The organism is Pseudoalteromonas arctica (assembly GCF_012927645.1).
GTDB lineage: Bacteria > Pseudomonadota > Gammaproteobacteria > Enterobacterales > Alteromonadaceae > Pseudoalteromonas > Pseudoalteromonas arctica_A.
This window is the reverse complement of the sequence record NZ_JABBMT010000003.1, coordinates 1-57,671: the sequence shown is the minus strand read 5'-3', so window position 1 is coordinate 57,671 and position 57,671 is coordinate 1. Positions and strand designations below refer to the sequence as shown.

At 40.6% G+C, this 57,671-nt stretch carries 51 protein-coding genes and 2 pseudogenes (1 of these 53 running past the window's edge); 18 read left to right on the top strand and 35 right to left on the bottom strand.

Going from position 1 to position 57,671, the window contains the following annotated elements; all coding sequences use genetic code 11:
• Both hmgA and maiA read left to right on the top strand, forming a co-directional pair.
• Positions 1 to 1,138, top strand: the 3' portion of a protein-coding gene (hmgA, locus tag HHO47_RS03030) for a homogentisate 1,2-dioxygenase (protein WP_169018780.1). It extends 164 nt beyond the left edge of the window; the window shows 1,138 of its 1,302 coding nt (coding positions 165-1,302); its start codon lies beyond the left edge, outside the window; it ends in the stop codon at positions 1,136 to 1,138.
• Positions 1,139 to 1,144: 6 nt separating this feature from the next.
• Positions 1,145 to 1,774, top strand: a complete 630-nt coding sequence (maiA, locus tag HHO47_RS03025) for a maleylacetoacetate isomerase (protein WP_169018778.1) — start codon at positions 1,145 to 1,147, stop codon at positions 1,772 to 1,774.
• A gap of 7 nt (positions 1,775 to 1,781) precedes the next feature.
• On the opposite strand, the gene HHO47_RS03020 is transcribed toward maiA, so the two are convergent.
• Complete coding sequence (locus tag HHO47_RS03020) at positions 1,782 to 2,015, bottom strand: TIGR02647 family protein (RefSeq protein ID WP_145234371.1); 234 nt, start codon at positions 2,013 to 2,015, stop codon at positions 1,782 to 1,784.
• Between the two features lie 491 nt (positions 2,016 to 2,506).
• On the opposite strand from HHO47_RS03020, the gene HHO47_RS03015 reads away from it, so the two are divergent.
• Both HHO47_RS03015 and HHO47_RS03010 read left to right on the top strand, forming a co-directional pair.
• Positions 2,507 to 2,809, top strand: coding sequence for a DUF1496 domain-containing protein (locus HHO47_RS03015; RefSeq protein WP_169018776.1), 303 nt, complete (start codon positions 2,507 to 2,509; stop codon positions 2,807 to 2,809).
• 65 nt (positions 2,810 to 2,874) lie between these two features.
• Positions 2,875 to 3,141, top strand: a complete 267-nt coding sequence (locus HHO47_RS03010) for a VF530 family DNA-binding protein (RefSeq protein ID WP_169018774.1) — start codon at positions 2,875 to 2,877, stop codon at positions 3,139 to 3,141.
• A gap of 42 nt (positions 3,142 to 3,183) precedes the next feature.
• On the opposite strand, the gene HHO47_RS03005 is transcribed toward HHO47_RS03010, so the two are convergent.
• From HHO47_RS03005 to HHO47_RS02965, 9 genes are all read right to left on the bottom strand, one after another.
• A complete protein-coding gene (locus HHO47_RS03005) occupies positions 3,184 to 4,809 on the bottom strand; it encodes a diacylglycerol kinase family protein (protein ID WP_169018772.1) in 1,626 nt (541 codons plus the stop codon).
• Between the two features lie 273 nt (positions 4,810 to 5,082).
• Positions 5,083 to 6,084, bottom strand: coding sequence for a branched-chain amino acid aminotransferase (locus tag HHO47_RS03000; protein ID WP_169018980.1), 1,002 nt, complete (start codon positions 6,082 to 6,084; stop codon positions 5,083 to 5,085).
• A 196-nt stretch (positions 6,085 to 6,280) separates the two neighbouring features.
• Entirely contained in the window at positions 6,281 to 6,895 is a 615-nt protein-coding gene (locus HHO47_RS02995; protein ID WP_169018771.1) for a TetR/AcrR family transcriptional regulator, read from the bottom strand.
• A 150-nt stretch (positions 6,896 to 7,045) separates the two neighbouring features.
• Positions 7,046 to 8,455, bottom strand: coding sequence for an efflux transporter outer membrane subunit (locus tag HHO47_RS02990; RefSeq protein ID WP_169018769.1), 1,410 nt, complete (start codon positions 8,453 to 8,455; stop codon positions 7,046 to 7,048).
• Positions 8,455 to 11,586, bottom strand: a complete 3,132-nt coding sequence (locus HHO47_RS02985) for an efflux RND transporter permease subunit (RefSeq protein ID WP_169018767.1) — start codon at positions 11,584 to 11,586, stop codon at positions 8,455 to 8,457. Before HHO47_RS02985 ends, HHO47_RS02990 begins: the two co-directional genes overlap by 1 nt.
• 12 nt (positions 11,587 to 11,598) lie before the next feature.
• On the bottom strand, positions 11,599 to 12,756 hold the full coding sequence (locus HHO47_RS02980; protein ID WP_169018765.1) for an efflux RND transporter periplasmic adaptor subunit: 1,158 nt from the start codon (positions 12,754 to 12,756) through the stop codon (positions 11,599 to 11,601).
• Between the two features lie 269 nt (positions 12,757 to 13,025).
• The gene (locus tag HHO47_RS02975) at positions 13,026 to 14,324 is read right to left on the bottom strand and encodes a hemolysin family protein (protein ID WP_169018763.1); all 1,299 of its coding nucleotides are present in this window, start codon (positions 14,322 to 14,324) and stop codon (positions 13,026 to 13,028) included.
• Positions 14,325 to 14,454: 130 nt separating this feature from the next.
• The gene (locus HHO47_RS02970; RefSeq protein WP_348981632.1) at positions 14,455 to 15,147 is read right to left on the bottom strand and encodes a transporter substrate-binding domain-containing protein; all 693 of its coding nucleotides are present in this window, start codon (positions 15,145 to 15,147) and stop codon (positions 14,455 to 14,457) included.
• Positions 15,148 to 15,261: 114 nt separating this feature from the next.
• On the bottom strand, positions 15,262 to 16,374 hold the full coding sequence (locus HHO47_RS02965) for an arginase family protein (RefSeq protein WP_169018761.1): 1,113 nt from the start codon (positions 16,372 to 16,374) through the stop codon (positions 15,262 to 15,264).
• A gap of 429 nt (positions 16,375 to 16,803) precedes the next feature.
• Between HHO47_RS02965 and udp the strand changes: the two genes are divergently transcribed.
• Positions 16,804 to 17,559, top strand: a complete 756-nt coding sequence (gene udp / locus HHO47_RS02960) for a uridine phosphorylase (RefSeq protein WP_169018759.1) — start codon at positions 16,804 to 16,806, stop codon at positions 17,557 to 17,559.
• On the opposite strand, the gene cdd is transcribed toward udp, so the two are convergent.
• The 3 genes from cdd to ppc all read right to left on the bottom strand — a co-directional run bounded on the left by cdd (position 17,540) and on the right by ppc (position 21,712).
• Positions 17,540 to 18,472, bottom strand: a complete 933-nt coding sequence (cdd, locus tag HHO47_RS02955) for a cytidine deaminase (RefSeq protein ID WP_169018757.1) — start codon at positions 18,470 to 18,472, stop codon at positions 17,540 to 17,542. The two genes, udp and cdd, sit on opposite strands and share 20 nt — an antisense overlap.
• Positions 18,473 to 18,520: 48 nt before the next feature.
• Entirely contained in the window at positions 18,521 to 18,712 is a 192-nt protein-coding gene (locus HHO47_RS02950; RefSeq protein ID WP_169018755.1) for a hypothetical protein, read from the bottom strand.
• 354 nt (positions 18,713 to 19,066) lie between these two features.
• The gene (gene ppc, locus HHO47_RS02945; RefSeq protein ID WP_169018753.1) at positions 19,067 to 21,712 is read right to left on the bottom strand and encodes a phosphoenolpyruvate carboxylase; all 2,646 of its coding nucleotides are present in this window, start codon (positions 21,710 to 21,712) and stop codon (positions 19,067 to 19,069) included.
• A 261-nt stretch (positions 21,713 to 21,973) separates the two neighbouring features.
• Between ppc and HHO47_RS02940 the strand changes: the two genes are divergently transcribed.
• Positions 21,974 to 23,194, top strand: coding sequence for a M24 family metallopeptidase (locus tag HHO47_RS02940; RefSeq protein ID WP_169018751.1), 1,221 nt, complete (start codon positions 21,974 to 21,976; stop codon positions 23,192 to 23,194).
• A gap of 143 nt (positions 23,195 to 23,337) precedes the next feature.
• Positions 23,338 to 23,991, top strand: coding sequence for a DsbA family oxidoreductase (locus HHO47_RS02935; protein ID WP_169018749.1), 654 nt, complete (start codon positions 23,338 to 23,340; stop codon positions 23,989 to 23,991).
• A 73-nt stretch (positions 23,992 to 24,064) separates the two neighbouring features.
• Here the strand turns inward: HHO47_RS02935 and HHO47_RS02930 are convergent.
• A pseudogene (locus HHO47_RS02930) lies at positions 24,065 to 24,804 on the bottom strand (SIMPL domain-containing protein).
• A 47-nt stretch (positions 24,805 to 24,851) separates the two neighbouring features.
• On the bottom strand, positions 24,852 to 25,352 hold the full coding sequence (locus HHO47_RS02925; protein ID WP_169018747.1) for an AAA family ATPase: 501 nt from the start codon (positions 25,350 to 25,352) through the stop codon (positions 24,852 to 24,854).
• Between the two features lie 343 nt (positions 25,353 to 25,695).
• On the opposite strand from HHO47_RS02925, the gene HHO47_RS02920 reads away from it, so the two are divergent.
• Positions 25,696 to 27,108, top strand: a complete 1,413-nt coding sequence (locus HHO47_RS02920; RefSeq protein WP_169018745.1) for a YfcC family protein — start codon at positions 25,696 to 25,698, stop codon at positions 27,106 to 27,108.
• Between the two features lie 101 nt (positions 27,109 to 27,209).
• Here the strand turns inward: HHO47_RS02920 and ppiC are convergent, their stop codons facing one another.
• Complete coding sequence (gene ppiC, locus HHO47_RS02915; protein ID WP_169018743.1) at positions 27,210 to 27,488, bottom strand: peptidylprolyl isomerase PpiC; 279 nt, start codon at positions 27,486 to 27,488, stop codon at positions 27,210 to 27,212.
• A gap of 335 nt (positions 27,489 to 27,823) precedes the next feature.
• Between ppiC and HHO47_RS02910 the strand changes: the two genes are divergently transcribed.
• The 4 genes from HHO47_RS02910 to HHO47_RS02895 are packed head-to-tail and all read left to right on the top strand — an operon-like array spanning position 27,824 to position 32,207.
• Complete coding sequence (locus HHO47_RS02910; protein ID WP_169018741.1) at positions 27,824 to 28,636, top strand: hypothetical protein; 813 nt, start codon at positions 27,824 to 27,826, stop codon at positions 28,634 to 28,636.
• Entirely contained in the window at positions 28,637 to 29,677 is a 1,041-nt protein-coding gene (locus HHO47_RS02905) for an extracellular solute-binding protein (protein ID WP_169018739.1), read from the top strand.
• Positions 29,677 to 31,176, top strand: a complete 1,500-nt coding sequence (locus tag HHO47_RS02900) for an ABC transporter permease (protein WP_169018737.1) — start codon at positions 29,677 to 29,679, stop codon at positions 31,174 to 31,176. Before HHO47_RS02905 ends, HHO47_RS02900 begins: the two co-directional genes overlap by 1 nt.
• 14 nt (positions 31,177 to 31,190) lie before the next feature.
• Positions 31,191 to 32,207 (top strand): ABC transporter ATP-binding protein, encoded by a 1,017-nt coding sequence (locus HHO47_RS02895; RefSeq protein ID WP_169018735.1) that lies wholly within the window; start codon positions 31,191 to 31,193, stop codon positions 32,205 to 32,207.
• A gap of 76 nt (positions 32,208 to 32,283) precedes the next feature.
• On the opposite strand, the gene HHO47_RS02890 is transcribed toward HHO47_RS02895, so the two are convergent.
• Both HHO47_RS02890 and HHO47_RS02885 read right to left on the bottom strand, forming a co-directional pair.
• Positions 32,284 to 33,756: a carbon starvation CstA family protein gene (locus tag HHO47_RS02890; protein ID WP_169018733.1), complete on the bottom strand. Its 1,473-nt coding sequence runs from the start codon at positions 33,754 to 33,756 to the stop codon at positions 32,284 to 32,286.
• Between the two features lie 251 nt (positions 33,757 to 34,007).
• The gene (locus HHO47_RS02885) at positions 34,008 to 36,509 is read right to left on the bottom strand and encodes a S8 family serine peptidase (protein ID WP_169018731.1); all 2,502 of its coding nucleotides are present in this window, start codon (positions 36,507 to 36,509) and stop codon (positions 34,008 to 34,010) included.
• A 594-nt stretch (positions 36,510 to 37,103) separates the two neighbouring features.
• Between HHO47_RS02885 and HHO47_RS02880 the strand changes: the two genes are divergently transcribed.
• Genes HHO47_RS02880 through HHO47_RS02865 form a run of 4 tightly spaced genes read left to right on the top strand, consistent with a single transcriptional unit; the run spans position 37,104 to position 40,189 of the window.
• Positions 37,104 to 38,549 carry a curlin gene (locus HHO47_RS02880; protein ID WP_169018729.1) on the top strand — a complete coding sequence of 482 codons (1,446 nt, stop codon included), beginning with the start codon at positions 37,104 to 37,106 and terminating at the stop codon, positions 38,547 to 38,549.
• A 34-nt stretch (positions 38,550 to 38,583) separates the two neighbouring features.
• Positions 38,584 to 38,985: a curli production assembly/transport protein CsgE gene (locus HHO47_RS02875; RefSeq protein WP_169018727.1), complete on the top strand. Its 402-nt coding sequence runs from the start codon at positions 38,584 to 38,586 to the stop codon at positions 38,983 to 38,985.
• Complete coding sequence (locus HHO47_RS02870) at positions 38,975 to 39,415, top strand: curli assembly protein CsgF (RefSeq protein ID WP_169018725.1); 441 nt, start codon at positions 38,975 to 38,977, stop codon at positions 39,413 to 39,415. The genes HHO47_RS02875 and HHO47_RS02870 overlap by 11 nt, the downstream gene beginning before the upstream one ends.
• Positions 39,416 to 40,189: a CsgG/HfaB family protein gene (locus tag HHO47_RS02865; RefSeq protein WP_169018723.1), complete on the top strand. Its 774-nt coding sequence runs from the start codon at positions 39,416 to 39,418 to the stop codon at positions 40,187 to 40,189.
• A 123-nt stretch (positions 40,190 to 40,312) separates the two neighbouring features.
• Here the strand turns inward: HHO47_RS02865 and HHO47_RS02860 are convergent, their stop codons facing one another.
• The 5 genes from HHO47_RS02860 to HHO47_RS02840 all read right to left on the bottom strand — a co-directional run bounded on the left by HHO47_RS02860 (position 40,313) and on the right by HHO47_RS02840 (position 45,556).
• A complete protein-coding gene (locus HHO47_RS02860; RefSeq protein ID WP_169018721.1) occupies positions 40,313 to 40,789 on the bottom strand; it encodes an HIT family protein in 477 nt (158 codons plus the stop codon).
• Between the two features lie 46 nt (positions 40,790 to 40,835).
• Positions 40,836 to 41,528 carry a response regulator transcription factor gene (locus tag HHO47_RS02855; RefSeq protein ID WP_169018719.1) on the bottom strand — a complete coding sequence of 231 codons (693 nt, stop codon included), beginning with the start codon at positions 41,526 to 41,528 and terminating at the stop codon, positions 40,836 to 40,838.
• A gap of 162 nt (positions 41,529 to 41,690) precedes the next feature.
• Complete coding sequence (locus HHO47_RS02850; RefSeq protein WP_169018717.1) at positions 41,691 to 43,190, bottom strand: trehalase family glycosidase; 1,500 nt, start codon at positions 43,188 to 43,190, stop codon at positions 41,691 to 41,693.
• Positions 43,187 to 44,437, bottom strand: a complete 1,251-nt coding sequence (locus HHO47_RS02845) for an MFS transporter (protein WP_169018715.1) — start codon at positions 44,435 to 44,437, stop codon at positions 43,187 to 43,189. The genes HHO47_RS02850 and HHO47_RS02845 overlap by 4 nt, the downstream gene beginning before the upstream one ends.
• 111 nt (positions 44,438 to 44,548) lie before the next feature.
• A complete protein-coding gene (locus tag HHO47_RS02840) occupies positions 44,549 to 45,556 on the bottom strand; it encodes a LacI family DNA-binding transcriptional regulator (RefSeq protein WP_169018713.1) in 1,008 nt (335 codons plus the stop codon).
• Between the two features lie 256 nt (positions 45,557 to 45,812).
• Here HHO47_RS02840 and HHO47_RS02835 point away from each other — a divergent pair, with 256 nt between their 5' ends.
• Positions 45,813 to 48,080: a TonB-dependent receptor gene (locus HHO47_RS02835; protein WP_169018711.1), complete on the top strand. Its 2,268-nt coding sequence runs from the start codon at positions 45,813 to 45,815 to the stop codon at positions 48,078 to 48,080.
• Positions 48,081 to 48,203: 123 nt separating this feature from the next.
• Here HHO47_RS02835 and HHO47_RS02830 read toward each other — a convergent pair whose 3' ends face one another.
• The 3 genes from HHO47_RS02830 to HHO47_RS02820 form a co-directional block, all read right to left on the bottom strand.
• A complete protein-coding gene (locus tag HHO47_RS02830; protein ID WP_248290905.1) occupies positions 48,204 to 48,479 on the bottom strand; it encodes a hypothetical protein in 276 nt (91 codons plus the stop codon).
• Positions 48,480 to 48,944: 465 nt separating this feature from the next.
• Entirely contained in the window at positions 48,945 to 49,469 is a 525-nt protein-coding gene (locus tag HHO47_RS02825; protein WP_169018709.1) for a DsrE family protein, read from the bottom strand.
• 53 nt (positions 49,470 to 49,522) lie between these two features.
• Positions 49,523 to 49,987, bottom strand: coding sequence for a flavodoxin family protein (locus tag HHO47_RS02820; protein WP_169018707.1), 465 nt, complete (start codon positions 49,985 to 49,987; stop codon positions 49,523 to 49,525).
• A gap of 102 nt (positions 49,988 to 50,089) precedes the next feature.
• Here HHO47_RS02820 and soxR point away from each other — a divergent pair, with 102 nt between their 5' ends.
• On the top strand, positions 50,090 to 50,551 hold the full coding sequence (soxR, locus tag HHO47_RS02815; RefSeq protein WP_169018705.1) for a redox-sensitive transcriptional activator SoxR: 462 nt from the start codon (positions 50,090 to 50,092) through the stop codon (positions 50,549 to 50,551).
• Positions 50,552 to 50,564: 13 nt separating this feature from the next.
• Here the strand turns inward: soxR and HHO47_RS02810 are convergent, their stop codons facing one another.
• The 9 genes and pseudogenes from HHO47_RS02810 to HHO47_RS19240 all read right to left on the bottom strand — a co-directional run.
• The gene (locus HHO47_RS02810) at positions 50,565 to 51,731 is read right to left on the bottom strand and encodes a lipase family protein (protein ID WP_169018703.1); all 1,167 of its coding nucleotides are present in this window, start codon (positions 51,729 to 51,731) and stop codon (positions 50,565 to 50,567) included.
• A gap of 30 nt (positions 51,732 to 51,761) precedes the next feature.
• On the bottom strand, positions 51,762 to 52,274 hold the full coding sequence (locus HHO47_RS02805; RefSeq protein ID WP_169018702.1) for a DUF6795 domain-containing protein: 513 nt from the start codon (positions 52,272 to 52,274) through the stop codon (positions 51,762 to 51,764).
• A gap of 178 nt (positions 52,275 to 52,452) precedes the next feature.
• Positions 52,453 to 53,238, bottom strand: a complete 786-nt coding sequence (locus tag HHO47_RS02800; RefSeq protein WP_169018700.1) for a hypothetical protein — start codon at positions 53,236 to 53,238, stop codon at positions 52,453 to 52,455.
• Positions 53,239 to 53,298: 60 nt separating this feature from the next.
• Positions 53,299 to 53,565: a hypothetical protein gene (locus HHO47_RS02795; RefSeq protein ID WP_169018698.1), complete on the bottom strand. Its 267-nt coding sequence runs from the start codon at positions 53,563 to 53,565 to the stop codon at positions 53,299 to 53,301.
• Positions 53,566 to 53,665: 100 nt separating this feature from the next.
• Positions 53,666 to 54,256 (bottom strand): hypothetical protein, encoded by a 591-nt coding sequence (locus tag HHO47_RS02790; protein ID WP_169018696.1) that lies wholly within the window; start codon positions 54,254 to 54,256, stop codon positions 53,666 to 53,668.
• Positions 54,257 to 54,430: 174 nt separating this feature from the next.
• Positions 54,431 to 55,021 carry a ChaN family lipoprotein gene (locus HHO47_RS02785; RefSeq protein WP_248290904.1) on the bottom strand — a complete coding sequence of 197 codons (591 nt, stop codon included), beginning with the start codon at positions 55,019 to 55,021 and terminating at the stop codon, positions 54,431 to 54,433.
• A 173-nt stretch (positions 55,022 to 55,194) separates the two neighbouring features.
• Positions 55,195 to 56,367, bottom strand: a complete 1,173-nt coding sequence (locus HHO47_RS02780; protein ID WP_169018694.1) for a lipase family protein — start codon at positions 56,365 to 56,367, stop codon at positions 55,195 to 55,197.
• Between the two features lie 17 nt (positions 56,368 to 56,384).
• Positions 56,385 to 56,900 carry a DUF6795 domain-containing protein gene (locus tag HHO47_RS02775; protein ID WP_169018692.1) on the bottom strand — a complete coding sequence of 172 codons (516 nt, stop codon included), beginning with the start codon at positions 56,898 to 56,900 and terminating at the stop codon, positions 56,385 to 56,387.
• 105 nt (positions 56,901 to 57,005) lie between these two features.
• Positions 57,006 to 57,212, bottom strand: a pseudogene (locus tag HHO47_RS19240) (transposase); the annotation flags it as partial.
• Between the last annotated feature and the right edge of the window lie 459 nt (positions 57,213 to 57,671).

Sequence of the window (57,671 nt, the reverse complement as noted above, 5' to 3'; positions counted from 1 at the left end):
CCGCCGTACGTGGATGTATCGTATTCGCCCCTCGGTTGTGCAAGGTGATTACAGCGTAATTGATAATGGTTTAATTCGCACCGCCCCAATTACCGAAGTCCCGACTCCACCGACTATGCTGCGCTGGGATCCAATTGCTATTCCCACTACGCCAACCGATTTCATTGATGGTTTGATCACTATGGCTGCAAACGGCAGCGCCAATGGCCAGACTGGAATTGGCATCCATGTATATGTAGCAAATAAATCAATGACTGATCGTTATTTTTATAATGCCGACGGTGAAATGTTGTTTGTGCCGCAGCAAGGTGAGTTAATGCTGAAAACAGAATGTGGTAACTTAACGGTTAAAGCGGGTGAAATTGCAGTTATTCCACGTGGTATTAAGTTTCAAGTTGAATTGCTCACTGAGACTGCTCGTGGTTATATCTGTGAAAATTATGGTCATGCTTATGTGTTAGCTGAGCGCGGCCCAGTGGGAGCCAACGGCTACGCTAACGACCGTGATTTTCAATACCCTGTTGCTGCCTTTGAAGATAAAGAGGGTGAGTTTGAGTTGGTTGCTAAGTTCAACGGTAATATGTTCCGCTGTGATATTGGCCACTCCCCTTTAGATGTTGTGGCCTGGACGGGCAACAGCGCTCCCTATAAATATGATTTAGCACGTTTTAATGTAATGAATACAGTGAGCTTTGATCACCCTGATCCGTCTATTTTCACAGTACTGACATCCCCATCAGGCACAGAAGGCGTTGCTAATATTGATTTTGCAATTTTTCCTCCACGCTGGATGGTGGCAGAAAACACTTTTCGCCCCCCCTATTATCACCGCAATATTATGAGTGAATTTATGGGTTTAATTGAAGGCGTGTACGATGCCAAAGAGCACGGCTTTGTACCAGGAGGCATGAGTTTACATAATTGTATGTCGCCGCATGGCCCTGAAGCTGATGTATTTGAAAAGGCCTCTAACGCAGAGCTTGAACCGCAACGCTACGAAAATACCCTCGCGTTTATGTTTGAATCACGTTACGTTATTTCACCAACAAAATACGCATTAGAGGGCAAAGAGCGCCAACCTAACTACACTGATTGCTGGCGTACTATTAAAAAACACTACAGTGGCCCACAAGGATAATTAAACATGAAATTATATAGTTATTTTCGTTCATCTGCCGCATATCGCGTGCGTATTGCGCTTAATTTAAAAAATATTCAGCATGAATTAGTCACTGTTAACTTACTAAAATCTGAGCAACAAGCACCTGACTACCTAGATAAAAACCCACAAGGATTATTACCTGCGCTAGAAACTGATGACGGTGTACTCGCACAATCGATGGCAATTTTAGAATACCTTGAAGAAACACACCCAGACACACCACTGTTATTTGGTGATGCATGGCAAAAAGCCCACATTCGTAATTTATGTTATGCCATTGCCTGCGATATTCATCCTATTGATAACCTGCGGGTACTAAAATATTTAAGCGGTGAACTTGGTGCTGACGATGCAACTAAAAATAGCTGGTATCGTCATTGGGTCGAGGTTGGTTTTGAAAAAATTGAACAGCTACTTGATCATAAAAATGAATATTGTGTGGGTGATAAACCTAGCCTTGCTGATGTGTGTTTAGTGCCGCAAGTATTTAATGCTTATCGTTTTAACGTCGATATGACTGCGTATCCGAAAATAGCAGCCATTTATGAACGTTGTAACACGCTTGATGCATTTATTGATGCTGCACCACAAAACCAACCGGATGCAGCCTAATATTCTTTTAGTTACCCAACGCACTGTGTAGCACGGTTACGTGCTCTATCAGATCTAAGCCCAGATCGGTTAAGTAACCACCATCTGGGCTATCTATAATACCTTTATCAAACAATCGTTGTGCCGCGCTTAATAAGCTTTCATCAGCATCACTGTGTAACTTAATACCTTGCATTTTACTGGTTAATGGAAATTTTGCTAACAGTGTAAATTCGTCAATCATCGTTTGTTTAAATTGCATGTGTTCACCTTGTCTTTAGAAAATTATTTTTGTGGATTTTTTACCCTAACACATTTTATGGCCATGTCACCCTAAAACCCTAAGTGGGCTGGTTTAAACGCATTTAATTGCAAATTAGGGCGTGTTGACCTTTCAGGATTAAAATTTGTTCAAACTAGGGGCGATTTAATCGCGGCGCGAGATTTGTAACCTAGTGGGCTAAGTAAAAATCGAGCAAAGCTTCCGCGTCCTGCTCACGCCCCTTACCTACATCCATGTAGGCAACAAAGAGTTAATCGCCCCTAGGAAGAACCCAAAGGGCAGCGCGTGTTTGGCATTAATGCTGCGTTATCGCCTATTTATGGGGAACAACCACACTACATAGGCTCTGCCTTGCCTAAATACCAAACACACTGCTGCAAATTTAACCTCGAAAGATAAACACGCCCTAGTATTTTGGGGTAACTTAGGTGTAAGCTTAGTGTAGTTATTTTTTAATGCAAAGGCTAAATATGCGAATTATAACGATTATAGGCATCTGTTTTATCAGTGTAATTTACTCGGCTAATAGTTTCAGTAATAATCAAAAACCAGCCTTGTTTCTTGACGCTAAAAATATAGTTACCGAGCAGCAACTCTGTTGGTTTGAAGATCAACGCTACAGTGAAGGTGCGATTATTTTAATGGCTAATGTGCGGGTGATCTGTGCAGCTAAAAACCCTCATCACAATAATAGCGCGTTAAATTGGTTAATGCTCAACGAGCAAAATGAAATCATTTACCCAACCGCCCCTAAAACAATTCGCGTTAATTAATAGAATTGGTATCAACGCACAGTTACGTTACAATAGCAGCGACTTTTATCAAGCAATAGTGAATTATGGATCAGCAAACAAACAACCCGTTACATGGCATTACACTCGAACAAATAGTAGTAAAACTCGAGCAAACACTTGGCTGGAAAGCAATGGGGGAGCATGTTGATATTCGCTGTTTTAAATCTGACCCAAGTGTAAAATCGAGCCTTAAATTTTTACGTAAAACACCTTGGGCTCGTACCAAGGTCGAGCAGTTATACCTCGATAACTGCATTAATACACAACCACAAAACAGCGGTTTTGTGTGGCCTAGTATTAAAAAGAAGTAACAGCCATTGCGCGTTATAGCTTATAACACGCAACAAGTTTAGTTACTCGGCCTGCTCGGCACAGATCACCGCCAGTGATTGCGGAGTAATTTCAATAGTTAGTTTATCAGCACTTTTAACTTCACCATCAAGTACATATTTTATTTCCTCAGTCGCCGATATTGCAACGCGACGCGCATTGGTATGATGTGAATTAATAGCAAAGTGTGCTTGAGTAATACTGCTAAATACCAGCTCAGCAATACTTAATACATTGGCTGATGCGTCTGGGTTAGGGGTTAGCCAGTTAACATCCAGTAGACCATCGTAATGATCTGGCTGACCGCCCCCTTGTGCTAATAACGTAGTAAAAGGCGCTGCATTCGCGACAATTAAACTATTGGTATGTATTTTATGCGGTTGATTATCATCTAGCTGCACGGTAAAATCTTGGGCCTTTTGTTCGCCTAAAGCTTGCCAGAACCCTTGTAAATATGCGAACTGCCCAAGCTCGTTTTTAGTATCCCGATCGGCTTTTTCAATCATGTGTTGTTCAAAGCCAATCCCTGCTAACAGCAACATTAACTCCCCATTACAGTATGCTGTATCCATTAGCTTAGTCTGCCCTTTAATAATTAAGTCACAGGCCACTTCAACAGGGATCAGTTTAGATTTAATGCCCATTAGCACATGTGCCAACGCATTGGCCGTGCCAAATGGGATAATACCTAATTTACAGTCTGTATTTACCAAAACACTTGCCACTTCTGCCACTGTGCCATCGCCGCCACAGGCGATGATCATATCTGGCTTATCAGCTATCGCTTGTTTGGCCAACGTAATACCATTTTGCTCGACTGATGTGATCAACACTTTTAAGTTATAATAAGTAGATAAATGCGCAACTATTAAATGCTCTTTTTGCTGCCATAATTTAGTGCCGGAAACTGGATTAGCAATTAATACCGCTTTATTTTTGATTAATAATTCCCCCTTTCTATGGCGTTTAACTAGTTGACGTAGTTGATGTTTATTTAAATTAGCGGTTTCGCGTGTTTCTTTTATTTGCGCAAGCACTTGATGTACATCAGCCTCCTTATTTTGACTGAGTAAATAAGCCGCCATCACAAACACCGAACGACCACGACCCAACGCGCAATGCACCACTACCCGGCGATTATTTTTAATATGATGAGCAATCCAGTTTATCGCTTGATTAAGCTGCGAATGTGTTGGGACTCGATGATCAAGCACCGGAATATTTAAATAGTTAATATTCTCTTGTGTTGATGACCATTCAAGTCCATCAAATTCACAGGTTACATCTAAAACCGCAGTAATACCGTTATCTTTTAAAGTGTCTATATCTGAAGGAAATAAGCGACAGGCTAAGAATAAGTGTTCGTTAATTTGTTGCAATGGCGGTACTTTATCGTGCTTTCGGCTCCATGCGTTATAAACTTGTGCCCCCAACAAAAAAGGAATGAAAGCCCAACGAATGTAAAACGGGATAACGCCGTTTTCTCGTTTACGAAAAATTTTTGCTATATTAAAAAAATAGGCACCGCTTACCAGTAATAAAGATAAAGCTGCCCAATAGAATAGCAGCGAAAAATAGCTAGGACTAACCTGCCACCCCATAATGATAAATACAATTGCCAGTAATAAGTAACTTATTGCGGCCCACATAAACGCTCCTTTTGTCGTTAGTTATACCCAAACAGAAATGCAATCTATGCGCCACTAAAAAAATCTAACAGCAATAAATATTCATATATATTTCATAGTATTAAGATATTCATCGATTAGTTTAGTGATACTTGCTGTGCTTACATAGGCTATTTTTACACACCTATGAAGCTAACTTACACAGTTGAAAGTATAGATTATTAAATAACTTAGAGCATAAAAAAGCCTAAGTTATAAATAACCTAGGCTTTTATTAAAAAATATCGTTTAACTTTACACGTCGATTTTAGTTAACCAGCCATGGGGGTCTGGTGCTTTACCCCATTGAATATCGTTCAGGGCTTGGCGTAAACGCATTGTCGTTGGCCCAGCTTCACCACTGCCCACTTTATATTCTTTATCATTATGAATAAAAGTACCCACTGGGGTTAATACCGCAGCAGTGCCAGATAAAGCAGCTTCAGTACCCGGTTTTGCAGCACGCTCAAGTAATTCAGTGACCGTAAAATTACGCTCAGATACTGTCATACCTAAATCTTTAGCGATGGTTAAAATACTACTACGCGTCACGCCATGTAAAAAGGTGCTGTCTAGCGCTTTAGTGATAATTTCATTACCATCAATTAAAATAAAGTTTGCCGCGCCCGTTTCTTGTACATCACCGCCTGGGCAGAATAAAATTTGATCGGCTTGATGTTGCAAGCGAGCCGCTGTAATAGGTGCTAATGCACTAGCATAATTACCACCACTTTTGATCATACCCATGTGTGGGGCACAGCGCATACCATCTTCTTCTAACAATACTCGCAGCGCAGTCGCGCCACCAGCAAAGTAATCACCCACAGGTGATAATAATACATACAATAAAGAACTTAATGACGGCACAGCCGCTTTACCAATGGCCGCTTCAGTACCAATATGCGTTGGACGAATATACATAGAGCCCGGTGGTAACGGTGTTTCATCGGCATATTGGCGAACAATATCAATGATCATTTTTTCAAGCATGGCTCCATCAACTTCAGGTAAGCTTAATAAATGCGAGCTTTGTTTCATGCGGGCAATGTTAGCATCCATGCGGAAAATATAGACTGAGCCGTCTTCATGGCGAAATGCTTTTAACCCCTCAAAACATGTACTCGAATAATGAAGAACATGCGCCCCAGCATGAAGTTCTATTTTATCTGACGGAACAACAGAGCTTTCACTCCAAGCGTTATCAGTAAAACGCGCTTGAATCATCTGCGGCATAAATACAGTACCGAATGCGGCCATTTTAATCTCTCTTATGTGGTCTACTTTTGCTCTATTGTATGACATTCATGCACTGTTTAACCATAACTAAAACAAAGCATTTGCTAAATTGTGTAATGCCACAAGCGCAAAGCTATTTGCGATCAACTTAAACGGTTAAGATAGCGCAGCAAAGAGGATTAAACGATCCCTCTTTGCGCTTAGAGCTCGACTCTAATTAGAACGGTACAAGCAACACCCGCATTGCAGGGCGAAGCGCTAATAAGAGTGTGGCTTTATCAACATGTGGATTAAGGGTTTTACGCAAAGTGATCCCATTTATCATTGCAAACATCACTTCAATACGGCTTTCTAGTTCCGTTGCACTGAGGTCTTTTATTAAACTGCGTTCACTCAATAAAAGATTACGCATTTTCTCTCTGGCATAACAATCAGACTTTCGCAACTGTTCTGCCACTTTATCGTTGCGCGCAGCTTCAGCGAACATCTCTAAATCGAGTGCACCTTGGTTTACATCAGTATGATGATCAACGGCATAGTCTAAACCATCGAGTAGAATCGTTACTAAATCTCCAGGTTGATCTTCATACTCCTGAAAAATAGAGAACACTTTTTCCATGTCCTGTTCAATAATAGATTCAATGATCGCTTCTTTGCTAGCAAAGAAATTATAAATATGTCCTGCGCTCATCCCTGCGGTCTTTGAGATCTCGGCCATTCCTGCGCCATGATAGCCTTTTCGTCTAAAACAATCGGCCGCAGCACATAACACTTGATCACGCCGAGCCTGCGCCAATGCAGGGTCGGTTTGTCTTTTCGATTTTTCTTTCATGTATTCCTGCCAGGTAATCGCGAAAAGCATCGCTTTTCTTTTAACCTAATAATTATCACTAGCTTATATATTCTTTGACATCGACTTTGTCGGTTACCACAAAGAACTTAATAAACTAGTGATAAAATATTCAGTAGCGTAGCCTAGCGGCTATTCATCCTGTTGAGCCGATCGTTGCCAACCGCCTCCAACTGCTTTATACAAACTAATTTGGCTCGTTATATAGGCTTTTTTACCACTAATGAGTTGTTGCCCTGCACTATACCAATTACGTTGTGCATCCAGCACTTGTAAATAGCTATCGGCACCTTTTTCAAAGCGAGCTTCAGAGAGTGTAAAAGACACCTGATTACTATTGTACAAATCTTCAAGCGCACTTAGCTGCTGCATATAACCGTCCCTATCGGCAAGCGCATCAGAGACTTCTTTAAATGCCTGTTGAATCGTTTGTTCATAGGTGGTTAGCGCAATCTGTTGCTGCGTTTGCGCAACATCTAAGTTTGCTTGATTACGACCCATATTAAATATCGGTATCGTGATCGATGGCATAAAGCTCCATGTGCCACTGCCACTTGAAAACAAATTATCTAGATCACTCGACGCACTCCCTGCATTAGCCGTTAAGCTAATACTTGGAAAAAATGCGGCTTTAGCCACACCGATATTAGCGTTAGCAGCTAATAACTGAAACTCTGCCGCTTTAATATCAGGACGTTGCTCAAGTAACTCGGATGGTAAACCTACAGGCACGCTCGGGAAATTTAGTACTTCATCTAAACTCTCAACGGGTAACAACTTTGCTGAAACCGGTTGACCAACTAATAGATCTAGGGCATTTTTATCGCGCATTAACAAACGTTGATAATTAGCAATATCAACTTTAGCAGTGGCTACAGTGCTCTCAATTTGTGCCAACGTTAATTTTGATGCTGCACCAAGTGCATAGGTTTTTTCGGTTAACGCTAATGAAGCCTGCTGGCTTTTGAGGGTTTGCATCGCAAGCGCTAATTGCTCTTTATCAGCAGCATAATTCAACCAAGCACTTACCAACTCAGAAATTAAGCTAATTTTCACACTCGTTTGCGTTTGCTCCGACGCATATAGTGTCTGTAACGCTTGCTCTGATTGGTTTCTCACTTTGCCCCATAAATCGAGCTCATACGCTGTCATTCCAACAGTAGCCGAATAACTCTGGCTGATCTGCGCATTCCCCGTTGATGATAAATCAGCGGGTAAACGTTGACGCGTGCCCGACGCAGCAAAGTCGATTGACGGATATAAAGCTGAGTCTTCGATTTGATAAAGGGCACGTACTTGCTGCACATTAAGTGCAGCAAGTTTAAGGTCTTTATTATGAGCTAATGTTTGTTCGATCAAGTGTTGCAGTTTTTCATTCGCAAAAAACTGCTGCCATCTTAAATCAGCCGTATTACCTTGCTCGCTCTGTATTGCGTAGCTATCAGGCACTGGCAGCACTATGTCCTCACGCGGCGGTGCCATTTGACAAGCACTGAGCACAAATACGCTTAAACTCGCTAGGCTTAACGTTTTGAATGTCATTATGATTGCTCCTGTGTCACAGCTTTGTGTTTACCTGGAAAAACTCTGCGCACCAATACAAAGAATAACGGTACAAATAGCACAGCTAATAGTGACGATGCGAGCGTGCCACCTATGACTGAGATACCTAGAGCATTTTGTGCACCAGAACCAGCACTTGATGCAATCGCTAAAGGTAAAACGCCACAAATAAATGCCATAGAAGTCATCAAAATTGGTCGTAATCGTAGCTTAACAGAGTTAATTGCAGCATCCACTAGCCCCATGCCTTCATCCATTTTATGGATCGCGAATTCAACAATCAAAATAGCATTTTTAGATGCCAGCCCTATGGTAGTCAACAAGCCTACTTGTAAGTAAATATCATTCGATAAATTACCTATAAAGGCAGCCATTGCAGCGCCAAATACGCCTAAAGGAACAATCATCATTACCGCTGCCGGTACAGACCAACTTTCATACAATGCAGCTAGACATAAAAACACCACCAATAACGACAACGCATATAATAATGGCGCTTGCCCGCCACTTAAACGCTCTTCATACGAAATACCAGTCCATTCAAAGGCGAACCCAGTTGGTAGCTGGCTAACCAACTTCTCCATTTCATCCATAGCTTGACCAGTACTGTAACCTGGCGCTGCTGCACCTTGAATTTCCATCGCTGAAAAACCGTTAAAACGCTCAAGACGCGGCGAACCATAGGTCCAATACGACTGAGCAAATGCGGTAAATGGCACCATATCGCCACTACTATTACGTACATACCACTTATCTAAATCTTCCGGTACCATACGCGACTCAGGCGTACCTTGTAAGTACACTTTTTTTACTCGACCACGGTCGATAAAGTCATTCACATAACTACTACCCCACGCCGTAGACAAGGTACTATTGATATCAGCTTGGGTCAGCCCAAGTGCTTGCGCTTTTGCTAAATCAATATCTAGCTCCAGTTCTGGTTTATCTTCTTGACCATTAGGACGAACGCCCGCCAACACAGGACTTTTTGAAGCCATCCCTAGTAACATATTTCGCGCTTCGAGTAATTTATCATGGCCAAGCCCAACCCTATCTTGTAAAAACAAGGTAAAACCATTGGCAGTGCCAAGCTCAACAACCGCAGGTGGTGGGAAAGCAAAAACAAAGGCTTCTTTAATCGTAGAAAAATAGCCCATCGCTTTGCCTGCGACCGCACCAACCGATAAATCATCGCGTTGACGCTCATCCCAGTGTTTTAAACCAACAAAGCCAAGCGCTGCATTTTGCCCAGAGCCTGCAAAACTAAAGCCAGTTACACTAAACACAGACCGTACAGCTTCTGACTGATCTTCTAAAAAATGCTTTTCCATTTTCTCAACGACTTTTAATGTCTGCTCAGTGGTTGCTCCTGCTGGTAAACTTACTTGATTGAACAAAATACCTTGGTCTTCATCAGGTAAAAACGCTGAAGGAAGCTGTGAGAAAATATAGACCATGCCGCCAACAATTAAGCCATAACACAGCAAGTAGCGCTTACTTTGCTTGATCATACGGCTTACAAAGTTTTGTGCTCCGCTATTTGTTTTATCAAAGCCACGGTTAAAGCCCATAAAAAAGCGGCCAATAAGTGATGAGTTATTATGCACATGACTCGGTTTTAACATGGTTGCACACAGTGCAGGCGTTAAAATAAGGGCCACTAAAACAGATAAGCTCATAGCCGTGACTAAAGTTACTGAAAATTGACGATAAATAACCCCAGTGGAGCCCGCAAAGAAGGCCATTGGGATAAATACCGCAGATAGCACCATAGCAATACCAACTAATGCACCTTTGATCTCGTCCATTGATTTACGCGTTGCTTCAAGTGGTGACAACTTTTCTTCAGTCATAACCCGTTCAACGTTTTCAACCACAACAATCGCATCATCAACCAACAAACCGATGGCTAAAACCATTGCAAACATAGTCAAAGTATTAATTGAATAACCTAAAACTTGCAGTACTGCAAACGTCCCCAAAAGAACCACTGGCACCGCAATTGTTGGTATTAACGTTGCCCTAAAGTTTTGTAAAAACAAATACATAACTAAGAAAACCAGTACAACCGCTTCGATTAATGTACTGACTACTTTTTCAATTGATAGTGATACAAACGGAGTGGTGTCGTAAGGTACAACACTGGCTAACCCTTCAGGAAAAAACGGTTCTAGTTCAGCTAATGCTACTTTTACGCCTGCAGCAGTATCAAGAGCATTGGCGCCACTGGCAAGTTTAATACCTAAACCTGACGCTGGTTTACCATTAAAGCGTGCCACAACACCGTAGCTTTCACCGCCAAGTTCTACTTTTGCGACGTCGCCTAAACGAACTACAGAGCCGTCTTCATTGTTTTTGACAAAAATATTACGAAATTGTTCTGGTGTTTGTAAGCGACTTTGTGCAGTCACTGTGGCATTAAGCTGCTGCCCTGAAACCGCAGGTAAAGAACCAAGTTGACCTGCTGATACTTGCGCATTTTGAGCACTAATGGATGCTCTAATATCTGCAGGAGTCAGTTTATATTTTTGCAGCATACTAGGGTCTAACCAGATACGCATCGCATATTGAGAGCCAAATAACTGTACTTCACCTACGCCATTGACGCGGGACACGATGTCTTGCACATTGGAAGCAACATAGTCACCGATATCGATATTATTCATGCTGCCATCTTCAGAAACAAAACCAACAACCATTAAAAAGTTGCGAGCAGATTTAGCGACTGATACACCTTGGCGTTGCACTTCTTGTGGCAATAACGGTGTTGCTAAGGCAAGTTTATTCTGTACTTGAACTTGTGCAATATCTGGATCAGTATCAGCATCAAACGTCAGTGTTAAAGTTGCCGAACCATTTGATTCTGAGGTTGATGACATATATAGCAAGCCATCTAACCCTTTCATTTTTTGCTCAATAACCTGCGTAACAGTATCTTCTAACGTACGTGCAGAGGCACCAGGATAATTAGCTTGAACACTAATTGCCGGAGGCGCAATAGACGGGTACTGAGCAATAGGTAAACCTTTAATTGCTAATATTCCCGCCAACATAACAACAATGGCCAATACCCATGCAAAAATAGGCCGATCGATAAAAAATCGTGACATTAAAATGCTCCGTTATTGAGTTTTAGTAGCTGAGTCGGCCGGCACTGCATTAACAGATGCGCCTGGTGCTATTTTTTGTAAACCTTCAACGATCAATTGATCGCCATCATTTAAGCCACTAGTCACTAACCAGTTTGCACCTACTGTGCGGTCAGTTTTTAATATTCGCGCTTCAACGGTATTATCTTTACCCACCACCATCGCTGTAGGCTCACCTTTAGTATTACGGCTCACACCACGCTGCGGTACTAAAATAGCATTAGGCTTAACCCCTTCAACAACCACAGCTCTGACATACATACCAGGTAATAATAGCTTTTCTGGATTTGGAAACTTTGCTCGTAAAGTCACTGAGCCAGTGCTTGGATCAACCGCCACTTCAGAAAACTGCAAAGTGCCTGTGTGTGGATACACTGAGCCATCTTCCATCGTAAGTTCAACCTTTGATTGTGCAGTAAGATCTTTGTCAAGCTCACCATTGGCAATCGCTTTTTTCAAGCGGGTCAACTCACTACTAGATTGGGTAAGGTCAATATAAATTGGATCAAGCTGAGTGACAGTTGCTAATACAGTTGCTTGATTAGCACTTACCAAAGCACCGGCAGTCACGTTCGATTTGCCAATTTGGCCACTAATAGGTGATGAAACTCGACTGTAGTTTAGATTGATCTGCGCTGTTTTAAGCTGTGCTTGCGCAGTTAATAAATCAGCTTGCGCACCTTTATAACTGGCATCTGCTTCATCAAAATCTTGCTGGCTGACCGCTTTTATTGCTAATAACTCAGAATAACGATCTGATTTAGCTTTAGCATTAGCAATACTCGATTTAGCTTTACTAATAGCGGCTTTACTGGTTGCTACTTGTGCTTCAAATGTAGCAGGATCAATTTGATATAAAGCCTGACCTTTTTTGACTTCAGCACCTTGAGTGAATAAACGTGACTGGATAATACCGCTTACCTGCGGACGAATTTCCGCTACTTGAGACGCAGTAACACGCCCTGGCAGCTCCTTTGTAAGTGTTAATGGTTGGCTTTTTAATGTAATTACGCCAACAGGAGTTGGCTGTGAAGCATGCATATTAGCCTGCTGAGTTTGATCGCAACCGGATAAAACAACTGCACTTGCCAAAGCCGTGACAGTAAAAAGAACGACGCGAGAACGCTGCATGTTAACTACCCTTAATTTAGAATGAACGATCATTCTAAATTAAAAAGTTATAATTTCCAACTTTAATTGAGAGTTATTTTAAAAAGACCTAGAGCATGTAAAGTGATGTAAAAAGACTTGACGGTGAGCTAAAAAACAGTCCATGTAAATTATCAATTACAGGCACAGAAAGAGTTGATTTTATCTTTAATGAGCATAACAATGCAGCTGCAGTAAACATTAAAAGGCATTTTTGAATAAATAATGAGGCGCATAGCGCGCCTCACGTTTTATTGTAAGGCTGGTTCTAGCGGTAGTATTTTAGACACCAATAACTGCTCAACCCGGATCCCTTCAACATCCACAACTTCAAATTTAAAACCTGCGTATTGAATATATTCTGCACGTTTAGGAATTCGCTTCATGGTATAAATTAAAAATCCAGCAACAGTTTCATAATGCATTTGATCTAAAAATTCATCTACACCGAGTACTTTTGCCAGCTCAACGGCTGGAGTTAAACCATCAACTAACCATGAGTTTTCATCTCGCTGTATAATAAGTTCATCACCAGTATGAGTGATCAGATCTCCCATAAAGCCTTTCATCAAATCTTTAACGGTCACAATTCCCACGACAAGTGCGTATTCATTAACCACCACTGCGAAGGGTTTTGCTGCGCCTTTAAAGGCATTTAACGCCTCTGACAAACTCAGTGTTTCTGGTAGATAAAAAATATCTTTTTCAAGCATCTCGTCATTGATAGTCGCCGCTTTGCCTTTGAGTACTTGACGAAGAATATCTTTTGATTCAACTGAGCCAATTAATTTATCTAAATTGCCATTACATACCAAAAAATGATTATGTGGATGATCAATGATTTTACCCGAAATACCATCGCTGGGTTCGTTGATATCAAAGTAGACTATTTGATCTCGAGGTGACATTACACTCGATAAGAAGCGCGCCTCTAAATCAAATACATTACCAATTAAGTCATATTCTTGTTGTTGTAAACTGCCATATTCGGCACCTGCATCCATCATTGCGACGATATCTTCAGTGGTGACAATGTCTTCACGCTCTGCTGGCACATTGAATAACCGTAAAACAATGTTAGTTACACCATTAAAAAACAATACCAACGGTGTTAATGCATACGTTATCCAACGCATGATCGTGACTACGCGAACCGCAACAGCCTCAGGGAGGATCATCGCTAAGCGTTTTGGTAATAAATCAGCAAATAAAATAAACAATGAAGTAATTGTCAAAAAAGACAGCAAAAAGCTAATTTGCGCCAGTAACGGTCCTTGATAAAATAAAACAAGTACACTTTCAACATAAGGTGAAAGCGCTTGTTCGCCCACTATACCGCCTAAAATAGCAATTGCATTGAGAGCAATTTGGATCATGGCAAAAAAAGCACCTGGTTGCTCTTGCAGCTTTAATACTGCCGCCGCTTTAGCATTGCCCTCATCAGCCATGACTCTTAATTTAATTTTACGTGATGCTGCGATGGCGATTTCCGACATAGCAAATAACGCACTGATCAAGATTAATAAAGCAATCCCGATTAAATCACCCATTTATAACTCCAAAAATAAGCGCTTTTATAAGCAAAAGCAGCTGGATTATAGCCCCTTTTAAAGGTTGGGCAATTGAAATTTAATTAATATAGAAAGCCTATAAATATCAGTTATTTAAAAATAAAAAAGCTTACTGATACATGCTAAATGCGTTAATGAGTTTAGTTTGAGTTGGCTTATCTAGCGCTTTATTACAAGCAAAATACAGTGCTGGTTGTTTGATCTCGAGTCTTAAAATAGGTGCTAACTTATCAACAACCTGTCTTTTCGACTGTTCAAATTTAACGCGTTGTTCTGGTAATACGACGATATCGATACTACTTTGACGGCTTTGAACTATTTTAAAAATATGATCAAAACTATTCATCAGCATTATATTTACGCCTTCTTCAAAGCCCTGTGATAATAAAAAGTGATGGCTGTAATTATCTTTTAATACCGCAATTCGGTATTGCTTTGCTTGCTCTAAGGAATTGATGACAATGCTTTTCGAATTCAATGCATAAAGATAAGTGTTTAACTGTGCTAATTCTGCAATCCAAATAAATTGCTTTTCACGAGGAGCTGAACGCGCCATAGAAAAAATACACGTTTGCGGATCGCGCAGTGCCATATTAAATGCAGTGCTCCAGCCATGTACTGAAACTACGTAATCGAGTGTTGAAGAATCTAGCACCATTTGAACTTTATCAGCAATATAGCCAACAAGTTGTTCATTTTCATCAAGGTGTTGAGCAGGCGGAAAGTGTTCCGTCACGACATTTAATTTGGCGATACTTTGATTACTTAAAATTATGAATAAAAAATAACACCACTTAGCCACTACTGCCCCACCGATTATTACTTTAAGCGCCTATTGACATAAATTAAATATAACGGCAAATAGCTGATTTGTGAATTTAAAAAGCAGCATACGCAGTATGCTGCTCATCATTAACTATGTGCGGTTCATAGTATTAATTAAAAATGCTGAAATTTTTGCACCTTCTCTAAGCGTTGTATCTGAACTCGATTGACCTACCAAAGAGCTATCCGTAAATGGAGCAATCTCCATCATATCAGCGCCGGTGATCGGAAATTCATCTGCCAATGCAACCAAGATATCCAAAGCATGTTGCGGTGTTAAACCATTTCCTTCCGGTGTACCTGTTGCTGATGCAAACTCTTCATCTAGAGCATCAATATCAAAGCTGACGTAGAGTTCATCAACATTATCAGCTTTAAGCTGAGCAATTACTTCTGCGGCAATTGCCGGTGCGCCTCGTTCGATGATCTCATGAGCCCAATGTTGTTTAACGCCAAAGGTAGATTCCCAGTGCTGTTTTGGCTTACCGCTTGAACGAATACCAAATTGGATCAAATGATGCGGTGCAGGTAAAAATTCTAAAATATGCGTGCACCACGAGCCAAAACATAAATCGATACCTAAACGCTCAACCAGTAAGTCAGTGTGCGCATCAAAATGAATAATTGCCGTACGCTTGCCCTGCTCGCGTTTGGCTTTTAAGTATGCTTTAGTCAATGGGTAACTAATTGAATGATCGCCACCAATCCCAAAAATCCCTTTATCTTTAAAGGTCGCGTAAAAGCTATTGCACACATCTTCGGTAATTGATAATGGACTAACGTAATACTCACTATTTGGATTGTCGTATAATGCTTTTTGGCAATTACTGATAGTCGCGTCGTTTAAATATTTATCATGCAATAAATGTGGGATAACCCTTACATCCCCTAAATCAAATGACTTAGCCTGAGGCTGCTGATCAATCAATGTTGAGCGTAAAAACAACGGCCCCCAGTTCGCGCCGCGTAAAATGCCACCACCGCAGTCAGAGCTAATACCTAAAGTCACCGCTTTATGCTCATTTTGACTCAGCGTATCGAGTGATGCACGCCATAGCGTATCGACATTATCTTCTTGCCCATACAGTTTCATGCGCAGCGCCGCTTTACGTTCTTTTGCCGTATTAACCGTAAAAACGCCATCGCCCGGTGGACATAAACAGTGTTCAACTTTACTTTTAAATGTCTGCCATTGTGTGCTCATTGCAATTCCTTACTGTGTGCTTTTGCGTAGTTATGCAAAAGAGCGTTGTTGAAAATAAAATTAATAAAAGGTTCACGCGCCGATTTTTACTCGCAATTTTATGACTCTCGCCGCTTTAGCTACATTTAAAATAACTATATAAACCTCTAAAATTACAATTGGTTATACTTATTTATCCAACAACGTATAAACTAAAATAGAGTGCCCAGTAGGGTTGATATAGTGTCTATGAATACAAGTCAACTACCGACGATGAGACAAATTAAAGTCAGTTGCTTGAATATTCAAAGAGAATGAATAAATTTGATAACGGACATCCGTCCTGTACAAAGCAAAGTATTGTGGTAATTATGCTAAATTGACAACAACTCTTTATAAATTAGCGTTATTAACTGACGTTAGAACAAAAGTTATAAATAAGGCTCCGCTATGGAAAAGGTATTTCACTTAGGACTCACCCGCGACGATCTACACGGTGCAAAACTTGCGATTGTTCCGGGCGATCCAGATCGTGCAGCACGTATTTCAACTTTTCTCGAAAACCCAACTTGCCTCGTCCAAACCCGAGAGTTTCATGCTTACTTAGGTCAACTCAGTGGTCAGTCTGTGGTTATTTGCTCAACCGGTATTGGTGGTCCTTCAACCTCTATTGCAGTAGAAGAACTGGCGCAATTGGGAGTTGAAACATTCTTACGAATTGGCACAACTGGCGCTATTCAACCTCATATTAATGAAGGTGATATTTTAATCAGCCAAGCATCTGTGCGTTTAGATGGTGCGAGTCAACATTTTGCGCCATTAAACTACCCTGCTGTGTCTGACTTTTTCGCTACTCAAGCGATGGTCAATGCGTGCGGTAATTTAGGTATTGATTTTCATATTGGTATTACTGCATCAAGCGATACTTTTTACCCAGGTCAAGAACGTTACGACACTTACTCGGGTTATGTACCAAAAGCATTTCAAGGTAGCTGTGAAGAATGGCAAAAGCTGGGCGTGATGAACTATGAAATGGAATCAGCAACCTTATTTACAATGTGTGCAGCACTGGGTCTAAAAGCCGCCTGTGTAGCTGGAGTGTTGGTTAATCGTACTCGCCAAGAAATCCCTAATGTAGATCACGGCGAGATAGAAAAAAAATCAGTCTCAGTGGTACTTGAAGCCGCTAAACTGCTGTTGGCTTAATATTTAAACTAATACTTTGTAGTACTGGCAAACCAGGGTAACTTGCCAGTACTGCTTGACTGACACTTAACTGATTTTCCTTGCCCTGCGTTTGTAATAACTCAATCCCTTTGACAACATTTTTAGTCATTGCCAAACCAGCTAAATGCAATTGACTCACCGCACTTTGCAGTGGTGATAAGCTTGGGCTATACGCGGCATTCTCTGCATAACACCCATAAAAATTACCATTTTCGAAAGTACTAATCTTCACTGCACTGTAATTTTCTGAGTAAGGTACATAAGCTGCCAATGCATAACTTAGCAAGGTTTTATCCAGTTTAGCCGCTGTAACAAACTCATGTTGTTGTGGTGCAGGGTTAAACAAGCTATAAGAATTACCTAAATCTTGCGGGCCAAATGAGTGAGGGAGTAGATCAGCCAGCTTGAATTGCTGCTGCGGTAATAAAATATCAAAGCTCTGTGCATCAGCCAACTCATTCATAAATTGACGACAATAACCACACGGTGCATCACTGATAGCAATTTTAGCTATTTTTTTCGCACCATTGAGCCAAGCGTTATTAATTGCCGATTGCTCAGCATGGACCACTAAGCTTAATGCTTGTTGTGCAAATTCAACATTAGCCCCAAAATAAAAATGTTGCTCACCATGTTTATCGTAGCCAACTACAATTGCCCCAACAAAAAAATGTGAAATAGGAACAACTGCAAATTTAGCGGCAATAGGTAAACAGGCACGCAGTATAACCTCGACAGGCTGCTTATATTGGGCGCACAAAGCTGCCATATCAGCGGTATTTAAAATACCTTTGTGCTGTTTTACGTGAAGATATAACTGCTGCTGTTGCTTTTCGCTGAAACTAAAAACGCAGCGAGTTTGAGTACTTACTGTAGGCGTTAATGAAGACATAGACTAGTTTTATGATTTAATGGCTAACTAGTTTAGAAGGTTCAACGCTTAAATGCTAGGTTGATTTACTAACCAATTTTTCGCGCTGTTAAAACAATCAAAATTTTCTGCTTTTATATTAAAGCGCTGCACTTTTTGATAAAAGTTCATCACATCCTGTGCACTTGCCGTCCCTCTAAGCGTCATTATTATTAATGACGTAGATGCATCATACACGATGCAAGTAGACACATTTGACATAATTACTACTCGATTATTAATGCTATTGCCATAAAATGACAAAACAGTCGACATTCTAGATAAAAAGATGAACAGTCAATATCAAATCAGCTCTGACTAGAGTGATGATACAGAATAAAAGATGGCTTTTATTACTGAAATAATGCCAATAGAGGCTAACTAAAAGAAGCTTAATTTGCATAACTAGGAGTTTAATACCGTTAAATATAACCTGTTCAGCAAGATATGCGCCGCACCTTTACCAATTTAAATTAGTATTACCTATAGCGGCGCACAATTTGTTAGCACGTTAGTCTTTGGCGGATCTCAAGCCGCAAAGCAATAGCAAGAGGCCTAATATTTATCGACTAACAATCAACCTGTATTACGCATACCTGCGGCAATCCCGGTCATAGTGATCATTAACGCGTTATCAATGTCACCAGAGCTGCCTTCTGCCGCTTCGCGCGAACGTTTTAACAACTCAACTTGAAGCACATTCAGTGGATCCGTATACGGGTTACGCAAACCAATAGACTCTTTTATCCAAGGTTGATCGGCAAGCAAACTTTGCTGTGGGCTTAACGATTGTACCAGTGAAATAGCCTGCTTGAGCTCTTTACGTAATTTTTCACCTAATGATTTGTATTGCTCTTCAACCAAAGCATCGTCGTAATGCGCACTTAACCAACAGTCCGCTTTACTGAATACCATTTCAAGCATTTCTAGACGGGCTCTGAAAAACGGCCAATGTTGACTCATCTCATTAAGGGTGTCTATGCCGTGTTTTTCAAGTGCAGCTTGTAAACCAGTTAGTGCACCAAGCCATGCTGGTAGCATTAAGCGATTTTGACTCCAAGCAAAAATCCACGGAATAGCCCGCAAGCTTTCAACACCACCATTGGGGTTACGCTTTGCTGGACGCGAACCAAGCGGTAACTTTGATAGTTCCTGCTCTGGTGTTGCCATTCTAAAGTACGGCACAAAGTCTTCATCAAAACGCACTACATTACGGTAATGCTCACATGACTTTTCACTGATCAACGCCATTACATCACGCCATTCGTCTTTAGGCGCTGGTGGTGGTAATAAATTACTTTCAAGCACTGCGCCAGCATAGATGTTTAGACTTTCCAGCGCCACATTAGGTAGGCCAAACTTAAAGCGGATCATCTCCCCTTGTTCAGTTACACGTAGGCCACCTTTTAATGATCCTGGTGGTTGTGAACGCAATGCTTGCGCAGCAGGTGCGCCACCACGACCAACAGTACCGCCACGACCGTGGAATAATACCAACTCAATACCACGTTGCTCTGCCAGCTGTACCAGTTTATCCATCGCTTCATATTGCGCCCAACCAGCGGCCATCATACCCGCATCTTTGGCTGAATCTGAGTAGCCAATCATCACGTTTTGCACGCCTTCTGCTTGACCGCGATACCAATTATTATCTAATAATTGAGTGATAACATCGCTGCCTGCATTTAAGTCATCTAAGGTTTCAAATAATGGCGCAACGGGCAGTTTAAAACTACAGCCACTTTCTTGTAATAGTAATTGTACAGCTAATACGTCAGAGGCTGTACGTGCCATTGAAATGATATATAAGCCAAACGTCGACGCATCTTGCTTAGCGATTACATCAAAGGTGTCGAGGACTTCTTTTACATCAGCGCTTGGTTGCCAATGCTTAGGAATAAGTGGGCGACGAGAGTTAAGCTCAGCTAATAAAAATGCCTGCTTATCTTCTTCTTGCCATTGGTCGTAATCACCTAAACCTAAATAACGAGTGAGCTCTGAAAATACCTGACTATGACGCGATGAATCTTGGCGTATATCTAGTTTAGCTAAACGAATACCAAAGCTATTAATACGACGTAACATGTCTAATAATAAGCCATTGGCTACCACCGCAATGTTACTATTAAGCAACGAGCGGTAGCATGCTTCAAGCGGCTGCTTTAACTGCTCAATATCAGTGACTATGTCTTGTGCGTCGGTGCGCTTATTCATAATTTTAGCGCCAAGATGAGCAACGGTTTCACTCACTTGCGCTTTGAGTACTTTTAATACCGCACGATACGGTTCAAAATTTTGCCCGGCGAGTTCGACTAGCTCATCACTGGCTTGTGACATAGAAAGCTCAGTGCTTAAAGTGTCGATATCGCGACTGTATAAATCAAGTGCCATCCAGCGACCATGATCCAGCACTTGCTGCGTCACTAATGCTGTTACAAATGGATTGCCATCGCGATCGCCGCCCATCCATGAGGTGAACTCAACGGGGCTATAATCGTTCGGTAACTCTAAATCAAGGTGCTCTTTTACTTCTTTATTAAAGTCTCGTAAAAAACGCGGAACGGCGTGCCAAAGGCTATTTTCAATCACTGCAAAACCCCATTTTGCTTCATCAATTGGGGTTGGACGTGAACGGCGGATGTCGTCTGTATGCCATGCTTGACTAATCAACTGAGCAATACGGTTTAATATATTTTCACGCTCATAAGGCAGGTTATCGGTGCGCTCAAGCGCCGCTAAACAATCACTTAATTCAACGTGTTTGTTAATAATTGTACGCCGAGTTACTTCAGTTGGGTGTGCAGTTAAAACTAAATTAATATGTAGTTTGGCTAAGCTCTCTGCGATTTCATTGGGATTTATTTTACCCTGTTGTGCGTGGCTAGCTAATACTTTTAAAGTTTGTGTTAATGGACTTAGCTGACAAAAACCCACGTCATTAAAACGAGAAATAGTATGAAACTGCTCTGCAACATTGGCTAGATTCAAAAAGTGATTAAAAGCACGTGCCACTGGCAGTAACTCTTCATCGGTTAAAGTATGCAGAACATTAATTAAGGTATGGCGGTCTTGCTCGTTTCCTGTGCGGGATGACTTAGCTAAAGCTCGAATTTCTTCTACTTTATCTAAAATCGCTTGTCCTTGGGCGTCTTTAATTGTTTGGCCTAATAATTGCCCCAATAAATTAACGTTCCCACGCAAGGCGGCATATTGTTCATTCATTCCTGATACTCCATTGTTGATGTTTATACCATAAAGGTACTAATAATAAGTCATGTTCGATTTTTAAGTGTGGAGTGTGAGAGGCTAAAAACCGATATTTTGCTTACCTTTATATTTGTAAGGCTCTATTAATATCATCCAAATGGATAATTTAACAGATCTAAAGCTTACTCTTATTGTATTAGCCACTTTTAACGCAACTCGCTTGCAGTACAGCAGTGGCACACGCACAATTGCCACATACAAATAAAGGAGAGCACCATGACAACATTTGGTATTGGTATCCAAACTAAAGAGCAGGCATTAGCCAGCCTAAGTGATATGACGAGTGATTTAACAGCTATTCAGGCTGATGAACTTTTAGCGCGTATTGCCAAAGCGCAAACCTATATGCAAGCAAATGACATTGACGCGATTTATCTAAATGCAGGCACTAACCTTACCTATTTTACTGGCATGCACTGGTACGCCAGTGAGCGTATGGTAGGTGCAATTTTACCTGCCAAAGGCGACATACAATACATTGCCCCGTATTTTGAAATTGGTTCGTTGAATGGCTTTAAAGTCATCGATGGTACTATTCGTGGTTGGCAAGAGCACGAAAGTCCATATGAGCTCTTTGTACAAATAATCACTGAAATGGGTATTGCTGCCAATGGCACTGTGGGCATAGATGAAAGCGCACAATTCTTTATTTTTGACGGTATAAATAAAGCGCAAACGGGCTTAAACCTAGTCAATGCACAACCTGTGACCGCGCACTGCCGTATGCATAAATCATCCAACGAGCTGGCACTGATGCAACGTGCTATGGACATGACGTTAGCGGTTCACCAAGCAACTGCAAGTATGTTACACGAGGGGATCAGCACGAGCGAAGTTGAAGCATTTATCAAGCAAGCCCACCAAAAAGTAGGTGCACCAGGTAACTATTTTTGCATCGTATTATTTGGCGTTGCAACCTCGTTCCCACATGGCGTGAAAGACCCACAAATTCTTAAAAAAGGCGACATGGTACTGATTGATACTGGCTGTAAAGTACATGATTACTTATCAGATATTACCCGCACCTATGTATTTGGTGAGGCCACAGAGCGCCAACGCCAGTTTTGGGATTACGAAAAAGCCGCGCAAATCGCCGCGTTTAACGCCGCTAAAATCGGTGCTCCTTGTGAAGCCGTTGATGCTGCAGCACGCAGTTATTTAGCTGCACAAGATTTAGGTCCTGAATATCAAACCCCAGGTTGTCCACATCGTACTGGCCACGGTATTGGTTTAGACATTCATGAATGGCCTTATTTAGTCGGTGGTAACAAAACCCCGCTCGTAGCAGACATGTGTTTTAGTAATGAGCCAATGCTAGTTGTGCCTGATGAATTTGGCGTTCGCTTAGAGGATCATTTTTACATGACCGACAACGGTCCTAAGTGGTTTACCGAGCCGGCTCACAGCATTGACGACCCATTTGGTTTAGCAGGTTAATTTAACTTAAATTAGCTTATCCCTAAAGCTGCACGGTAAGCCCCCTACCATGTAGCTTTATAAAAACTAAGAATAGCCCCCCCTTGAATTTACTCACCCTCGCCTGCATATCCCTGTTACATTTTGTAAAAATAGGCTCACTGATGAAAAAGCTTAAAATCGACATCGTTTCAGACGTTATGTGCCCATGGTGCATTATTGGTTATAAAAACCTTGAAACAGCCCTTGCGCAATTAAGTGACGAATTTTCTGCTGAAATAAGCTGGAAGCCATTCGAACTAAATCCAGACATGCCTGTTGTTGGCCAAGATTTAAACGAGCACCTACAACAAAAATACGGCCTAACTGAACAGCAAGGCGCTGAAAACCGTAAACGTATTTTAGAGATGGGCGAGCAAGCAGGCTTTGACTTTAATTTTGACGGCAAACGGATCATGATCAACAGTTTTGATTTACATCGTTTACTGACATGGGCTGCCAGTGAAGGCAAACAAACTGAATTAAAACTGGCATTTTTTAAAGCGCACTTTACTGATTTAGTTTATTTAAATGAGCAAGATACGCTGCTTGATGTAGTGCAAAGCGTTGGCCTTGATAGGGCCCGTGCAAAAGAAATATTAGATTCAGGCGAGTATTTCCAAGAAGTACGTAGCGAGCAAAGTGCGCTACAACAGATGGGCATTACCTCAGTGCCAACCTTCATCATTAACGAGCAATACGCCCTCACCGGCGGCCAACCAAGCGATGCATTTGTGCAAGCATTTAAACAAATCGCCGAGCAAGAAGCGCAACAGTAAAATAAAAAGCCATGTAACAACTATTGGGGTCACTTCAACCAAGTTACGTGGCTTTTTACCTTATGTGCCAATCTTAGGGTGCTGTTGAATCAGTGAGTTCTAAATCAAATACGGCACTGACTGATGCCGAAAAAACCATATTTTCCTGCAAGTACTTACCAGCGCTTGTAAATTGCTGAGTCCGATTACCAGTCACTTCTATCCGTTCAATAGCTTGATTTTCGCCATACCGATTAAAACTATTATTGGCAGCCGAGTTGATACTATAAATACTCCCAAGCTTAGTACCAAATGCCTTGGCTAATGAGCTGGCTTTCTCTTTTGCATCATTCACAGCCATCGCATTGACTTGTGCTTTTAAAGCCTTCGCTGCTGATGATTTTAGCTCTATACTTTTAATTGCATCAATTTTTACGCTCAGTGCAAAATCCAGGAGTGCATTCAAGCACTTAATATCCGTTAATGTTACTTGAATACTGCGGTTAGCTGTATAGCCTTCCAATTGCTGTTTATCGCTCTCGGTATACGAATACTCGGCTGCGTGTTAATGCTTGAAGCAGAAACATTTTTCTCATCAATATTAAACTTAGGGAGGCTAGCTAAAAAACTATTGATCCGATTATCAACATCCTTTTTCGCATCTAAACTAGAGACTTGTAAATTTTCCACCTCGAGGTTAATCACAGCAATATCAGGCTTTGCTTTTAACTGCGCCTCCCCGGTGACTACAATATGTCGGTTATCTGGCAAAGCCGTATTTGCACTGACAAATGAGGCAAAAGCTAAGAACGCAAAAAGACTAACGTAATTCATAATATCCCTTTCAAAAAAACCAGTAAATACGTAAGAGCATGGCAACCTTACATCGTTTCTTTATCAATTACTTTAATATTGTAAAACTCACCATCGCTTGGCTCTTCGAAATATTGAGTAACGTGATTAAACACAGCTTCAGTGTCAAATGCAGCTCTATTTGGTTGTTCAATGCATCGCCGGGCAATTTGCTGAAGGCATAACTCATTCGATACTTTTAAGTAAGTAAACTCAATATTCGCTTGTATTTCAGTAGCTAAACTTTTTAACCATGCTCGCTGTTTTTTTGTATTAGCAGGGAAGTCCATAACCACAGTCGCACCAGCTTGCAGAATGTTTTGAACATGAACTTTGAGTAAAGACCTCAATAAACCAGAGTAGTTAATATAATCTTCAAACGACTTGATTTGGTCAGGGTAAAGTGTAGCCAACCAGTCATCTTCACTGATAAGCACGGCATTACGTTCAAGAGCTATCTTTTTAGCTTCGGTTGATTTACCTGCCCCCATTTTGCCACAGAATAACAGTAAAGATCCCGCTACCACCATGAACCGTACTCCTTGTTGTATTTTGATTTCTATGCAAATAGCTTAACACAAGCTGTAAAGGTATAGCTCTGTATTAAGTATCACATGAGTCTTAAAAGTTAAGCTAATTTTAAGATGGGTGTCTGCGAAAATATGTTATTGCACAACCCAATTTAAAGACACCCACTTTAAACTAATGACTGTTTTTTCTTGAACCTAGCTAACTATAATCATGGCTCTTCCCTGTTACATTCCTTTACAGTGCAACTGTTGCTATTTTTATTATGATTTTATAACTCGTGTTATCCTTAACAAAAAGCAGCGAGGCATCATTCGCTGTGCCAATTATAAAAACGGAGAACGTATGAGTAATTCTTTCAAAGTACCGCATACTTTGATTTTACTGCTAGCTATGATGGTAACAGCGCTGATTGCTACCTGGTTAGTACCACAAGGCTTTTTTACTACAACACTATCTGACTCAGGCCGAGAAATGGTGGTCGCGGGGACTTACCAAGTGGTTGCAGAGCGTCATTATTTGACCCCATGGGATTTATTAACGGCGATACCGCGGGCGTTTGCAGCGGCGCAAGATGTGATCTTTTTTGTGTTAATTGTTGGCGGCGTACTTGCCATTGCCCGTGCTACTGGCACGGTTGATGCGCTAATTGGCCGCTTACTAGAGCGCCATGGCAAAAAGCCGCAACGACTTATTTTTATGGTGATATTTTGTTTTGCTTTAGCCTCTAGCAGCATTGGTACTGCGGGTGAATACATTCCGTTTGTATTGATTTTAGTCGCTTTATGTAAAGCCATGCGCCTTGATGCAATGACTGCGGTCGGTATGATTGTGGCAGGTTACGGGATTGGTTATGGGGTATCGGCGTTTAACCCGTTTACGGTGTTAATTGCTCAGCAAATTGCTGAAATTCCTGTTTATTCTGGCTTATGGTTACGTTTAGCGATATTCGTGCCGTTTGTATTAATTGGCTTTCACCATGTGTGGCAATACACCAAACGTGTAGCCGATGATCCCAGCAAATCAATGATGTTGGATGTCCCCTGCCCACTTAATGATAAAGCCACACCAAATTATCCTGAACTTGCGCTGCGCCATAAACTAATTTTAGGCAGTTTTATCATTACGCTTGCTATCGCTGTATGGGGCATTGCCACGAAAGATTGGTACTTATACGAGCTAGGCGGTGTATTTATTGCGTGGGGTGTGATTGTTGCTGTACTGGGACGTTTATCAGCAGATGAAACTGCTAACCGTTTTATTGAAGGGGTCTCAGATCTCGTGACTACCGCTATTTTAATTGGTGTGGCTCGTGGTATTGCTTTGATACTGGAAGATGGGCAAATTTTGCATAGTTTAGTGCATGGTATGTCGCTGCCGCTTTCGTATGTGAGCGCCGAGATCTCGGCCATTGGCATGTTAGTCATTCAAACAATACTCAATACCTTTATTCCATCAGGCTCTGGGCAGGCGTATGTGACTATGCCGCTAATGGCACCGCTAGGCGATTTAGTCGGCGTGCCACGCCAAGTGGCTGTACTTGCTTATCAATTTGGTGATGGCTTTTCGAATATGATCATCCCAACTAATGCAGTATTAATGGGGATTTTAGGGATGGCGGGCGTACCTTACGGCCATTGGTTCCGCTTTTGTTTACCACTACTAATCAAGCTGATGGTCGCGGCTTCCATTGTATTAGTGCTTGCAGTAATGTTTGGTTATGGCTTAGATGTACAACCAAGTGCCGTTGGCAGTTAAATAGCTTGGCTATTTAAACGTAAAAACCACCTTTATTGGTGGTTTTTACGTTATGAGCCGCTCAGGTTGAAAGCTCTTTAGCGCTACCTCGTCACTAACGTCTAAGTTCTATACAGCACTTTAACTACATGCCAGCCAAACTTGGTTTTAACTAAATGTGGCTCGAGAATTTCTCCACTAAAAGCCACTTTATCAAACTGTGTTACCATTTGGCCGCGTTTAAATTCGCCTAAATCACCGCCTTTTTTACCCGATGGGCAAGTAGAGTGCTTTTTTGCCAGCACTGGGAACTTAGCGCCTTTTTTTAATTGTTTGATGATATCTTCAGCAAGTTCTTTATGCTTAACTAAAATATGTAATGCGTGAGCGGTGCTAGCCATGATCTGTCTCTACTAAATTTAACTGCTGCGATTTTAACACAACATTTATATGCAAACGATCTCAAGATGTAAAATTCAGCCTCTAGAGATCGTTTGCATATAAATTAGGTTATGACTTTTAAAATGTATTTATTTGTTACTTTTGAACACAAATCAAGCAACCCTACTACACAGTCTGTCCGCTATAAATCACTACAGCCCGTTAAATACAAGAAAACACTTTAAAAACAAAGATAAAATGGGCATTTAAAGGTTGATTTAGGTATATTGCTTTTAGCCATTTTTATGGATATGATAATGGCTATCATTTACAATTACCTTGCGGATCCTCTATTATGAAAGCAGTATTTAAATCAGCTACCACCTTAGGTGTTAGCCTTCTTTTAGTATCAGCATTTGTTGCGCAACCTGCATTTGCTAATGGCCCTATTGGCGAACATGTAAACCACTTACAAGCAAATATTAAAGATTACTCAGAAGAAGTTGAATGGATGATCGGCAAAGTCGATACCATGGTAAGCAACTATGAAAGCAAAGGCGCAAAAGCGGTAAAAAGCGATGACTTAATCGAATACTGGGAATCAGTAAAGTTTCACAGCGCAATTGAAACAAATTTTGTGCCTGTATATGCGTCAATCTGGCAAGGTATTTACGGCGTAAAAATGGCCATTGATAACAACAAGCCGGCCACTGAAGCTCGTAAAGAACAACACGCTATGAATACTGCCTTGTGGCAAGGCCTTGGCGCAGTTAAACTAGCGGCGCAATTTCAACAAAAAGGTTTACTTGCAAACGTTAAAGCAACTGCAACCACAAGCATGACTCAAAGTGCTACAATCGATGAAATTAAACATAAACTTGATCGTGTCATTGCCAAATATGCAGAACGTTTAAGTGATGAAGCAACCAGCATTGTGCACGATACTTACCTTCACCTATTTGAAGGTGTTGAAGGCACACTTATCGAACAAGATGCCAAACTTGTTGAAGTATTAGAAAAAGATTTTAATGTGACACTGCCAAAAGCAATTTCAGATAACAAAAGTGTTGATGATGTACGCGATGTGGTAAGTAGCATGCACACTAAATTAGACCGCGCTAAGGTATTACTCGAAAAAGCCGAAAAAGCACGTAAGGATGTATTTTAAGTGAAGCGTAGGACCTTTATACAAGGCCTAGCTGCGTTTGGGGCAATCGGTGCATTACCATTGCCTCTTTCTCGCGCACTAGCTGCCAATATAACAAACCCTGTGTCTGTTGATGACTTACCGAAACTTGAAGGTGAGCTGACCTTATACCTAGGTCGTGGTGAAGGTGGTTTGTATGAAAATGTGCTACAAGCAATTCAAGACAGAAACCCCAACTTTAAACTAGGCATTCGTCGTGGTCCTACAGCGGCTTTAGCCAATACAATTGTTGCTGAAGCAAAAGCTGGGGTGCGTAGAGCCGATTTGTTTTGGGCTGTTGATTCTGGCGCTATTGGCTTGGTTTCAGATGCAGGCCTTGCACAACCAATTCCGAGTGATTTATCAGCGCAGTTGCAACCACAGTTTCGCTATAAAGATTGGGCCCCTGTCACCGGTCGTGTGCGCACCATACCCTATAACACCTCGCGTTTGAGCAAAGAGCAAATTCCAACCAGTATTATGGACATTGCTGATAGTGATTTAAGCATTGGCTGGGCACCTGCGTATGCATCGTTTCAATCATTTGTCACGGCAATGCGTATTCTTGAGGGTGACGATAAAACAGCGAAATGGCTGAAAAAGATTAAAAAGCGTGCTAAAACCTATGCTGGTGAGTTGGGTGTAGTAATGGCCGTTGAACGTGGTGAAGTGGATATTGGTTTTGCTAATCACTATTACACCTTACGTTTAAAATCAGGCAAACCAGATGCCAAACTTGATTTAGCATTTACCCAGCAAGATGCTGGCTGTTTAGTCAATGCATCAGGCATTTTGGCATTGAACGACGACCCTCTTGCCACTCACTTTATGCGCTATTTATTAAGCATTGAAGTGCAAGGTTACTTGGCTCGTGAAGCCTATGAAATTCCGCTGGTAAATAGTGTCCCTCTGCCTGAAGGGTTACCTTCTTTAGCCAATATTTCACCACCCAAAGTGGACTTAACACAGTTAGCTGATCTTCGGCCAACCATAGCTTTGATGCGAAATAGCGGCGTACTGTAATGCGACTACCGGCCTCTTACCCAATGGCGCTGCTTGCAGCGCTTATTGTTTTATCTCCTATCTTTATTTTAATAACGCTGGCCACTGATGCCAGCTCTTTGTTTGATAGTCATAATTTAAGTATTCTCGGCAATACTTTGTCCTTGATGGTATTAACAGTCATTGGTTCTATTCTTATCGGCGTACCGTTAGCATTTATCAGCGCTTATGTGCGTTTACCGTTTAAAAAAGTATGGCTGGTGTTTTTTGCCGCACCTCTAGCCATCCCAAGTTATATTGGTGCATTCACGCTTTATGCGGCTTTTGGCTCAGGCGGAGAGATACATAATCTACTTGGTATTGAACTCCCCTCGATGGATGGGCTCAGCGGCGCAGCTATTGTTATGACTCTTTATACATTTCCATTTGTAATGATGACTACTCGCTCATCTTTACTTAGTCTTGATGCAAGCATGGTTAACGCGGCCCGCACCTTAGGTATGTCGATGACCGAAAGTGTATTTAAAGTCATTTTACCCCGTGTAGTAAATGGCATTGCCGCAGGTTCGTTATTGGTCGCACTGTATACTTTGTCTGACTTTGGCACACCTGCAATGATGCGCCTTGATACCTTTACCCGAGTTATTTATGTCGAGTACAATGCGTTTGAGTTAAGTCGTGCGGCAATGTTATCGTTACAGTTGTTAGTGATTGTAGGCTTTTTGCTGTTGATTGAGTCACAAATTAAAACAGCTAGCGAACGCCATGGTCGGCCATTAATTTTGTTTCCTAGTAAGTGGCAACTAGCAGCTATGTTTACCACTTTTGCACCTATTTTATTATTAGCCATTGGCTTACCTCTGGCGATATTTTCGCTGTGGTTAGCACGTGATGGCTTTAGCTCGTTTGATTTTAGTATTGCGTGGAATTCAGCGTATGCTTCAGCCATTGCTGCAGTGGTTGCGGTGATTGTAGCTATCCCTGTGGCACATGCTGCACTTAGCGGTAAAGCAGGTCGTATCATGGAACGTGTTACTTACTTTGGTTTTGGGATACCAGGTATTGTAATGGGCACCGCACTAGTTTACGGTGGTTTGCAATTGCCATTTTTATATCAAACATTAGGGCTGTTGATCATTGCCTATATGCTGCGTTTTTTACCTTTGGCAGTTGGCACGGTGCGTACCAGTACCGAACACCTTGACGCTAGTTTAGTTAAATCAGCTCGAGTCCTCGGTGCCAGCCCTCGAGAGGCATTTACCCGTATTACTTTACCACTGACAATGCGTGGTATTATCGCAGGTGCTGCTTTAGTGTTTTTAGAGTCAATGCGTGAATTAGAAGCCACGTTATTACTTGGCCCTACAGGCTTTGAAACACTGTCAACTTATTTATGGCGTGTTTATGAGGCGGGCTATTTTGGCCGTGCTGCTATTCCTGGGTTATTATTAGTGCTGATCTCTGCATGCGGTTTAGCTATTATGATGTCTGGCGAAAAACGTAACCAACTCGAACATTGAGGATTTAAATACAAATGCTATCTGTAAGTCAGTTGTCTATAGATTATGGCAGTAACCGTGTAGTAAGCGACCTAAACTTGGCGCTTGGTGAAAGTGAAATCCTCATGCTAGTAGGCCCTACGGGCTGTGGTAAAAGCACAATTTTACAAGCACTGGCAGGACTAATCCCTATTAGCGAAGGTGAAATTAACCTAGGTAAATGGCAAGCCACTCCTAAATTAACAGTGCCGCCTGAAAAACGCAGCGTAGGTATGGTATTCCAAGACTTTGCGTTATTTCCTCATTTAACCGTTGAGCAAAACATTGGCTTTCGTTTAAAAGATACCGCCATTGCCGATCATTGGATAGCCCTGCTTGGTCTTGATGACTTTCGTAATAAAAAGCCAGCCACCCTTTCCGGCGGTCAAAAACAACGCGTTGCACTAGCACGTACTCTTGCCCATCAACCTGACTTTGTGTTACTTGATGAGCCGCTTTCAAATCTTGATGCGGCACTAAAAGATATGCTGCGCTGGGATATCCGAAACGCTCTTAAAAAAGCAGGTGTGCCAGCAATTTGGGTAACTCATGATCAAGAAGAAGCCTTATCAATAGGTGATCGTGTGGGTGTGCTAAAAGCCGGAAAAATCCAGCAACTTGATACTCCTGAACGCTGTTTTAGTGTGCCCAACAACCGCTTTGTGGCACGTTTTTTAGGTGAAGCAAGTTTTATTAGGGGGCATTTTGAGAATAATCAAGCAACTACTGCCATCGGCAATGTGCCCGCTCACGGCGTAGATTGCCTACAAGGTGAGGTCGACGTGCTACTTCGCCCCGACGATGTCATGCTAGTACAAGGTGAGATTGGCAACAACGGTGTGGTGGTATGGGTACGCTTTGAAGGCGGGAGTCGTTTATGTGCTGTAGAGCTTGCCTGTAAAACAGTGGTTACTAGCCGCGTAAGCCACGAAGTTGTGGTATACCCTGGCGATAGCGTGCACGTATCATTAAGTACGTCACATCCACTCGCGGTATACAAACGCGCAATCTAAACTATTATCTGTAATACAACAGTAAAGTAACAAAAAAGCGAGCTAATTGCTCGCTTTTTAATCTCAATGGATTATTTTAATGAGTAACTTTTACTTTACCTGTATGTTTCGAATGTACTATAACTAATACAATAAACCCTACTACAGCAACCACAACACCTATTGGTTTGCCCATATCACTTGATAAGTTAAAGCCAATTGCCGCAGTCATTATGTACGATAACGTAACTGCTGTAGCAATTACTGCAGGAATGCTCGCAATCCAATGGAATGTTCCACGGTCAAATAGGTACTTAGTTGCAAGCCACAATACGCTGGTCGATAGCAACATATTTGAAAATGCAAAATAGCGCCAAATAACCGAGAAATCGAGCTTAGTCATAAAATATGCAATAGTCAAAATTGGTACTGCAAGCAATAAACGATTACGCAAACTTTGTGGGATGTTAAAGGCATCAACCACCGTTAAGCGCAGCGAACGAAACGCTGTATCACCTGAGGTAATTGGGAATACTGCCACTGCAATAATCGCCATAATACCACCAAACACACCTAAATAACTGTTTGCTATATGATTAACTACTAAACCTGGGCCGCCTAAATCAAGCATCGCCTTTAGACCGGCATAACCTTCTGGGAACGCAGCAATACCTGCTAATGCCCATACACAACCAACAATACCCTCACACATCATTGCACCGTAATAAACTGGACGAACGTATTTTTCGTTAGTTAAGCAACGTGCAACAATTGGCGCTTGCGTTGAGTGAAAACCACTAATAGCACCACAGGTTATAGTAATAAACAATAACGGCCAAGTTGGTAATCCATCTGGATTGGGAGTTAAAAAATCATGAGCATGATCAGCTTCAAAATACGCTAAAAAGTCACCTGCAACTGGTAAATGTGGCGCATTAATTAACAGTGATACAGCAATTGCAACTGTCATCACTATCATTAACAAACCAAAAGCGGGGTAAAATTTAGTAATGATTTTATCTATTGGCAGTAAAGTGGCTAAAAAGTAGTAGGCCAAAATTGCCAAAACCCAAAAGGTATTATTAGCAAATATAGTATCTTTAAATACGTCTAAGTTACTTAATAATCCAGCGGGGCTCATTATGAATACTACGCCGACAAAAAATAGTAACATAGCCGTAAATATTAACATAAAGCCTTTAAATACAAGGTTATAATATTTACCTGCAATTTCAGGCAAGCTTTTACCATCCTCTTTTATACTCATAACACCTGAGTAAAAGTCGTGTACTGCGCCACCTAATACATTACCGAGTACAATCCAAACTAAAGCAACTGGCCCGTATAGAGCACCGAGAATAGGGCCAAATATTGGGCCTACCCCTGCAATATTTAAAAACTGAATTAAAAACGCACGTACGGGGTGGATTGCAACATAATCAACACCTTCGCTAAAGCGTTTTTGTGGAGTATCAATAGTGGCGTCCATCCCAGCTTGTTTTTCTACAAAAGGGCTGTAGAACTTGTAACCTAATATTAAAATAGTTAGGCAGATAAAAAAGATGATCATAAGCACGTTTCTCTTTTTATATTTGTATTATAGAGCGCGTTGTCAGTCGCTCCGAATTTCAAACGATGGGTAACCATTGAACGTTAGCAGAGCCTACTAAAATCCACAATACGACTATCTGATAATATAATTAGCCGTTTGAAGTGCTGAGTTTTACTATCGGGAACGAAATGGTAGGCAAATAAAAAAGCCTTGTCGGGGAACAACAAGGCTTGATACTGCACGGGGAATTTTTTAAATGTTAAGTGCTTTTATTCAAATGTCACTGTTACAATATTTGAACATACATCTGCTGTAATACACACTTGGTAATCATAGGCAGGTAAAGTTGCATTACGTAAGAAGTCTCGATAGCGACCGTTATCAGTCGTTGTTCCTACAAGCTCACCATTGCGGTATACATTAAGTGATTGAGCACCCACTTGCTCCCAACTAAGAGCAACACGCATAGTGTTTAAGCGTGTTTTATTAGCGCGGGTTACACTCAAGGCAATTGCAACATCACTAACTACCACGGTCTGTACTGATGAATCAGTATTACCTTCACTATCGGTTACAGTTAATGTAACTTGGTAGTTACCTGATTGCGAATAGCTATGAACAGGGTTTACATCTGTTGAAGTTACACCATCACCAAAGTCCCAGCTCCATTGTGTAATATCATTATTTGCATCGCTGCTTGAATCCGTAAACGAGACTGTTAAAGCTTGTGCATCATAGTCAAAACCAGCTTGTGGTGGCTGCGGAGTTACCTCACCTATTGCACTTAATGTAAGCGACCAATTATTCAATGTGCCAGTATCTTCTGCATAGGCATCCTCAACATGTAATACCCAATCGCCCGTTGCCACTTCGCCATTAAAATCAGCTAAAGAGTAGCTTTGTACTATATCATCTGCGCTACCGCCTGACTGACTGTGCAATGTAGAACTTGTTCCTCTTGGCGAGGTTAACGTAACGATTAAATCACCAATGTAAGTATGAGAAATATCAATACTCGCTTGAGTTGCAAAAACAGTCAGTGGATCATTTACAGTGATCACAGAGTCAACACCCTCAACATTATTATCGGGGATTGCTACTGCGGTATCATTTGTATAAGTAAAGTCATTTAAGCCAACAGGATCAACTAACAAGCTTACTGACTTTTGCTTAGCCAACTCGCCAGAAGATGCATTGACGCTAAAGTCATAACGACCCCATTGTGTTGATTCTGAAGTAGGCACCGTTAAGATCACGGTATCGCCCGGCGTCGCGGTTGTTGCAGATAAACTCGCCTGCGCCAAATCACTCACCAGTTCGAGAGCGACCACTCCATCCCACTCAGCTATTGAGCCAATTTCATAAGTATAGGTTGCACTCTCACCTGCCGTAATTTGTTGCGATGTCGGTGTAACTGATAGCTTAAAGCTGGGCGCTGGATCCGCTTCTTCAAGCGCTCTATTAGCATTAAGGCGTTTACCTGAGACAGTTTTACCTTGTAACTGAGTATTGTCATCACCACTGCTCATCAGCAGCTGTTTAAGCTCACTTGTTGATAGCTCAGGATTCAGTGACAATACCAAAGCAGCAACACCCACAACATGAGGTGTAGCCATTGATGTACCAGAGTAGGTTGCATAGCCATTACCGGGTACAGTTGAATAAATAGCGCTGCCTGGTGCACCAAGGTCAACACTGGTTAAACCCCATTGTGAAAAGCCTGACATATTATCATTTCTATCAGTACTGGCAACTGACAACACACTTTCATGCTCATAATTTGATGGATAATGTGGATTTTGGTCATTATCAACTGCGCTATTACCTGCTGCTGCAACAAATAAAATGTCAGCTTGTTCACTGGCAGTGATCGCATCAGCAAGCGCTTGGCTAGAGCCTCCCCCACCCCAGCTGTTATTGAGTACGCGGACATTGACACCCGCATTTTTCAAACTCACCATATAGTCAATACATTTAATAGCGCCGGATGTAGAGCCACTGCCTCCTGCATCTAAAAACTTACAACCAACAATCGCCGTTTCATGATTAACACCCACTACACCGTTATTATTATTACCTGCCGCGCCGATTGTTCCTGATACATGCGTACCGTGACCTTGGTCATCCATTGGATCGCCAACATTCGTAATAGCATTAATACCATGTACGTCATCAATGTAGCCATTACCATCGTTATCGATACCATCACCTGCGATTTCATTCGGGTTTACCCATATATTTGCCGTTAAATCACTATGGCTGTGATCTACACCTGTATCGATAACTCCCACCACAACATCTTTGCTGCCCGTTGTAATTGACCAAGCTTCTAGCGCATCGATATCCGCGTCAGCCGTCCCACCAGATTGGCCTTCATTATGTAATCCCCATAACTTTGAAAAGTCAGGATCATTGGGAGCTGTTGCAATACTCACTCGATAATCTGGCTCAACATATTCAATCGCAGCATGTGTTTGCAGTAATTTAATTGCTTGCTTGGTGCTCATGCCAGTTACTTCAAACTTAGCTAGGCGACCAGATAAAATTGACGAATAGTTATCATCAACACCATCTTTATTTAAATCACTCACTTTAGCTTTTACCAAACTGCGAGCTTGACTACGCATTGCCACAGAAGTGCCTTTTTTATACATAACAAGCAATGAGTCTTGAGAGGCTCGCACTGAAGGCTCCGCAGCAATTGTAGTTACTTGCGCTGCAGCTAGACATGGCAAAATAGCCAAGCTTAAAATAGATAATTTAGTTTTCATATTTTGTATCCATAGTTAGAAATATTAACTTAGCTTTGCTACTAAGTTTCGCTAACTTCACTACTTTTGCGATATCACTGTGGCAAGCACTATAAATGACAGAGAAAACCTAAACCAGACAAGAAAAAATTCAATAAACCACCCAAAAACCAGTCTTTAACACTGTTTTTAGCGGTCAATTTATTAACAATACAATCGTTTTTATGAGTAATTAGCAATCAATATAGGCATTACTCACCCCATCCTTTATTACCAGATTATTGAAGCCTCCAAGCTCACTACGGCTATAAAACAAGCAAGCAATTGAAAATAAAGCATATTAAAAATCATAAAAAGAGATGATTTCGAACATTACATTTACACAATAAAGTTAACCGTCAATTGATTGCAGTTCGTAAGTAAAAAAGCATTAATTGCATAAAACACAACACTGTATATCAATATAACTCTTCACTCACTTTTGCATGAGTGAGCTTTTTGCTCTTGATGTCACAAACTTAAATCGGCAAGGCATGCCGAACAAACTATGCAGAACATTAAGGTATCAACAACCCATTAATGACTGCTCTAATAATTATAAGTTAAGGAAAAATCATGAAGTTAAAGAAATCTTTATTGACATATGCAATCGCAGTTGCATTAAGTTCAAGCTTTGTTGCACACGCAAATATTGATGATAAAAACCAATCAACCTCAGTATTAGCAAGTCAAGTGTCAACGACTGATATAGACAATGTCATCTCTATTGAACAAACATCATTGCAAGGTATAGGTAACGATGTAGTTGTCACACAACGCGGTGATAGCCTTGAAGCAAACGTAGCAAGTGTAGGCGATAACAACAGCATTTATGTTGCTCAAAAACAAATGCAAAACGTGTCTTTAACGTTTGCAACAGGCAATAACAACACCCTAAGCCACAGCCAAGACGGCGCAGTCAACGGTGCCCTATCAGATATAACAGGCAATGATAACTCAATCACTGTAGCGCAGTATGGCACGGGCTTTTTCGATATTAATAACGAAGCGATTAATGTTGTACAAGGTGATGCTAACGACATTGAAATTACTCAGCAAGATGGTGGTCATTGGTTCTATAATTTTGATTTGCAAGGTAATAGCAACAGTATTAGCGCATCTCAAACGGGCCTTTTAAATGAAACAACGCTGACAGCTCTAAGTGGTGACGATAACACTATCGAAATTACTCAAACCGGCTTATTTAACGCTTTTACACTTACTGAACTCATTGGTAATGCAAATGAAATAGTGATTGAACAAGAAGGTGATTTCAACGGTGTTACGGTTGCTTCTATTCGCGGCGATGAAAACACGCTATCTATTGATCAAGAAGGTAATAGTAATGCCTTCACATCGGCGTTATTTGCCGGTAATGACAATCAAGTTTCAGTTGATCAACGACAAGAAAATAATCAGGTTGGCGTTGATGTGCTCGGTGATAACAATGAACTCACAGTGATGCAAAGTGGCTCAATGAACGAAGCCTACTTGGGCACAAATGGTGCTGACAATGAATTATCAAGCGTTCAAATTGGTAACGAAAACAGCACTCACATAGCTAATTTTAATGGCGACGGCAACAACGTTGATTTAGCGCAAGGCGGCGACATGAATACCGCTATAGTTCAATCTTCATACCCTGACACATCGCTTACTGCAAGTGATAATAACATTAATATTAGCCAATTAGGCAGCACAAATGAAGCAACACTAACCTTTGCAAGTGTACTAAATAGCAATAATAATAGCGTTGATTTTAGCCAAAGTGGCGATCTAAATGCGATTGACTTAGTTATGGAGGGCAACAACCATTCTATCGATATTTCGCAACAAGGCGATATGAATATGGTAGCAGGTATCGATACGGGTGCATTTATCGTTGGTGGTGACAATATCAACTTTACTGTCACACAAGTAGGTAATGGCAACTTAGTTGAAGGTGCGATCACCGCTTCAAACAGTTCTGTCATGATCACTCAAGTGGGTGATTATAACACAGCAACTGTGACCCAAGAATAAGGATATTGGGGGTCAGCACGGCCCCCTATTAAACATGACATTAATTAACACGCTTATTGTGACTCTAAGCCTGATTTTTCTAACGTTCTTCAGCCCCCTATCTCAAAGCGCTGACGAATTAGAAATTGATGGCCTAGTGCTCGACCGCAGCATTAGTCGCTTTGGTCACCAGTTTTATTTTGAGTTTTCAAACCTTTGGCGCGATCTACCTTTAACCGCAGGTTTTAACATTGAAATAAAAGAAACCGTACTTCCTCGGGCAGGCACAAAGCTAAGCTTAGTGATGAATAATCAAATTGTATATATCACCTATTTAGGGCGTCGTTTAGAACCTATTGATGAACGTGTAGAACACGCCTTATACAGTGTTATGGATGCGATGGCGCGCTCTAATTTGCATAAAGCGTCGCCAGATATGGCAAAAAATGGATGGTAAAATGATCCCCAACTCAAGAAAATATATAACAACAATAATAGTATTATTATTTCCCTTATCAATCTCTGCCACAGAACTTGTGTATACCCCGATTAATCCAAGTTTTGGTGGTAGCCCGCTCAATGCCAGTATGTTGCTCAACAAAGCACAAGCACAGAACAAGCATAAAGCGCCAATAATTGAACAAAGCTACGCAGAAAAATTTCAAAATTCTTTAGAACGTACCTATTTAAACCGCATGGTAAGAGAGATCACTGATATTGCCTTTGGTGAAGATATAGATGAAAGTATTTTTAACCAAGATTCAATTTTTTTAAGTGGTGATTATGAAATTCAAGTGATCACCAGTACCGTAGATTCAATTACAGTGCGAATAACTAACACCACCGACAACAGTGTTGTGGTCATTGAAGTGCCGAGGTTTAGCTAAATGAAATCGCTATTTATTGCAGTACTCAGCCTTACTTTATTCGCATGCAGTAGCATGGGTAATTTGATCCCACCATCACCACAACAAGCAACCAGTTTGGAGCCAACGCAAACCTTCCAAGCATTGCAACAATTGCCAACACCTGCGGGCAGTATTGCGGTTTCAGTTTACTCCTTTCGCGATCAAACCGGGCAATATAAACCACAAGGTAATGTCAGCTCTTTTTCAACTGCCGTCACTCAAGGTGCTAACTCAATTTTAATGCAAGCACTGCATGAATCAGATTGGTTTATTCCTGTTGAGCGCGAAGGATTACAAAATATCCTGACTGAGAGAAAAATTATTCGTGCTGCCCAAGCAGAGCAGCCCAATGCGATAGAACTACCACCACTGACCACCGCCAAAATAATTTTAGAGGGCGGTATTATCAGCTACGACACCAATGTAAAAACAGGTGGCTTTGGTATGGAATATTTTGGTATTGGCGCATCAGAACTGTACCGTGAAGACGCAATCTCGATTTACTTACGTGCCGTAGATGTGCGCACCGGCCAAGTATTACTCTCCGTAGCCACCAGCAAAAAAGTACTCAGCCAAGAAATGCACGCAGGCTTTTTTCGTTATGTAAGTTATAAACGCCTAGCAGAAGCCGAAGCGGGTTTTAGTGATAACGAACCGATGAGCATTTGTGTAACTCAGGCAATTGAAAAAGCCCTTAGTGATCTAGTCATCAAAGGCATCGATAAAGGCATCTGGGCAACCAAGCGCAGCTAACCCCCGACGACAGCCTTAGTAAATAGTTAAAGCTGTTGCTAAGGCTGTATACTCCTGCGATGAAAAAAATATCAGTAAAAGTACTGCCTTTAACATAATAACCCTAATCCACTTTGAAATAACCTAACCACCAAAACCTTGCGCATGTTCTTGAAGTAGCTGAGCTAACGCGGCAAGCTCAGTGTCATCGGCTCTTTCACAATCGTGGGAAGATAAATAGCCTTGGTACTTTTCTATGAAAGGCCCAAATGTCGGCTCTATATGATGAAAATCAGACCCACTACCAGTACCATGCATGGGTGATAACTTACTATGCAAGTGGTCAATTTCATACCCTTCTAAAAACATACCTGTTCGCCCCACCCCATCGAGTGCAGAGTCTAAAATAAGGGCAACTTTCTTAGTTGCTATAATCAGCTTCGCAAGTGCTTGATCAGATTGTGCAAAGGCATAGCTTGAAAGGTGCTGTTTAGGAATAACCACAGTCGCTCCTTTGGTATTTGGATAGATAGTCAAAAATGCTAAATGCTCTTCATCCTCCCAAACACGGTGACAAGGTGCTTTACCTGAAACAATATCACAAAATATGCAGTTACCCATTATCCATCCTACTGGTTATCATTGGGCGTATTTTATGTTTGATTTATCAGTCATGCAACGGTAATCGTACCGCCATATATCGCAGTGCCCAATTAGATAGCTCAATGCGATTTCGTGAATTGGTTTTTTTAAACGCACTATAAAGATGTGTTTTTACAGTATGATCACTAATATTTAACCGCTCCGCGATACTATGATTATTAGCCCCTTGCGCAAGTAAATAAACCACAGACTTTTCTCGTTTAGTTAGGCTTTTTAACGCTTCATGTTCACTACTAGCATCACTGCTAAGTAGAGGATCATAATGACTTACCATAGCAAGCACTTCATTAAATGTAGAAGAAATAATTTTACGACTAAACCAAAGCTCATCATTAATGATCCGCATTAACCCGGTAAAGATATCTTCAGGAAGGTCATTGTGATAAAAAACTCCCTTAAAGTTATTAAGTAATAAATTTTTTTCACAAATAGCATCAGAATCTGCATTAAACACAATAACTGGCTTCACTTTAGCTAAGGCTAATAAGTCTGCTGGAATTAAGTTTTGCCAATTACAGCCACTACTATCAATTAGGAAAAGATCAAACTCATTGCGGTGGTTACTGTGGGGGAGACTATCGTCCATTTTTACTTTACTAAAAAATGCATCTAACGTTTTAATGAAGTATGGATAACACCGCGAACGAACAGGCATTTTAAAAACGGTTTTAATAAATACTGAGGTTGGTTGAATCATTACACCCACCCATTAATGAAACATTCCATTTACAATACCTAAAACTACTCCAATGTTCAACCCATTCAACTCAAATCTATTGATTTATAAAGAAAATAAAAAACACAACATCTAAATGCTTGACTAATAAACAATTTAAACCAACGTCTTGTTATTAATTTGTTACTTTATTAAATGGTAAAATCGTGATGTAACACCATTAGTCCAACCAAAGCCTTGCTGTACTTTGTATTCACCACCTCCGGCTCTGTTTTCAGGCTTATAAACATTGTATTTTTCAAGTAGACAGTGGTCGGTTTTGAAACTGTTTTCTATCATCTGTAACCAATTGCTCATGATGGTATTTGCATCTGCAGCAAAGCCATACTGGTTAAATCCGTGTACAGCAAACCATTGCAAAGGTGCCCAGCCGTTGGGGCTATCCCATTGCTGGGAGGTCTCATTAAGAGTTGTTACTAATCCGCCCGGTTTTAAAAAGTCACTCATCAGTTTATTTTTAACCAACTGTGCCTGCTCTTCACTGGCACAGTTGACAAATAATGGGACGGTAGCGGCAAGTGACAACACTGTAGATTGCTGCTGGCTTTGATAATTAAAATCAACAAAAAACCCCATATCAGTACTGAATAAATACTGATTAATTGCCACACATCTTCGAGCTGCTAGTTGCTCAAAATACTGTTGCTTAGTTGTATTGTTTAATACCGCAAAGTAATGACCCAGCTGTTTTTCAAGGTAATAAAGTAAACTATTGAGATCCACCGGAATAATATCTGTGGTTTGAATACTAGTTAGTGTCTGGTTATCACCAAGCCAACGGCTACTAAAATCCCATCCAGACTCGCACGCGGCTCTAATATTTCTATAGTAATTAGCGCGTTGTGACTCTGGGAGTAATGATGCATCGTGTAAATCTTCTCGCAGTGATTCTGGCCTCGGTGTTGCTTGATCATCCCAATAACGATTAAGTAATGCACCATTAGCCATCTTAACTACGCGCCTATAGCATGTGCTTTGCTCATTCAGTTGCTCAGCACCCTGCATCCAAAATGTATATTCTTGCTCAAGGGCAACAACGCAATCAGTTAACCATGCAAAGTCACTATTTTTACAGTATTTTGCTTGCCAAATTAAATCAACCATCAGCGCTAGAATAGGAGGCTGCGAGCGAGAACTATAGTAACTGCGGTTACCATTGGGAATACAACCATTACGATTTTGCAGATCAATAAAATTAGCAAGCATGGCTTCGATACTGTCTATATCGCCAATATCTTGCAAGCCTAACGCAGTGAAATAACTATCCCAATAATATATTTCTTGAAAGCGCCCCCCCGGTACTATGTAGCTGTGTTTAAGTGGTAATAAAGAGCTGGCTTTAGGTGCATCGGCACTGCGGTGTAAATACGGCCATAAATTGGCAATATAGCTTTGCACACTCTCGCTGTTGCTTTGCTGAGTTGGGAGCTGTGTTGCTTCAAACGTAAAATGCTGCGCTACAAACGCTGTTAATTCTGGGACGGTTAATGGCTTCATATTTAAATAACGTTCACATGCCGCCTGCCAACTGTCTTTAGCAATCGCATCAGCAAATGTTTTGCTATCACTAAATATAGCCGCCAGTTGCACATCTAAAAATAATTGGCTATTTACAAAATTCATATCATTCCCTTTTCCGGCACTACACCTAAGTTTACTGTCATTTTTTTAAATAAAGTCACACTGATCAACAACAAGCTAATAGGGATCAAGGTAAGATAAAAAGCATGCTGTCCACTGAATTTATCAAAAATAAAACCCGTGATTATTGAACCTGTGGTGCCGCCCAACGCTGAAAAAACTACGATTAATCCCGTCATAGCTGCTTGCTGATGTGCAGCTAATGCGCTGAGCATAACGGAATTGAGTAACGGATAAAGCGGAGCCATAAAAAAACCAATTAGCGGTAGCATGTATGCTGCAAAAGGCACATCAAATATACTGGTTACTTGGCTGCCATCAATTTCATGAGTTAGCGGCAACACCAGTAGCACCAGCACGCCCATAGCAACTAAGCAACTTAACAATAAACTATACCAGCCAATCACGCGCAATACCTGCCCAGCCACTAGTCTACCTAGCGCCAGTGCTGCGGCAAACACACTGGCCAGTTGAATACTGATATCAACAGGAAGTTTAAGTACTTGATTATTAAAAGTAGGTAACCAAGTCCCTACCCCTTGCTCAATCAACACATATAAAAATGCACTGATAATAAATATAACCACTAACGGTTTATAAGTGAGTGTTAGCATATCAATAAAAGCAGCTAATTGACTGCCGCGTAACGTTGCTTTTTGCGGTGCTTTTATTGGCGCTATAAGCACTGAAGTAAAAGCCATACCCGCTAACACAGCCAGCAAATAATACACGTTCAACCATGCTGTATTTTGCGCATCGCTACTATCAATAAACCATGAGAAAACCCAATAGCCAGATAACACCCCAAGCATAAAAATACCCTCAATAGTGTTAAGCAATGCTGAGTGCTGATTGGCGTTGTTAGTGACTTGGCCAATAACTGAGTAAACGGATACTTTCATAATTGCAAAACTGCAACCAATCACAGCAAACAACACTTTGAACGCATAAAACTGTGCAATTGAAGGCATTAACAAACACATTAAGGCAACTAGCCCCAACGCTACAAGCATGGCCAGTTTATAGCCAAGTCGAGGAATAAATGATGCAACAATAAAAGAAACTATTGCTATGGTAAGGTCTTTATAGCCTTCTAAAACAGAAGCTTGCGTTTTTGTTATGTCAAAACTATTGATGGCTTGTAAAATTACGGTGCCAACACTATTGAGTAAAATAGCGAACACGAAATAGCTACACGCCAACGCTATGGTTATTCTTATTGGGTTCATGCACGTTAACCTAATGTTGATTTCTTTTAGCATAGAGTAGCGAAAAATAAAATGCAAACGTTTGCATTTTATTTTCCAAAGTTAACCTAACTCACTCTACAGGTTATCGGCTTATCCTTTGCTAGATTGACGATAAATTAATTCTATTTCAACAACTTGCGATTCAGCTGACTGACCTTGCAACTGCGCTAATAATTTTTCAACCAGTAATACTGAGGCTCGCTGAGTGTTTTGTTTAATGCTCGAAAGCGATGGATGACTTATATCAGCCATAGCAATATCATCAAAACCAACTAACGCAACATCGTTAGGAATACTGATATAGCGCTCTTTTAATGCTTTCATAGCGCCTAGTGCCACCATATCGCTACACGCCATAATGCCGTCGAAACATAAGCCTTGCGTTACTAATAATTGGTTGATCCCATGGTATGCTGCGCGACTAGTAATATCGATAGACACTACCTGTGACCTAGCATTAGCCGTATTTAGAGCAGCCAAATAACCACGGTAACGTTCGCCAATTTCAGCATGTCCCGGGTCTCCCAAAAATACAATATTTTTAGCGCCTCCAGCTAATAAGTGCTCAGTTGCAAGACGACCACCAACAAAGTTATCACTGCCTACAATGGGATAATTACTGGGGGTTTTTGGATCACCCCAAACAACTAAGGGCACGCCGGCATTAGCGGCAGCTTCAATGTTTGCCGGATCTTTACCTTGCCCAACCACAATAATGCCATCAGCCCGACGGCTATTGATAAAGTAATTCGCCCAGTCATCACCTGCCATAAATGAATTTGACAACAAAAGTTCTAGCCCTTGTTTATTCAAAGCGAGATTTATTTCTCCTACGACTTTGAGTAAAAACGGGTCATTAATTGATTGTTCAGTACCACTGTCGAAATTTATGATCACTGCTACAACATTGGTTTTTTGTGAGCGAAGGCGGCTCGCAGCCGTGTTTAAACTAAAGTTATGTTGCTTAGCTAACTGCTTTAATTTATCTCTCGTTTCCTTTTTTATCAATGGGTTATCATTTAAAGCACGCGAAACAGTCGAGGTTGATACCCCCGCAAGCTTGGCTAGATCCGCTAACTTTAGTTGTTTGTTATTCATTGCTAAGTACAACGCCTTCCTTCAATCGTGAAGTTGCAATATACCATCATTATCAAAATTAGGCTGTGCCACGGCCTAAATTTAGTCATAAACATCACCGTGTATAAAAATAATACAGAAAATTTAAAAAATAATTGCAAACGTTTGCATAAAGTTCTAAGGTTTAAAAGAACATAGCATTAACATTCCATTAAATTAGTTAGTGCTTTGTTATTTATGGCTTTTTAAATAACGAACAAAAAATGGGAATACCAACATGACAACAACACACACACCAAGCAAACTTGCTTGCGCTATAATTTTAGCGCTATCCAGTCAAAGCGTGCTTGCAAACCAATCAGCAACAAGCGCGCAAACAACCACAGATAAAAAAGTTGAACGTATTGTGGTCTCTGGTACACCTGCAGGTATGGGCGTTCGTAAAATTGATGCCAGCTATGCTGTGACAAATATTGATGCTGAGCAAATCATTAAACTGTCACCAAAGAGTACTGCGGACTTATTTAAAGCAGTTCCCGGTGTGTGGGTTGAAAGTTCGGGGGGTGAATCTGGCGCTAATGTATTTGTCCGCGGTTTTCCTGGTGGTGGCGACGCACCATTTTTAACACTCAGCCTTGAAGGTTCTCCTATTTATCCAGCACCAACATTATCGTTTTTAGAAAACTCATCGTTATTTAGAATCGACGAAACCATTGAAACCATGGAAGCATTACGTGGCGGTCCAAACCCAGTGGTTTCTAACGGCCAACCGGGTTTAACCACTAACTTTCGTTTAAAACGTGGCAATGAAGACACCCAAGGCTTATTTAAATACACCACCTCTGATTATAATTTGCAACGTGTTGATGCCGTTCTCAGCGGTGAAATATCTGATGACCTTTACTTTATGGTCGGCGGTTATGTAAAAAGCTCACCGGGTATTCGTGATGCAGGTTTTACCTCTGAAAAAGGCAGCCAGTTTACGATTAATATCACCAAAGAACTCGATAACGGTGAAATGAATTTCTACACTCGCCAAACAGACGATCATGGCGCATGGTACTTACCAACACCACTCAATATTGATGGCATTGATGCTGAATATACCCAACTTGGCACATTAAACCGCCAAGCCACCATTTATACAGGGCCTGACAACACCGCTCAACAAGTCGATATTGGCGATGGCCGTGGTTGGGATGGCCATGTATCTGGTGGTAGTATCAAACTTGAGTTTGACAATGGTTGGAGTTTTTCTGACCGTTTTAATATCACCAAGGGCGACACCAATACATTTGGTTTAGTACCCGCAGGCTCAGCCACTACACTAGGTGAAGTGGCTGATAATGGCCAGTCTGCAACAGGCACGGCTACAGGTAAAACGTATGACAGTGATACACCCGTACAACAACTTGGCCGCTGGGTGGTACTCAAAGAAATAAGTTCATTTACTAATGATTTAGCATTTTCAAAGCAATTTGATGATTTATCTATAGCGCTTGGCTATTACACAGCAAGTACCTCAGTAAACGATTGGTGGAGTTTAGGCAATACGGCTTACCATGTATTAGAGTCCGGTGGTGAAATGCTCAATGATATCGCCTGTAATGAAAGCACCGAAGGCTGTGATTTTAATTACGACATAAATTCATCTGGTGATGCACGTACCAATGCGTTTTACAGCACAGCACAATATAAATTAAGCCACGCTCTCACCTTTGATGCTGGCCTGCGTTATGAGAGTCATAACGTAGAGTACAGCGTTGACGAGGGGCTTGATGGCACAATTGATAAAACGGTGCAATATGATGAAAATAAAACCTCATGGACCACAGGTTTAAATTACTCTTTAAATGATGATATGGGCATATTTGCTCGCGTTAATCGTGGTTATAAAATGCCATACTTTGATGATTTCAGAGATAGCTACAGTGCTTACCAAGGTGGCGAAAAGCTTATTAAAGAAGTCACTCAAGCCGAACTTGGCTATAAGCTAATAACCCAAAGCACTGACTTTTTTGCAACCTTATTTACCAATGAAGTCAAAGGCGATACCTTTGTACGCCGCCCAGGAGTCCCAGCTGAAATCCTCACCAATGAGGCATACGGTGTGGAACTTGATTACAACTACAATCACGCGTCTGGCTTTTCAGTAAACTTAAACTCGACCATTCAAGAGACTGAAATCACAGAAAGCCCATCTAATCAGGGCAATAAAAGCCAGCGCCAACCTAAATGGCAAGTGCGAGTTACGCCAAGCTATGACTTTGAAGTCGACGGCATGTACGCCACACTCTATGGTACTTTGTCAGCAGTGGATGACCGCTTTGGTAATAATGAAAACACCGTGACACTTGATGGCTACGAAAAAGTTGACTTAGGTTTTATCCTTGAGCCAATGGAAGGGATAAAACTACAGTTGGCTATTGATAACCTGACCGATGAACAAGGTATTACCGAAGGCGACCCACGTAATGCTGACGCCCCCAATGGCCGTTACATTATGCCGCGCACAACGCGTTTTAGCGTAAGTTACGAATTCTAACCCCCATCTCCCTGGATCAATACCCAAAGCCGTGGTGGTTAATACACTGCGGCTTTTTTATTATTGCTTCATCACCTATTTCAGCTCTTAACTTAGCAAATATGATAGTTGCTTTTGAGTAAGTCATATTTTGTAAATATTTTTATAGCTACCCACTTCATACACCTTTGGTGGACTCAAGATGATTATTTTTGGCTGTGTTTGGCCGTGATAAAACGCTTTAATGACTAAAATCAACTCCTCCAGCGCTTTGCCAATATCGATAGCAGACAGTGCAAAACGTGCTTTAAAATCATTGGTGCCAAGCTGAATAATAACAACATCCAATGACTGTGCCTCAAGATAAGGCTTTAGATATTTAACCCCTGATTTATCGCCGTTAAATGGCGGGTTATTCACTAGGGTTCGATTCGGCTACCCCGCTTCAATAACGAGGTGTTCTGAACCCAATCGCTCCGCTAGTACACCCGGGCAGCGCTCACACGCAGGCAGGCGCTTCCCATCAACCGGTGAAATTCCATAGGTATAGGGTCTGTTTATCTTTCGAGGTTAAATTTGCTGCTGTGTTTGGTATTTAGGCAAGGCAGAGCCTATGTAGTGTGGTTGTTCCACATAAATAGGCGATAACGACGAATAAATGCCAAACACACGCAGCCCTTCGGGTTCTTCCTAGGGGCGATTAACTCTTTGTTGCCTACATGGATGTAGGTAAGGGGCGTGAGCAGGACGCGGAAGCTTTGCTCTATTTTTACTTAGCCCACTAGGTTACAAATCTCGCGCCGCGATTAAATCGCCCCTAGTTTGAACAAATTTTAATCCTGAAAGGTCAACAGACCCTAAAGTCACCAAAACATAATATATTCATTAAAACGGATTCAGTGTATAGCCTTGTTGTTGTAGCTGAGCGTGTGCGGTCATCGCTGAAAGTGCCATTTGCACTCCAGGTATTAATTGTTCAGCCTTTACTTTCATATGCGTTGCCGATTGCCCGCACACATACACCTGCGTGTTATTAGTAAGTAACTGTTTGATCAAAGATTGAGTTTTGTTATCTTTGTCAAAACGCGCTTTATAAAAGCTATTTTCAAGCACATCAACACTCGCGCCACCGTGTACAACTAACGCCAGCTGAATGTTTTCAGGCTTTACGCCATGAGCAACATGCATATTAATAAAACGTGCTAACGAATTAATATGATTATTTTGCGCACCCTTTTGTGCACCATCTCCGACATCAAAGGCAATTTTAAACTGCGCTTGGCTCAAATCAGACACATGGTTTGGCACATTATAAAAATAACCAAAGTCTTTAATAACAGGCGCAGGCTCTGCCGCTAGAGTGCTAAAGCTAGCTAAAAGAAGGCTAAAACCAGTAAGTAACGTTTTCATACATCATCCTTTTTTACTTTTTGTTTAGCCTACCCTAACGCTATTTAAAGTAATTAACTAGCCTGAACATGTGAATGCGTTTTAAAAGTCATCCCTAAATAATTGAATGTATGCTTAAACATATCAATAAATGCAGCAGGCGCAGCAGAAGATGCAGCATTAGACAAAATCGAAAACTGCTTTTGTCGTAAGGTTCTTAGTTTAGGTTTTAACACCTCATCATCCATGTAATCGGTAATTCTGTCCATAAACGCTTTCATTTGTGGGGTGGTGTTATACCAATAAATAGGTGAGGCTATAACCCAATGCTCAAAGCTCAGCAGCTGTTCAAATAGTGTGTAAAAATCATCTTCAGGGTAGTTTTTGTCATACCGATAAGGCGAGATAACAAAGTCATCAATACAAAAACCTTGCCCGCCTTCCTTAGCTATATAATTGCTGACTTGTGTACTAGTGTTACCTGATTTACGCGCACTTGAATAAATTACGGCTGTGGTATTCGTTGATTTCTCTTGCATTTGTATCACTCCTTTTTTTATGATGGAGCAAAGCTTAAAACCTCAAGCTAAGTTAAGGTCAATAAGTAATAACTATATTTTTATGATAAAGGACCGATACCGATGACCGTACAACAAAAAAAACTCACCGAAGCAAACTTAACCGTAGGCTATGTCGCTAAACGCAGTGGCGTTAAGGTATCTACACTGCACTTTTACGAAAATAAAGGACTAATACGCAGCTGGCGTAACAACGGTAATCAACGCCGCTACAAGCCTGATGTTCTACGCCGTATTGCGGTCATCAAAGCAGCGCAAGCAATGGGCATTACTCTTGAAGAAATCAAACAAACCCTCGCCACACTGCCCGATGAACGCACGCCGACCAAAAAAGACTGGTCGGCGCTGTCTAAACAATGGCAAACGCAACTTGATGAACGCATTGCTTATATGCAACGTTTACGTGAACGGGTTGATGGCTGTATTGGCTGTGGGTGTTTATCAATGAGCAAGTGCCCAATTTACAACAAAGACGACCACTTAGGTGAAACCCAAAGTGGTGCCATTTTGTTAGAGCGAGATTAAGGCTTATAAAATCTTAATCTAGACCATTTAAGCCTTCTCGTGCAGCGCGATATAACGCCCCTAGGGTTGAGTCAAATACCGATTTTATAAAACTGTAAGTCAGTTCTACGGCTTTACTAATAACTTTGCCAGCAAACACTAGCATGTGGCCTAGTAAACCTAAGGTTTGCGTTGCAAATGAGGCTGACGCTTTGGCTATTTTATCAAGCGTTCGCGCGAGCATATCGTAAAAAGTTAAGCCTGTACCTATGGCTGCTTGCGCCGCAACAGCACTGTAGTAGCCCGAATCTTTTAATAAGGTGACTAACGCAGCGCCAAGTTTATCTGCCCAATGTGAACTAAATGAAGCTTGGTTTCTATCTTCAAACTTCAAACGTACCGGCGTGCTTAAAAAGTGGTTTGCTTTTACAGTTAGATTGCCCCAATCATTACTGTTTGCGGTATTAACATAGCCTGGCGTACCACTCAACTTGTGTGCTGCGCCTTTAAGACCCTGACCATTATCAAGACGAATTTCTTGGCCATTGTAGGGCGCATGTGAAAATGGCCACAAAGGCACTTTTGTAACCGGATCAGCACCGTGTGTACAGCGGTATATTTTATCAATACGTGAGGTAGCTGCGCGTGAAAAGTTATCAAGCCCCACTCTTGGCGAGCCGAACGTATATAATTTAACCGGTAATGAATACTCTGCTTTTATCCAATCGGCTGAAAGCGTGGCCAGTGCCCCACCTAAACTGTGGCCAACAATATGAACACAGCCGGTTATTTTGTCTCGAATGTTAGCCGCTACGAATTCTTGTAAAGCGGGCTTCATGCTATAAAAGGTTTTATTAAACCCAGCATGTACCATACTGCCGTTAGAGCCACCGCTTAAACCAAAGTGTGCATCTGTTAGGCCATCTCTAAGTGAGGCCGTACCACGAATAGTAATGACTGAATCACCTTGATAAAGCTCTTGGCCATGCCCTAGTAAACCAAAACCAGTACTTAAACCAAATAAATGAGAGAAAAAACCACCAGATATCCCTTGCACAGCTTCAGGGCTAACCCCAAAGTTAAAGCTACCTCGCAGAGCGGGATGCAAAGAATTATTGAGTAACGTGGTGCTTTTAATACTCTTTGCTTTATAAGCAAGCAAAGCAACCTGTACAGCTTGTGTTGGAGTTAAAGTATTCATAAAATTCCCTTTAAATGATTATGTTAAAAGTTACATTTTACATGCACCATATATCGTAAAAAAATGCTCTGGCGCTTCTTCTATAGGTATGTCGTATGTTTGTGGTTCTTCGGCAATATCACACTCTAAGTTAGCAAGTAAGTTTTTTAGGGTATCACTCCCCTCGTGCATAGACACAGTTGTATACCAAAGCACAACGCCCTCAGGCGTGCCATTTTCTAAGTAGAGATGCTGAACCAGTGATTCATTATCAAACATGTTAGTAGGCTTACTCGTTTTTATAGATTTCTCTGTAAAGGTAAAAAAACCATTATCATCGGTTATTGCTTCATCTTTATATTCATCACCATAAGTAAGCGCACGTACAACCTTAGTATTTGCAACGGGCTGCCCTTTATCTAACAACTGCCCCTTCATCGGAGCCGATAAAACAAAATCCTGCTTATTAAAAAAACCAAACATATCTGCACAAGCCTGTGTTGTAGTAAAAATAATGATAATAGATACAATTACCAAAAAGTAAGCTTTAAAACGTGATAACAAAATATACAACTCCCTACTGTTAGCCTCAAAATACACGTGTCGTATTGCTATTTAATGACGTTTTAAACTCTTAACTATCAGTGTTAATGAAATTGCCATTTCAACTAAAATTTATTCTAATAGGGTACAAAGCGCACCGCAAGCATTTAGAGCAAAAAAATAAGCAACAAATCATTCCCTAAAAAAATACTTCATAAACAAGCTTACATATAATGCTAAACCCAAGTCCCATCATTAATATATAACCATACAAAATAGCAATAGCGCCACCCGATGCATCCTCTATTTTGTCTATTTCAATACATGTAGAGCACACTATAAAAAAAATAAAAAAGTTAGCAATTAAGCCTAATATATAAGCTTCTCCAAATAGTGGTGAAATACCGACTAATATAGCGCTTAGCATAATAAGTATGCCTGAAAGCGCCTCCTTCAAAGAAAACTTGTACTCAATAATTTTGAGCACTAAGGTCACGACCATTAATGCTAAAAAATAAACCGTAGGTTTAAATTGGCTATACAAATAATCCACACTAAACATTTGGCTAATCGTCAATGAGGGCTCTTTAGCTGGGCTTAAATCTTCTGTTATCGAGCTTGAAGCGTCATCGGTAAAAAAATACGCAGCCGCAACAATAATTAACTTTATCATTCCAAAAAAGATAAAACTGGCGACCATAAACCCTATTGAATCGTCTCTGGTCAATCGCTTGTTTGCCTTACTTTCTACAATTTTAGCCAGCAATACACCCAATAAGCACACACTCCCTAAATAAAGCAGCGCGACCCAAAACTGATCAAGATAAAAAACCGATAAGCCAGGGGCAATAAATAAAAACATTGAATCTTCATTATCTAACGAGCTTTTGGGCTTAACACTATATTTTGACTGTTTAAAAAGTGCTAAATAAACAAATAATGGCTGTAAAAACAGCATTAAAATGCAGGTGTTTATAAGAGTCATTTATCATCCTTGATTACAGCCAACACACTGCGCCGAGAGTATTGGCAATTACGAAACTAATTAAAGGTTTATTTTTTGAAGGTAGGTTTTAAGCTTTAATAAGCCCGACTCAAGCTCAAACTTTTGTATTTTAGGGTTTTTAAACTTAAACCCGTTTGAAATATGAGTATTGATCATCGTCGCCATGCCTTCAAAACCCGCAGGCGCAGTTGCAACTAAATCGCTCAATAATGGCTGAATAAGCTCTTGATGCTCTTCAATTTTAGTTGGATCCTCGTAAAAATCGTATACGAGGTTGGTTAGTGTTTGTTGGTTTTGTTGTTCCATAGTTATTTCTATAACGCCTATATTTCGGCGTTTATAGCTCCTTGCTAATTTCAATTAAATTTTTCGTATTGATAAATCTATAAATTACTACAATCGTAATTTATTGTTCTGAATCTACAGGTATGCCTGCTTCATTCATTTGTTTTTTCAATATAGCGTCTTTATTTTCAATATAATTATTTTCATCAAAAAAACGTTTATGTTCAGCTGCCTTTTCAAAATTACCTAATTCTGTATATATCAAATAAAGATCTTCATGAGTAGCTGCTACTCTCATTTTTTCTTCTTCGATACCCTTGTTGTCGTTTAAGTATTGATTGTATAAAGTAATCGATTTATGCAAATTCTGGGGAACAAAACGTCCGGACTCATATGCAAAAGCTAATGCTAAAATCCCATCAGGTTCGCCATTTTCAGCATGTTTTTGAGCTTCAGCGACATAATGGCTTCCATCACCTGTATGTAGAGCTATAACTTCGAGTGCCTGCCAGTACCCCACTTCATAAGCTCTTTCACACCACATTTCGAGCTGGCTAGGCGCATACATCAAACTTTTTTTGCATTGCAGCATCACAGTATCATTAGATAAATTAGGATCATTAATATCATGCTTTGGGAAAAAAGTTCCGGCAAAAGATCGGGGGCATAGCACCACTGAAAAGCACAAGGTAATCACAATTATTTGGTTCATAACTATATCCCTTTGATTAAATGCCACTCTCTGGTAAATGAACTTGATAACTTTTCACTGCACTTTTAAATGGAAAGCCTTCTCTATAAAAGTATTGACGTTTAAGCTCTGCTTTTTCATCTGAGTAACCTTTGCAACTCCTTTGCGAATAACAGGCTGTACCACCAATAAAATCTATAAACCTGATTGTTGATACGCCCCCACCTTAACAAGAGTATCTAACCCCTCCTGATAACCAGCAGCCCTTACTGCATGCCAGCGATGCATATAAACAACTACACGGTTTTGATTCAACTGATTTAAAATAGCATTTATATTTTGAGCCCAAACCAGATTCCTTACTGTGTGACTATCAAAGCATTTTTTTGCTTCAGCATAATCAAAACCACAGGAAGCATCAATTGCATCCATTTCTTCTAAGGTCAAATCCAGAGCTATAATTTTTAAACCTACTTCTCTAGCGGCTTTGACTAATTCACCATAAGCTTGAGGTACTAAATAACCCCTAGCCCAGTATTCATCAAAGTATTGCTGAATAAAATTGAAGCCACTGCCTGTGCGTTGATAAAACTCAACTTTATCTTGCATAGAGCGAGGTAACATTTCCATGGCAAAATAAGTAAAACCTACTTTTTTAAGTTCCTTGAGTGCTTTTATCGCCTCAAATTTATAAATAGCGGGATTATGGCTTGATTCGCCCAGCATAACTAGACGAGCATTACCGGCCATTGTTCTGTAATTTACATCCGTGTTTATTTTATTCATTACCTATCCTTGTTTTTTATTTATGTGATACAGCTACTTTAGATGTGAGTAGAAACAATAATTAGAGATTTTTTAAATTTACACCAATTGAAATAGGTTTCTTTCAATTCTTTATATCTCATCTTATTTATTATTTAAGTGGCTCAGAAGTTATCTGAGCCTTTAAAACAATGTTAGTATCCAATACCCATGTAAGGAGATACTTTTACAGCTGCTATCACTACCTGATTTAGTTTTTCTAACATCCAATACAAAATTCGCTTAGCTTGCGCGTATGTATAATCAACAGCTATCACGCCAGGCTTCCCAACAAAGTTAAGAATATGCCCTAATAACCCCTGACAATCTTCAGCATATTTAGATGACATTTTAGATATTTCAACCAGGCTACGAGCTAAAGCATCATAAATAGTTAGCGTTCCAGCAACCACACCTTGAGCAAGAACACTGGTGATTTTGCCACTTTCTCTTAGTAACGTTAGCAAAGCACTCGTTATTTTTTCAGCCCAATGAGCATTAAAAGAAGCATGGTGGCGATTGTTGTATTTTAGACGTGTCATCGTTAAGTTAGATAAAGAGCCCTTTTCCATACTCTTATAATCAGGATAAAGCGATGCGGTATTAATATACCCAGGCGCATTTCCTGCCATTTTATGTGCTGCACCTGTAAGTGAAACGCATGTGCTTATTCTGTACTCATTCCCTGCATGAACAAATGGCCAAACAGGAACCATAGGCACAGGGTCACTTCGGTGTACTGCCCTATAAATTCCATTTAGGCTGGTTTCACTTTGAATAGCAAAAGGGTTATGACCAACTCTTGGAGAACCAAAAGTGTATAATTTTACAGGCACTTTATATTGCGCTTTAATCCAATTTGCAGCTAACGTTGCTAATGCCCCACCAAGGCTATGGCCAACACAATGAACCGGGCGACCACCTACCTTACTCAATATAGCTTTTAACTGAGGCTTGATAGACTCAAAAGTACGGTTAAACCCAGCATGAACTGCTTTATAATTTGGCCCAACAGTTAAACCACAATGTAAATCCGTCAAAGTATCAGCAATACCTGCTGTACCGCGAAAAGTTAGTACAACTTCACCTTTATGGGCGCCTTCTTTAGAACCAACTCCAAAAAAGCCAAAACCCGTTGCATGATTTAGCACGTGCTCAGCTACAGTACCTGAAACTCCAGTAAAAGCAGATTTTTTTGAATCAAACACAAAGTGCTTACTTATTATTCTACTCGGCTCTATATTTGATGAGCTCTTTGATACTGCTGCAATACTATCATATGCGAATTCAGCTAATTGTGCCGCTACACTTGGCGATAAAATATTCATGTAAATTCCTTTTCTATTTAAAAATCTTTAAAGTAATCTTCGCTATCTTCTATCTCATAAATTTCAAAATCATGTTCCCATCTACAAATACTTGAACCATCAAACTCCAAATTTGGATTTTCATGATTAGGAAAAACAAAGTTTACTTCTGTAGAATCTAAATCAGCATTTAAACTGCTCAGCTTTTGTTTGTATTCACTAGGCTCACTTATTCCGCTTAGCTTTGAACCCCAAAGCTTGTATTTTTTATCAGCATATACAGCCGTAATAGTTTGATAAGTAACCTCATGCGAGAACATATCACCGGGTATTTTTGATTCAATAACGACTTCAGGTAAATAAAATGAACCATCAGGAGCTGTTATTACCTGATCTTCTTTTTCAACTTTGTGTGCAAATTCTAGAGTGCGATTTATTAAAGCACCCTCAACTGGATTACCGTTTAAAGTAATAATCCCTTTAACTTCAGAGCACATGTGTACACTGTATTTTTTTATTAAACCAAACATAGTGGCTTGGGCCTCTGTATTCATAATTTTTCAAAATGAAAAGTTTTTACTTAGTAAAACTACTAAATAAACATCCCCGGGGCAAGCCCTTCTGCTACGCAGAACTCACTTCGTGAGCGGGGTATTTCGTTAGAACATAGCTAACTGATGATCCGAATGGAGTTGGTCATAATTATTTCCTTGGTTTTTCACATACTCTCTTATCATTGATTCGTCACCATGTTTGCCTACCGTACTTGCAAAATAACCATCTGACCAAAACTCTCCACCCCATAACTGCTTTTTAACATGAGGGTACTTTTTAAAAACCTCTCTTGCCGTTAAACTTTTAATTACTAAACTTGAGACACCCACTCTAATTTATTAAAGAGCAGGGTAATTTTTCGCATAATAATAAAACTAAAATTGACACCCACTCTAATTTAACAAGCAAATCTGTATTATTAGATTTACTTTTTAGGTCAATAATTAATGTTTTACGACTACGTTACTTTTATTTCATCCAGTAAATCAGCAATCATCACTCTTAAACCCAAATTACACGCATGAAAATGACTGCATGATGCAGTTTTAACTTTTCTACTGAGTAATTTAAGGTTTATGCTAATTAAAAAACTAAAATTGAAATAAAACTAAAATTGACACCCACTCTTATTTAACAAGCAAAGCTGTATTATTAGATTTACTTTTTAGGTCAATAATTAATGTTTTACGACTACGTTACTTTTATTTCATCCAGTAAATCAGCAATCATCACTCTTAAACCCAAATTACACGCATGAAAATGACTGCATG

Excerpts from the sequence above, each read along its gene's own strand:
- ppiC (WP_169018743.1), bottom strand. The coding sequence starts at position 27,488 with ATGGCTAGCACCGCTCACGCATTACATATTTTAGTTAAGCATAAAGAA.
- HHO47_RS02840 (WP_169018713.1), bottom strand. The coding sequence starts at position 45,556 with ATGAATAACAAACAACTAAAGTTAGCGGATCTAGCCAAGCTTGCGGGG.
- HHO47_RS02860 (WP_169018721.1), bottom strand. The coding sequence starts at position 40,789 with ATGGGTAACTGCATATTTTGTGATATTGTTTCAGGTAAAGCACCTTGT.
- HHO47_RS02775 (WP_169018692.1), bottom strand. The coding sequence starts at position 56,900 with ATGAATACAGAGGCCCAAGCCACTATGTTTGGTTTAATAAAAAAATAC.
- HHO47_RS02785 (WP_248290904.1), bottom strand. The coding sequence starts at position 55,021 with ATGAATAAAATAAACACGGATGTAAATTACAGAACAATGGCCGGTAAT.
- HHO47_RS02800 (WP_169018700.1), bottom strand. The coding sequence starts at position 53,238 with ATGACTCTTATAAACACCTGCATTTTAATGCTGTTTTTACAGCCATTA.
- HHO47_RS03005 (WP_169018772.1), bottom strand. The coding sequence starts at position 4,809 with ATGTGGGCCGCAATAAGTTACTTATTACTGGCAATTGTATTTATCATT.
- HHO47_RS02920 (WP_169018745.1), top strand. The coding sequence starts at position 25,696 with ATGAGTAATTCTTTCAAAGTACCGCATACTTTGATTTTACTGCTAGCT.
- HHO47_RS02990 (WP_169018769.1), bottom strand. The coding sequence starts at position 8,455 with ATGACATTCAAAACGTTAAGCCTAGCGAGTTTAAGCGTATTTGTGCTC.
- udp (WP_169018759.1), top strand. The coding sequence starts at position 16,804 with ATGGAAAAGGTATTTCACTTAGGACTCACCCGCGACGATCTACACGGT.
- HHO47_RS03010 (WP_169018774.1), top strand. The coding sequence starts at position 2,875 with ATGGATCAGCAAACAAACAACCCGTTACATGGCATTACACTCGAACAA.
- HHO47_RS03020 (WP_145234371.1), bottom strand. The coding sequence starts at position 2,015 with ATGCAATTTAAACAAACGATGATTGACGAATTTACACTGTTAGCAAAA.
- HHO47_RS02865 (WP_169018723.1), top strand. The coding sequence starts at position 39,416 with ATGAAATCGCTATTTATTGCAGTACTCAGCCTTACTTTATTCGCATGC.
- maiA (WP_169018778.1), top strand. The coding sequence starts at position 1,145 with ATGAAATTATATAGTTATTTTCGTTCATCTGCCGCATATCGCGTGCGT.
- soxR (WP_169018705.1), top strand. The coding sequence starts at position 50,090 with ATGACCGTACAACAAAAAAAACTCACCGAAGCAAACTTAACCGTAGGC.
- ppc (WP_169018753.1), bottom strand. The coding sequence starts at position 21,712 with ATGAATGAACAATATGCCGCCTTGCGTGGGAACGTTAATTTATTGGGG.
- HHO47_RS02885 (WP_169018731.1), bottom strand. The coding sequence starts at position 36,509 with ATGAAAACTAAATTATCTATTTTAAGCTTGGCTATTTTGCCATGTCTA.
- HHO47_RS02975 (WP_169018763.1), bottom strand. The coding sequence starts at position 14,324 with ATGGGTGATTTAATCGGGATTGCTTTATTAATCTTGATCAGTGCGTTA.
- HHO47_RS02810 (WP_169018703.1), bottom strand. The coding sequence starts at position 51,731 with ATGAATACTTTAACTCCAACACAAGCTGTACAGGTTGCTTTGCTTGCT.
- HHO47_RS02940 (WP_169018751.1), top strand. The coding sequence starts at position 21,974 with ATGACAACATTTGGTATTGGTATCCAAACTAAAGAGCAGGCATTAGCC.
- HHO47_RS02925 (WP_169018747.1), bottom strand. The coding sequence starts at position 25,352 with ATGGTGGTAGCGGGATCTTTACTGTTATTCTGTGGCAAAATGGGGGCA.
- cdd (WP_169018757.1), bottom strand. The coding sequence starts at position 18,472 with ATGTCTTCATTAACGCCTACAGTAAGTACTCAAACTCGCTGCGTTTTT.
- HHO47_RS03000 (WP_169018980.1), bottom strand. The coding sequence starts at position 6,084 with ATGGCCGCATTCGGTACTGTATTTATGCCGCAGATGATTCAAGCGCGT.
- HHO47_RS02895 (WP_169018735.1), top strand. The coding sequence starts at position 31,191 with ATGCTATCTGTAAGTCAGTTGTCTATAGATTATGGCAGTAACCGTGTA.
- HHO47_RS02985 (WP_169018767.1), bottom strand. The coding sequence starts at position 11,586 with ATGTCACGATTTTTTATCGATCGGCCTATTTTTGCATGGGTATTGGCC.
- HHO47_RS02780 (WP_169018694.1), bottom strand. The coding sequence starts at position 56,367 with ATGAATATTTTATCGCCAAGTGTAGCGGCACAATTAGCTGAATTCGCA.
- HHO47_RS03015 (WP_169018776.1), top strand. The coding sequence starts at position 2,507 with ATGCGAATTATAACGATTATAGGCATCTGTTTTATCAGTGTAATTTAC.
- HHO47_RS02910 (WP_169018741.1), top strand. The coding sequence starts at position 27,824 with ATGAAAGCAGTATTTAAATCAGCTACCACCTTAGGTGTTAGCCTTCTT.
- HHO47_RS02855 (WP_169018719.1), bottom strand. The coding sequence starts at position 41,528 with ATGATTCAACCAACCTCAGTATTTATTAAAACCGTTTTTAAAATGCCT.
- HHO47_RS02795 (WP_169018698.1), bottom strand. The coding sequence starts at position 53,565 with ATGGAACAACAAAACCAACAAACACTAACCAACCTCGTATACGATTTT.
- HHO47_RS02890 (WP_169018733.1), bottom strand. The coding sequence starts at position 33,756 with ATGATCATCTTTTTTATCTGCCTAACTATTTTAATATTAGGTTACAAG.
- HHO47_RS02850 (WP_169018717.1), bottom strand. The coding sequence starts at position 43,190 with ATGAATTTTGTAAATAGCCAATTATTTTTAGATGTGCAACTGGCGGCT.
- HHO47_RS02875 (WP_169018727.1), top strand. The coding sequence starts at position 38,584 with ATGACATTAATTAACACGCTTATTGTGACTCTAAGCCTGATTTTTCTA.
- HHO47_RS02820 (WP_169018707.1), bottom strand. The coding sequence starts at position 49,987 with ATGCAAGAGAAATCAACGAATACCACAGCCGTAATTTATTCAAGTGCG.
- HHO47_RS02900 (WP_169018737.1), top strand. The coding sequence starts at position 29,677 with ATGCGACTACCGGCCTCTTACCCAATGGCGCTGCTTGCAGCGCTTATT.
- HHO47_RS02845 (WP_169018715.1), bottom strand. The coding sequence starts at position 44,437 with ATGAACCCAATAAGAATAACCATAGCGTTGGCGTGTAGCTATTTCGTG.
- HHO47_RS02965 (WP_169018761.1), bottom strand. The coding sequence starts at position 16,374 with ATGAGCACACAATGGCAGACATTTAAAAGTAAAGTTGAACACTGTTTA.
- HHO47_RS02790 (WP_169018696.1), bottom strand. The coding sequence starts at position 54,256 with ATGAACCAAATAATTGTGATTACCTTGTGCTTTTCAGTGGTGCTATGC.
- HHO47_RS02880 (WP_169018729.1), top strand. The coding sequence starts at position 37,104 with ATGAAGTTAAAGAAATCTTTATTGACATATGCAATCGCAGTTGCATTA.
- HHO47_RS02950 (WP_169018755.1), bottom strand. The coding sequence starts at position 18,712 with ATGTCAAATGTGTCTACTTGCATCGTGTATGATGCATCTACGTCATTA.
- HHO47_RS02825 (WP_169018709.1), bottom strand. The coding sequence starts at position 49,469 with ATGAAAACGTTACTTACTGGTTTTAGCCTTCTTTTAGCTAGCTTTAGC.
- HHO47_RS02995 (WP_169018771.1), bottom strand. The coding sequence starts at position 6,895 with ATGAAAGAAAAATCGAAAAGACAAACCGACCCTGCATTGGCGCAGGCT.
- HHO47_RS02870 (WP_169018725.1), top strand. The coding sequence starts at position 38,975 with ATGGATGGTAAAATGATCCCCAACTCAAGAAAATATATAACAACAATA.
- HHO47_RS02980 (WP_169018765.1), bottom strand. The coding sequence starts at position 12,756 with ATGCAGCGTTCTCGCGTCGTTCTTTTTACTGTCACGGCTTTGGCAAGT.
- HHO47_RS02935 (WP_169018749.1), top strand. The coding sequence starts at position 23,338 with ATGAAAAAGCTTAAAATCGACATCGTTTCAGACGTTATGTGCCCATGG.
- HHO47_RS02835 (WP_169018711.1), top strand. The coding sequence starts at position 45,813 with ATGACAACAACACACACACCAAGCAAACTTGCTTGCGCTATAATTTTA.